52 protein-coding genes, 1 tRNA gene and 3 pseudogenes (1 of these 56 running past the window's edge) are annotated in these 56,771 nt (G+C 69.1%); 26 read left to right on the forward strand and 30 right to left on the reverse strand.

The genetic code is table 11. The annotated features are described in order from the left end of the window. Positions 1–314 precede the first annotated feature (314 nt). The 9 genes from AWC02_RS11970 (at position 315) to AWC02_RS12010 (ending at position 8,299) form a co-directional block, all read left to right on the forward strand. Positions 315–614 (forward strand): PE family protein, encoded by a 300-nt coding sequence (locus AWC02_RS11970; protein ID WP_085129118.1) that lies wholly within the window; start codon positions 315–317, stop codon positions 612–614. Between the two features lie 29 nt (positions 615–643). After that, positions 644–1,771, forward strand: coding sequence for a PPE family protein (locus tag AWC02_RS11975; protein WP_085128984.1), 1,128 nt, complete (start codon positions 644–646; stop codon positions 1,769–1,771). Positions 1,772–1,806: 35 nt separating this feature from the next. Beyond that, positions 1,807–2,103, forward strand: coding sequence for a WXG100 family type VII secretion target (locus AWC02_RS11980; RefSeq protein WP_085128985.1), 297 nt, complete (start codon positions 1,807–1,809; stop codon positions 2,101–2,103). A gap of 32 nt (positions 2,104–2,135) precedes the next feature. Next, positions 2,136–2,420, forward strand: coding sequence for a WXG100 family type VII secretion target (locus tag AWC02_RS11985; RefSeq protein WP_085129119.1), 285 nt, complete (start codon positions 2,136–2,138; stop codon positions 2,418–2,420). 135 nt (positions 2,421–2,555) lie between these two features. Next, positions 2,556–3,368 (forward strand): PE family protein, encoded by an 813-nt coding sequence (locus tag AWC02_RS22890; protein ID WP_085128986.1) that lies wholly within the window; start codon positions 2,556–2,558, stop codon positions 3,366–3,368. Positions 3,369–3,384: 16 nt separating this feature from the next. Further along, on the forward strand, positions 3,385–4,560 hold the full coding sequence (locus AWC02_RS11995) for a PPE family protein (RefSeq protein ID WP_085128987.1): 1,176 nt from the start codon (positions 3,385–3,387) through the stop codon (positions 4,558–4,560). 28 nt (positions 4,561–4,588) lie between these two features. Further along, positions 4,589–7,096 (forward strand): sensor histidine kinase, encoded by a 2,508-nt coding sequence (locus AWC02_RS12000; protein ID WP_085128988.1) that lies wholly within the window; start codon positions 4,589–4,591, stop codon positions 7,094–7,096. After that, positions 7,096–7,779: a response regulator gene (locus AWC02_RS12005; protein WP_085128989.1), complete on the forward strand. Its 684-nt coding sequence runs from the start codon at positions 7,096–7,098 to the stop codon at positions 7,777–7,779. Before AWC02_RS12000 ends, AWC02_RS12005 begins: the two co-directional genes overlap by 1 nt. A 67-nt stretch (positions 7,780–7,846) precedes the next feature. Further along, the gene (locus tag AWC02_RS12010; protein WP_419179249.1) at positions 7,847–8,299 is read left to right on the forward strand and encodes a DUF1942 domain-containing protein; all 453 of its coding nucleotides are present in this window, start codon (positions 7,847–7,849) and stop codon (positions 8,297–8,299) included. 1 nt (position 8,300) lies between these two features. On the opposite strand, the gene AWC02_RS12015 is transcribed toward AWC02_RS12010, so the two are convergent. The 12 genes and pseudogenes from AWC02_RS12015 to AWC02_RS22600 all read right to left on the reverse strand — a co-directional run. Beyond that, positions 8,301–10,835 carry a sensor histidine kinase gene (locus AWC02_RS12015; RefSeq protein WP_237160442.1) on the reverse strand — a complete coding sequence of 845 codons (2,535 nt, stop codon included), beginning with the start codon at positions 10,833–10,835 and terminating at the stop codon, positions 8,301–8,303. 7 nt (positions 10,836–10,842) lie between these two features. Then, on the reverse strand, positions 10,843–11,736 hold the full coding sequence (locus AWC02_RS12020) for a potassium-transporting ATPase subunit C (RefSeq protein WP_085128992.1): 894 nt from the start codon (positions 11,734–11,736) through the stop codon (positions 10,843–10,845). A 1-nt stretch (position 11,737) separates the two neighbouring features. Beyond that, entirely contained in the window at positions 11,738–13,876 is a 2,139-nt protein-coding gene (kdpB, locus tag AWC02_RS12025; protein WP_085128993.1) for a potassium-transporting ATPase subunit KdpB, read from the reverse strand. A gap of 1 nt (position 13,877) precedes the next feature. Next, on the reverse strand, positions 13,878–15,548 hold the full coding sequence (kdpA, locus tag AWC02_RS12030; RefSeq protein WP_085128994.1) for a potassium-transporting ATPase subunit KdpA: 1,671 nt from the start codon (positions 15,546–15,548) through the stop codon (positions 13,878–13,880). Further along, positions 15,549–15,638 carry a potassium-transporting ATPase subunit F gene (locus AWC02_RS12035; RefSeq protein WP_085128995.1) on the reverse strand — a complete coding sequence of 30 codons (90 nt, stop codon included), beginning with the start codon at positions 15,636–15,638 and terminating at the stop codon, positions 15,549–15,551. A 225-nt stretch (positions 15,639–15,863) separates the two neighbouring features. Further along, positions 15,864–16,808: a Ppx/GppA phosphatase family protein gene (locus AWC02_RS12040; protein WP_085128996.1), complete on the reverse strand. Its 945-nt coding sequence runs from the start codon at positions 16,806–16,808 to the stop codon at positions 15,864–15,866. A 49-nt stretch (positions 16,809–16,857) separates the two neighbouring features. Then, entirely contained in the window at positions 16,858–17,349 is a 492-nt protein-coding gene (locus tag AWC02_RS12045; protein WP_085128997.1) for a DUF501 domain-containing protein, read from the reverse strand. After that, positions 17,342–18,004 (reverse strand): FtsB family cell division protein, encoded by a 663-nt coding sequence (locus tag AWC02_RS12050; RefSeq protein WP_085128998.1) that lies wholly within the window; start codon positions 18,002–18,004, stop codon positions 17,342–17,344. The genes AWC02_RS12045 and AWC02_RS12050 overlap by 8 nt, the downstream gene beginning before the upstream one ends. 18 nt (positions 18,005–18,022) lie before the next feature. Beyond that, the gene (gene eno, locus AWC02_RS12055) at positions 18,023–19,312 is read right to left on the reverse strand and encodes a phosphopyruvate hydratase (protein ID WP_085128999.1); all 1,290 of its coding nucleotides are present in this window, start codon (positions 19,310–19,312) and stop codon (positions 18,023–18,025) included. Positions 19,313–19,389: 77 nt separating this feature from the next. Then, on the reverse strand, positions 19,390–20,124 hold the full coding sequence (locus AWC02_RS12060) for a lytic transglycosylase domain-containing protein (RefSeq protein ID WP_085129000.1): 735 nt from the start codon (positions 20,122–20,124) through the stop codon (positions 19,390–19,392). 123 nt (positions 20,125–20,247) lie between these two features. Next, positions 20,248–20,808 carry an RNA polymerase sigma factor SigC gene (sigC, locus tag AWC02_RS22595; protein WP_237160452.1) on the reverse strand — a complete coding sequence of 187 codons (561 nt, stop codon included), beginning with the start codon at positions 20,806–20,808 and terminating at the stop codon, positions 20,248–20,250. A 174-nt stretch (positions 20,809–20,982) separates the two neighbouring features. Next, a pseudogene (locus AWC02_RS22600) lies at positions 20,983–21,630 on the reverse strand (DUF2275 domain-containing protein); the annotation flags it as partial. Between the two features lie 104 nt (positions 21,631–21,734). Here AWC02_RS22600 and AWC02_RS12070 point away from each other — a divergent pair. After that, a complete protein-coding gene (locus AWC02_RS12070; RefSeq protein ID WP_085129001.1) occupies positions 21,735–23,249 on the forward strand; it encodes a PPE domain-containing protein in 1,515 nt (504 codons plus the stop codon). A gap of 24 nt (positions 23,250–23,273) precedes the next feature. On the opposite strand, the gene AWC02_RS12075 is transcribed toward AWC02_RS12070, so the two are convergent. The 3 genes and pseudogenes from AWC02_RS12075 to AWC02_RS22170 all read right to left on the reverse strand — a co-directional run. Then, the gene (locus AWC02_RS12075; protein ID WP_085129002.1) at positions 23,274–25,874 is read right to left on the reverse strand and encodes a LuxR C-terminal-related transcriptional regulator; all 2,601 of its coding nucleotides are present in this window, start codon (positions 25,872–25,874) and stop codon (positions 23,274–23,276) included. Positions 25,875–25,923: 49 nt separating this feature from the next. Next, positions 25,924–26,994 carry a catalase family protein gene (locus tag AWC02_RS22165; protein ID WP_085129121.1) on the reverse strand — a complete coding sequence of 357 codons (1,071 nt, stop codon included), beginning with the start codon at positions 26,992–26,994 and terminating at the stop codon, positions 25,924–25,926. 57 nt (positions 26,995–27,051) lie between these two features. Continuing rightward, positions 27,052–28,812: pseudogene (locus AWC02_RS22170) on the reverse strand (peroxidase family protein); the annotation flags it as partial. 375 nt (positions 28,813–29,187) lie between these two features. On the opposite strand from AWC02_RS22170, the gene AWC02_RS21950 reads away from it, so the two are divergent. The 3 genes from AWC02_RS21950 (at position 29,188) to AWC02_RS12095 (ending at position 30,774) form a co-directional block, all read left to right on the forward strand. Continuing rightward, positions 29,188–29,346, forward strand: a complete 159-nt coding sequence (locus AWC02_RS21950; protein WP_165757899.1) for a hypothetical protein — start codon at positions 29,188–29,190, stop codon at positions 29,344–29,346. A gap of 275 nt (positions 29,347–29,621) precedes the next feature. Then, positions 29,622–30,437 (forward strand): C1 family peptidase, encoded by an 816-nt coding sequence (locus AWC02_RS12090; RefSeq protein ID WP_237160443.1) that lies wholly within the window; start codon positions 29,622–29,624, stop codon positions 30,435–30,437. A 16-nt stretch (positions 30,438–30,453) separates the two neighbouring features. After that, positions 30,454–30,774, forward strand: a complete 321-nt coding sequence (locus AWC02_RS12095) for a protease inhibitor I42 family protein (RefSeq protein ID WP_085129003.1) — start codon at positions 30,454–30,456, stop codon at positions 30,772–30,774. Positions 30,775–30,860: 86 nt separating this feature from the next. Here AWC02_RS12095 and AWC02_RS12100 read toward each other — a convergent pair whose 3' ends face one another. Both AWC02_RS12100 and AWC02_RS12105 read right to left on the reverse strand, forming a co-directional pair. After that, complete coding sequence (locus AWC02_RS12100) at positions 30,861–32,606, reverse strand: DUF6345 domain-containing protein (RefSeq protein ID WP_085129004.1); 1,746 nt, start codon at positions 32,604–32,606, stop codon at positions 30,861–30,863. Positions 32,607–32,681: 75 nt separating this feature from the next. After that, positions 32,682–33,254 (reverse strand): peptidoglycan recognition protein family protein, encoded by a 573-nt coding sequence (locus AWC02_RS12105; protein ID WP_085129005.1) that lies wholly within the window; start codon positions 33,252–33,254, stop codon positions 32,682–32,684. A 158-nt stretch (positions 33,255–33,412) separates the two neighbouring features. Here AWC02_RS12105 and AWC02_RS12110 point away from each other — a divergent pair, with 158 nt between their 5' ends. Next, a complete protein-coding gene (locus AWC02_RS12110) occupies positions 33,413–34,249 on the forward strand; it encodes a DUF5995 family protein (protein WP_085129006.1) in 837 nt (278 codons plus the stop codon). A gap of 10 nt (positions 34,250–34,259) precedes the next feature. Here AWC02_RS12110 and AWC02_RS12115 read toward each other — a convergent pair whose 3' ends face one another. The 5 genes from AWC02_RS12115 to AWC02_RS12135 all read right to left on the reverse strand — a co-directional run bounded on the left by AWC02_RS12115 (position 34,260) and on the right by AWC02_RS12135 (position 39,577). Beyond that, positions 34,260–35,363, reverse strand: coding sequence for a hypothetical protein (locus tag AWC02_RS12115; RefSeq protein ID WP_133055635.1), 1,104 nt, complete (start codon positions 35,361–35,363; stop codon positions 34,260–34,262). A 91-nt stretch (positions 35,364–35,454) separates the two neighbouring features. Beyond that, complete coding sequence (locus AWC02_RS12120) at positions 35,455–36,789, reverse strand: hypothetical protein (RefSeq protein WP_085129008.1); 1,335 nt, start codon at positions 36,787–36,789, stop codon at positions 35,455–35,457. 23 nt (positions 36,790–36,812) lie between these two features. Beyond that, complete coding sequence (locus AWC02_RS12125; protein ID WP_085129009.1) at positions 36,813–37,076, reverse strand: protealysin inhibitor emfourin; 264 nt, start codon at positions 37,074–37,076, stop codon at positions 36,813–36,815. Between the two features lie 16 nt (positions 37,077–37,092). After that, complete coding sequence (locus AWC02_RS12130) at positions 37,093–38,139, reverse strand: M4 family metallopeptidase (RefSeq protein WP_085129010.1); 1,047 nt, start codon at positions 38,137–38,139, stop codon at positions 37,093–37,095. 124 nt (positions 38,140–38,263) lie between these two features. After that, on the reverse strand, positions 38,264–39,577 hold the full coding sequence (locus AWC02_RS12135) for a phospholipase D-like domain-containing protein (RefSeq protein WP_085129011.1): 1,314 nt from the start codon (positions 39,575–39,577) through the stop codon (positions 38,264–38,266). Positions 39,578–39,791: 214 nt separating this feature from the next. Between AWC02_RS12135 and AWC02_RS21955 the strand changes: the two genes are divergently transcribed. Together AWC02_RS21955 and AWC02_RS12145 are read left to right on the forward strand one after the other, a co-directional pair. After that, the gene (locus AWC02_RS21955) at positions 39,792–40,295 is read left to right on the forward strand and encodes a LysM peptidoglycan-binding domain-containing protein (RefSeq protein ID WP_085129012.1); all 504 of its coding nucleotides are present in this window, start codon (positions 39,792–39,794) and stop codon (positions 40,293–40,295) included. Positions 40,296–40,318: 23 nt separating this feature from the next. Then, positions 40,319–40,966, forward strand: a complete 648-nt coding sequence (locus AWC02_RS12145; RefSeq protein ID WP_085129013.1) for a LysM peptidoglycan-binding domain-containing protein — start codon at positions 40,319–40,321, stop codon at positions 40,964–40,966. Here the strand turns inward: AWC02_RS12145 and AWC02_RS12150 are convergent. From AWC02_RS12150 to AWC02_RS12160, 3 genes are read right to left on the reverse strand one after another with little or no spacing between them, the layout of a single operon-like run. Then, positions 40,951–41,901, reverse strand: a complete 951-nt coding sequence (locus AWC02_RS12150) for a nucleoside triphosphate pyrophosphohydrolase (RefSeq protein ID WP_085129014.1) — start codon at positions 41,899–41,901, stop codon at positions 40,951–40,953. The two genes, AWC02_RS12145 and AWC02_RS12150, sit on opposite strands and share 16 nt — an antisense overlap. A 5-nt stretch (positions 41,902–41,906) precedes the next feature. Then, the gene (gene mfd, locus AWC02_RS12155) at positions 41,907–45,551 is read right to left on the reverse strand and encodes a transcription-repair coupling factor (protein WP_085129015.1); all 3,645 of its coding nucleotides are present in this window, start codon (positions 45,549–45,551) and stop codon (positions 41,907–41,909) included. 59 nt (positions 45,552–45,610) lie between these two features. Then, positions 45,611–46,213 (reverse strand): TetR/AcrR family transcriptional regulator, encoded by a 603-nt coding sequence (locus AWC02_RS12160; protein WP_085129016.1) that lies wholly within the window; start codon positions 46,211–46,213, stop codon positions 45,611–45,613. 88 nt (positions 46,214–46,301) lie between these two features. Between AWC02_RS12160 and AWC02_RS12165 the strand changes: the two genes are divergently transcribed. The 4 genes from AWC02_RS12165 to AWC02_RS12180 all read left to right on the forward strand — a co-directional run bounded on the left by AWC02_RS12165 (position 46,302) and on the right by AWC02_RS12180 (position 49,509). Beyond that, a tRNA-Gln gene (locus tag AWC02_RS12165) sits at positions 46,302–46,373 on the forward strand. 287 nt (positions 46,374–46,660) lie between these two features. Next, positions 46,661–47,509, forward strand: a complete 849-nt coding sequence (locus tag AWC02_RS12170) for a glycosyltransferase (protein ID WP_085129017.1) — start codon at positions 46,661–46,663, stop codon at positions 47,507–47,509. A gap of 69 nt (positions 47,510–47,578) precedes the next feature. Then, entirely contained in the window at positions 47,579–48,769 is a 1,191-nt protein-coding gene (locus AWC02_RS12175) for a lipopolysaccharide biosynthesis protein (protein WP_133055636.1), read from the forward strand. Then, on the forward strand, positions 48,766–49,509 hold the full coding sequence (locus AWC02_RS12180) for an SGNH/GDSL hydrolase family protein (RefSeq protein ID WP_085129019.1): 744 nt from the start codon (positions 48,766–48,768) through the stop codon (positions 49,507–49,509). The genes AWC02_RS12175 and AWC02_RS12180 overlap by 4 nt, the downstream gene beginning before the upstream one ends. A gap of 48 nt (positions 49,510–49,557) precedes the next feature. Here the strand turns inward: AWC02_RS12180 and AWC02_RS12185 are convergent, their stop codons facing one another. Then, complete coding sequence (locus tag AWC02_RS12185) at positions 49,558–50,469, reverse strand: beta-galactosidase (RefSeq protein ID WP_237160453.1); 912 nt, start codon at positions 50,467–50,469, stop codon at positions 49,558–49,560. On the opposite strand from AWC02_RS12185, the gene AWC02_RS21960 reads away from it, so the two are divergent. Beyond that, a complete protein-coding gene (locus AWC02_RS21960; protein ID WP_165757901.1) occupies positions 50,468–50,626 on the forward strand; it encodes a hypothetical protein in 159 nt (52 codons plus the stop codon). The genes AWC02_RS12185 and AWC02_RS21960 overlap by 2 nt on opposite strands. Here AWC02_RS21960 and AWC02_RS12190 read toward each other — a convergent pair. Then, positions 50,607–51,230, reverse strand: coding sequence for a YveK family protein (locus AWC02_RS12190; RefSeq protein ID WP_085129021.1), 624 nt, complete (start codon positions 51,228–51,230; stop codon positions 50,607–50,609). The genes AWC02_RS21960 and AWC02_RS12190 overlap by 20 nt on opposite strands. 30 nt (positions 51,231–51,260) lie before the next feature. Next, on the reverse strand, positions 51,261–51,545 hold the full coding sequence (locus AWC02_RS21965; protein WP_165757897.1) for a hypothetical protein: 285 nt from the start codon (positions 51,543–51,545) through the stop codon (positions 51,261–51,263). Here AWC02_RS21965 and AWC02_RS23030 point away from each other — a divergent pair. Next, positions 51,426–52,178 carry a YveK family protein gene (locus AWC02_RS23030; RefSeq protein ID WP_419179250.1) on the forward strand — a complete coding sequence of 251 codons (753 nt, stop codon included), beginning with the start codon at positions 51,426–51,428 and terminating at the stop codon, positions 52,176–52,178. The genes AWC02_RS21965 and AWC02_RS23030 overlap by 120 nt on opposite strands. Here AWC02_RS23030 and AWC02_RS12200 read toward each other — a convergent pair. Together AWC02_RS12200 and AWC02_RS12205 are read right to left on the reverse strand one after the other, a co-directional pair. Continuing rightward, positions 52,167–52,838: pseudogene (locus AWC02_RS12200) on the reverse strand (PPE family protein); the annotation flags it as partial. The gene AWC02_RS23030 and the pseudogene AWC02_RS12200 sit on opposite strands and share 12 nt — an antisense overlap. 19 nt (positions 52,839–52,857) lie before the next feature. Next, positions 52,858–53,157, reverse strand: a complete 300-nt coding sequence (locus AWC02_RS12205) for a PE family protein (protein WP_085129023.1) — start codon at positions 53,155–53,157, stop codon at positions 52,858–52,860. Positions 53,158–53,628: 471 nt separating this feature from the next. Here AWC02_RS12205 and glmU point away from each other — a divergent pair, with 471 nt between their 5' ends. The 4 genes from glmU to AWC02_RS12225 all read left to right on the forward strand — a co-directional run. Further along, complete coding sequence (gene glmU / locus AWC02_RS12210; RefSeq protein ID WP_085129024.1) at positions 53,629–55,107, forward strand: bifunctional UDP-N-acetylglucosamine diphosphorylase/glucosamine-1-phosphate N-acetyltransferase GlmU; 1,479 nt, start codon at positions 53,629–53,631, stop codon at positions 55,105–55,107. A 109-nt stretch (positions 55,108–55,216) separates the two neighbouring features. Further along, positions 55,217–56,197, forward strand: coding sequence for a ribose-phosphate diphosphokinase (locus AWC02_RS12215; protein ID WP_046316747.1), 981 nt, complete (start codon positions 55,217–55,219; stop codon positions 56,195–56,197). A 1-nt stretch (position 56,198) separates the two neighbouring features. Continuing rightward, on the forward strand, positions 56,199–56,543 hold the full coding sequence (arsC, locus tag AWC02_RS12220; protein ID WP_085129025.1) for an arsenate reductase (glutaredoxin): 345 nt from the start codon (positions 56,199–56,201) through the stop codon (positions 56,541–56,543). Beyond that, a protein-coding gene (locus AWC02_RS12225; protein ID WP_085129026.1) for an LpqN/LpqT family lipoprotein crosses the window boundary here: on the forward strand, positions 56,540–56,771 show its beginning. 428 nt of this gene lie beyond the right edge of the window; the window shows 232 of its 660 coding nt (coding positions 1–232); it begins with the start codon at positions 56,540–56,542; the stop codon falls past the right edge of the window. The genes arsC and AWC02_RS12225 overlap by 4 nt, the downstream gene beginning before the upstream one ends.

The raw sequence follows: 56,771 nt of genomic DNA on the forward strand, positions 1-56,771 counted from the left end.
CCCTCCGCCGCCGGCCGACCCCCGCCCTAGAACCCACAAACCACCCTTGTAGCCCACCCCACAACTAGAGACCTGCCTCACAGTGACACGCCGATTTGTCGGCCATCTCACCCGGGCATATCAGCGTCAAATCCGCAGGCACAGTGGGGATTTGCGCCGACATCGAGCGGCGGTCATCAAGGACTCATCAAGGTTTGAACGGGGGCCGTTAAGACCGCGTAAGGGCACGAGCTATCCGGGCGGCGCATCGGCACTGTGGATCTCGTGGCCGGCACGGTGCCGGCTCGTTCGATGAGGAGATGGTGATGTCGTTGATGTCGTTCGTGAGCGCTCAGCCCGCAGAGCTGACAGCCGCGGCCGGCGAATTGACCGGTATCGGTTCGGCGATGGCCGCCCAGAACGCGGCCGCTGCCCCGGCGACTACCGGTGTGATCCCCGCAGCAGCGGACCCGGTGTCGGCGTTGACCGCCGCACAGTTCGCCGCGCACGCCGGGCTGTACCAAGCGGTCAGTGCCCAGGCGGATGCGGTTCACCAGATGTTCGTCACCACCTTGATGACCAGCGCTGCCGCGTACGAGGCGACCGAGGCCGCCAACGCGATCGCAGCCCGCTAGGTCCACAGTCACGCAAAAGGATTCGAGAAATGTTGGAGTTCGGGGCGTTGCCCCCGGAGATCAACTCTGCCTGGATCTACACCGGCCCGGGACCGGCGCCCATGCTGGCCGCCGCCACCGCCTGGCACGGCCTGGCCGTGGAACTGGGACTGACCGCCGCCGCCTATCAGTCGGTGGTCACCCAGCTGGCCGGCGCGCTGTGGACGGGCCCGTCGTCGGCGGCGATGGTCGCCGCGGTCACGCCCTACGTGGCGTGGCTCAACACCACCGCCGAGCTGGCCGAGCAGACTGCCACGCAGGCCACCGCGGCCGCTGCGGCATTCGAGGCGGCGTTCGCCATGACGGTGCCACCGCCGCTGATCGCGGCTAACCGCAGCCTTTTGATGATGCTGGTCGCGACCAACCTGCTGGGCCAGAACACCCCGGCGATCATGGCCACCGAGGCGCAGTACGCGCAGATGTGGGCCCAGGACGCCGCGGCCATGTACGGCTACGCGGCCTCGGCGGCCGCGGCGGCGCAGGTGACCCCCTTCACCGAGCCCGTCACGAGCACCAGCCCGGTGGGACTGGGCGGCGTCTCCCAGCTGATCTCGGCGGTTCCCTCAGCCCTGCAAGGCTTTTCGTCGCCGCTGCAATCCGGATCGTCGGCCGCGGAGGGGATGCTGAGCAGCCTGCTGGACCCGGCCAACCTGACCTCGATGGCGAGCTCGGGTGGCTCGAACCTGATGGGCGTGCTGTCGAACATGCTGGGCATCTTCGGCAGCGCCGGTGACGGCAGCCCCGCGACATCCGCACTGGCCGCGGCCCCGCTGTATGCGGCCCCCGCTCTGAGCGGCGCGGCGCGGCTGGCCACCTCAGCCGGCGCGCTGGGTACCAGCGCGGGCAAGAGCGCCGGCGTGGTGGCCGGCATGGGGCGGGCGGCGTCGGTCGGACTGTTGTCGGTCCCCCCGGCCTGGGCCTCCACCGGCGCGTCGGTGGGCAACAGCACCACTGCGCTCGCGGGCGCGGCCCTGCCGGCCGCGGCCGAGCGCGGCGCGGGCGCCATGCCCGCCGGGATGCCCATCGCACCGCTCGCCTCACGCACCAGCTCGTCGAGCAACGACAACAACTACGGATTTCGGCCCACCGTCACCATCCATCCGGTGGCGGCCGGCTGAGCAGTGAAAACAGAACAACCCAAGGAGAAAGAACAATGACCACCCGTTTCATGACCGACCCGCACGCCATGCGCGCAACGGCGGCACGTTTCGACGCCCACGCGCAGACCGTGGAGGACGAAGCCCGGCGGATGTGGGCGTCGACGACCAGCATTTCCGGCTCCGGCTGGGGCGGGCTGGCCGAACGCACGTCCTACGACACCATGGGGCAGATGCAGACCGCGTTCAGCAACATCGTCAGGATGCTGCACGACGTGCGCGACGGACTGCTCCGTGACGCCAACCTGTACGAACAGCAGGAAGCTGCTTCGCAGCAGGTCCTGAGCAGCTAACCCAACCACAACAACAAGGAGTAATGGTTCCGATGTCCATCAATTACCAGTTCGGTGATGTCGACGCCCACGGCGCGCTGATCCGCGCCCAGGCCGCCGCCCTGGAGGCCGAACACCAGGCGATCGTGCACGACGTGCTGGCCGCCGGGGACTTCTGGGGCGGCGCCGGTTCGGTGGCCTGCCAGGAGTTCGTGACCGCCCTCGGTCGCAACTTCGCGGTCATCTACGAGCAGGCCAACGCCCACGGGCAGAAGGTGCAGACGGCCGGCAACAACATGGCCGGCACCGACGCCGCCGTCGGGTCCAGCTGGGCCTGATAGCAAACCGTCAATAATCCGCACCAGACCGTTAAGAACTCGTTAACGACACCTCACAGCAGCAGGTCGGGCGAAAAAGTGGAGCCCTAACCCGGGCCCCGTAGGGGCCGGCTTCACACTTCGCGAGGAGCTGTCATGTCGTTCCTGACCACCCATCCCGAGGCGTTGACCGCGGCGGCCGGTGACCTGCAAACGATCGCCGCGGGACTCAACGCTCAGAACGCGGCCGCGGCCAGCCCGATCACCGGGCTGGCCCCGGCCGCCTCCGATGAGGTCTCCGCCCTGCAGGCCGCCCAGTTCTCCGCCTACGGCACGCTGTATCAGCAGATCAGCGCCCAAGCCGCAGCCATGCAGGAACTGTTCATCCACACCCTGCGCACCAGCGCCGAGTCCTACGGACAGACCGAGTCCGCCAACTCCGCGGCGGCCACCTCCACCGCGGGGCTGGGCACCGCGTCCAGCCTGGCGAACGCCGGAACGGGCGCCGCCGCCGACCCGACCTACGGGCTCGGCGGGATCGCCAGCAACTCCGCCATCCTGGCCGCCATGCAGGCCAGCAACCTGGCCTCCGGCACCTCAGCGTTCACCAGCCTGGGCACCGGCTTCATCACCAACCCGTCCGGTGTGGTCCACCACATCAACGGCGCCGCCAACGCCGAACTGGTCGCCCAGACCACACCGGCGGCCGCCGGCGCCCCGGTCGCCGCGGCCGCCGGCCAGGCCGCCCCGGTCAACAAGCTGTCGGCGCCGCCCACCTGGGCCGCCGAAGCCGAACCGGCCGCCACCGCCCGCCCGCTCGCCGCAGCCGGCCCGGCCGCCGAACCGCACGGTGCGGCCACGCTGCCCGCCGGCGCTCCCGTGGCGCCGGCCGAGCGCGGCCGCTACGGGTTCGGCCGCCCGCGCTACGGCGTCAAGCCGGTTGTGATGCCCCGCAAGCCGATCGTCTAGAACGGACTTCGCCGCCATGGATTACGCAGCCCTTCCCCCCGAAATCAACTCCGCGCGCATGTACGCCGGCGCCGGCGCCGCGCCGATGACCGCCGCCGCCACGGCCTGGAACTCCCTGGGCGCCGAACTGGCCACCACCGCGGCCACCTACGAGTCGGTGATCTCGACCCTGACCGAGGAGACCTGGCGCGGCCCCGCCGCCGCGGCGATGGCCGCCGCCGCCCGGCCCTACATCGCGTGGCTCAACACCACCGCCGCCGCCGCCGAGCACGCCGCGGCGCAGGCATCGGCGTCGGCCGCCGCCTACGAGGCGGCCTTCGCGATGACGGTGCCGCCGGCGGTGGTGGCCGCCAACCGGGCCCAGTTCGCCGCCCTGGTGGCGACCAACTTCCTGGGGCTCAACACCGCGGCGATCGCGGCGGTGGAGGCCCAGTACGCCGAGATGTGGGCGCAGGACGCCCTGGCCATGTACGGGTATGCGGCCTCGTCGTCGCTGGCCGGGGTGCTGCAGCCGCTGAACTCCCCGACGCCCGGCGCCAACCCGGTCGGCCTGGCCGGTCAGGGCGCCGCGGTGGCGCAGGCGTCGGCCAGCAGCGCCCAGGACGGGCTGTCGCAGCTGGTCTCCGGGTTGCCCGCGGCCGTGCAGACCCTGGCCGGTCCGGCCGCCGCGTCGCTGCCGGCGCAGGGCGGCGCCGACTTCCTGTCCAACTTCATCGGCTCCACCCAGAACATCGGGATCTGGAACGGACTGCAGACCTACAGCTCGGCGTTGAGCAACGCCGGTGTGTGGCACATGTTCGCCGGCATCGCCAGCGCCATCGCCATCGCGCACGGGCCCGCCGCCGAAGCGGCGGGATCGATGGTGCTGGTGGACTCCGTCGGCGTCCCGGCCGGGGCGGCTTCCGGCGGCGCACCGGTGCTGGCCGGGCTCGGCAAGGCCGCCGCGGCAGGCGGGCTGTCGGTGCCGACCAGCTGGCCCGCAGCGGTGCCCGCCACGGCGACGTCGATTCCCGACAATGCCGCCACCCTGGTCAGCCACGGCTGGACCGACGCCGAGGAGGCCGGAACGGTCAACGCCGTCGGGGCCGGGATTCCGGCCGCGGCCGCCGCGGCGCGCAGCGGCTCGGGGTCGAGCAACCCGCGCTACGGGTTCAAGCCCACCGTGATGGCACGGCCCGTCGCCGCTGGCTGAGGACGCCGTTTGCCGGGATGATGGTCGGGTGAGTGTCGTGAGCCAGCGCCCCCGGCGCGGGGAACTCCGCATCTACCTGGGTGCTGCGCCCGGGGTCGGGAAGACCTACGCCATGCTCGGCGAAGCCCACCGCCGCGCCGAGCGCGGCACCGACGTGGTGGCCGCCGCGGTGCAGACGCACGGCCGCCCCAAGACCGCCGAGCTGCTGCAGGGCATCGAGATCGTCGGCGAGCCCGGCGGCGAACTCGACGTCGACGCGGTGCTGGCACGCCACCCGCAGGTGGTCCTGGTCGACGACCTCGCCCACACCAACCCGCCGGGCAGCCGCAACGCCAAACGCTGGCAGGACATCGAGGAACTGCTCGAGGCGGGCATCACCGTCATCTCCACCCTCAACGTCCAGCAGCTGGAGAGCCTGAGCGACGTCGCCGCCAAGATCACCGGAACCCCCCAGCTCGACACCGTCCCCGACGCGGTCGTGCGCAAGGCCGAGCAGATCGAACTCATCGACATCGCACCGGAGGCCCTGCGCCGCAGGCTGTCTCACGGCAACGTCTATCCCCCGGAGAAGGTGGACGCGGCGCTGGCCAACTACTTCCGCGGCGAGACCCTGACCGCGCTGCGGGAACTGGCGCTGCTGTGGCTGGCCGGGCAGGTCGACGCCGCACTGACCCGGTACCGGGCCGACAAGAAGATCACCGAGACCTGGGAGGCCCGGGAACGCATCGTGGCCGCGGTCACCGGCGGACCCGAATCCGAAGCGCTGGTGCGCCGGGCGTCCCGGATCGCCTCCAAGGCCGGCGGTGAACTGCTGGTGCTGCACGTCCTGGGCGGCGACGGCCTGTCGGGAGCACCGGCCCCGTGGGTGGGCAAAATGCGCCAGCTGGCGATCAGCCTGGGGGCCTCGCTGCACACCGTGATCGGTGACGACGTGCCGACCGGGCTGCTGGAGTTCGCCCGTGACGTCAACGCCACTCAGCTGGTGATCGGCAGCTCCCGGCGGTCGCGCTGGGCGCGCATCTTCGACGAGGGCGTCGGTGCGGCAGTGGTGCAGCACTCCGGCGACATCGACGTGCACATCGTCACCACCGACGCCGCCCGGCCGGGTTTGCGGGCGCTGTCGCTCTCCCCGCCGGAACGGCGCGCGATGTCCTGGCTGGCGGCGGTCGTCGTGCCCTGCGTGATGTGCGCGATCACGGTGGGCCTGCTCGACCGCTACCTGGAGACCGGCCTGAGTGCGCTGTTCTTCGTCGGTGTGCTGCTGGTGGCCCTGCTCGGCGGGATCGGCCCGGCGGTGCTGTCGGCGGTGTTGTCGGGGGTGCTGCTGAACTACTTCCTGCTCGCGCCGCGCCGCGACTTCACCATCGCCGAAACCGACGCCGCGGTAACCGAAGTGGTGCTGCTGTTGGTGGCGGTCGCGGTGGCCGCCCTGGTCGACAGCGCCGCCAACCGGAGCCGGGAGGCCGGCCGGGCCTCACGCGAAGCCGAACTGATGACGCTGTTCGCCGGATCGGTGCTGCGCGGCGCGGATCTGGACACCCTGCTCGAGCGGGTCCGCGAGACCTACGCGCAGCGCTCGGTCAGCCTGGTTCGGGTGTCGAACAACAACGCGACTACCCAGGTGGTGGCCTCGGTGGGCGAGGACCCGTGCACCTCGGTCGAGCTCGCGGACACCTCGATCGACGTGGGCGACAACGAATTCTGGATGCTGATGGCCGGCCGGCAGTTGGCCTCGCGTGATCGGCGGGTGCTGTCGGTGGTGGCGCGGCAGGCCGCGGGACTGGTCCGCCAGGAGGAACTGGCCGCCGAGGCCGACCGCGCCGACGCGGTGATGCGCACCGACGAGCTGCGCCGCTCGCTGCTGTCGGCGGTCAGTCATGACCTGCGCACGCCGCTGGCCGCGGCCAAGGCGGCGGTGTCGAGTCTGCGCGCCGACGACGTCGACTTCTCCCCCGCCGACACCGCCGAACTGCTGGCCACCGTGGAGGAATCGATCGACCAGCTCACCGACCTGGTGGGCAACCTGCTGGACTCGTCCCGGCTGGCGGCTGGCGTGATCCGGCCTGAGCTGACGAAGGTCTACCTGGAAGAGGTGGTGCAGCGCGCGTTGGTCGGAATCGGAAAGCGCAGCAACGCCTTCGGCCGGGCCGGAGTGGACCAGGTGAAGGTCGAGGTCGGGGCGACCGTGGCGATGGCCGACGCCGGTCTGCTGGAACGCGTGCTGGCCAACGTGATCGACAACGCGTTGCGCTACGCCTCCGACAGCGTGGTGCGGGTGACGGCCGGGCGCGTCGGAGACCGGGTGCTGATCAACGTCGCCGATGAGGGCCGCGGCCTGCCGCCGGGCGGCCAGGCCTATGTGTTCGATCCGTTCCAGCGCTTGGGCGACCGCGACAACACCAGCGGTGTCGGCCTGGGCCTGTCGGTGGCGCGGGGCTTCACCGAGGCGATGGGCGGCAGCATCTCGGCGACGGAGACGCCCGGTGGCGGGTTGACCATGGTGATAGATCTGGCCGCACCGGGGGGAGAGAGCTGATGAGCACACGGGTTCTGGTAGTCGACGACGAGCCGCAGATCCTGCGCGCGCTGAAAATCAACCTGTCGGTGCGCGGCTACGAAGTCGTCACCGCCTCGACCGGGGCCGGTGCGTTGCGCGCCGCCGCCGAACAGCGCCCCGACGTGGTGATCCTGGACCTGGGGCTGCCCGACATCTCCGGCATCGAGGTGCTGGCCGGGCTGCGCGGCTGGCTGACGGCTCCGGTGATCGTGCTGTCGGCGCGCACCGACTCCGCCGACAAGGTGGAGGCCCTGGACGCCGGTGCCGACGACTACGTCACCAAACCCTTCGGAATGGACGAATTCCTGGCTCGGCTGCGGGCCGCCGCTCGGCGCAATGCCGCAACCGCCGAGATCGACCAGCCGATAGTCGAAACCTCTTCGTTCACCGTCGACCTGGCGGCCAAGAAAGTCATCAAGAACGGCGGCGAGGTGCACTTGACCCCCACCGAGTGGGGCATGTTGGAGATGCTGGTGCGCAACCGGGGCAAATTGGTGGGCCGCGACGAATTGCTCACCCAGGTGTGGGGTCCGGCCTACGCCAAGGAGACCCAGTACCTGCGGGTTTACCTGGCACAGTTGCGGCGCAAACTCGAAAACGATCCGTCGAATCCCAAGCATCTGCTCACCGAGGCGGGGATGGGTTATCGCTTCGAGGTGTGAATTGCAGGTTTTGAATTCCGTCGGCGCGGATATGCCTTCCGAACCAAGCGGAAGGAGCTATACCGTGATGTTCACCCACATCGCCAAGAAAACAGCCGTGGCAACGGCCGGCCTCGCGGCGGCAGGAATGCTGGCAGTGGCGCCGGCATGGGCCGACCCCCAGGTGGTCGGATTCGGCGACTCGCAAGAAATTCAAAGTCCCGGCGGAGCCATCGATTACACCGTCGAGAACCTGCAGCCCAGCGGGCACAACGACGGGATCTGGTATTCCGATGTCACCGCTCGTGCGGTGAGCGGTTCACCGACACCGAATATCGCCGACTTCAACGCCCGCGCCGTCAACAGCTCGACGTTTGCGGTGATGAAGGGCAACGAAACCGACGGTCTGCCCAACGCGCCTATTGCGGCGGGTAGCCAGACCACTGGCCGGCTTTACTTCGACGTGAAGAACGGCACGGCGCCCGACAGCGTCGTCTACCGCGACGCCACCGGAGTCGACAAGGTCATCTGGAAGCACTGAGTCAGGGCTCGGGCGGCGCGGCCAGATCCAGCACCATGGTGAGCCCGCCGCCCGGTGTCTCGGTGGCGCCGAGGGTTCCGCCCATCGCTTCGGCGAATCCTCGCGCCACCGAGAGGCCCAGCCCGATCCCGGTGGTGTTGTGCTGGTCGCCGCTGCGCTGGAAGGGCTCGAACAGGCGCTCGCCGCCGGGCGGCAGGCCCCGGCCCTGGTCGGCGATGTGGATCACCACCCGGTCGCCGAGCCGGGATGCACTGACCCGCACGGCGCCCGTCGGGGCGTAGCGCAGTGCGTTGTCCAGCAGGTTGGCCAGCACCCGGTCCAGCAGTCCCGCATCGGCCAGCACCACCTCATCGCCCACGTCGACGGCGACACGCTCGATACCGGTACGGCGAAAGCCGGTGTCGCCGCGGCCGATACTGCCCATGGCGTTTTCCACGGCGTCGTCGAGATACACCCGGTGCAACGCCGGTCGCACCGCCCCGGCGGCCAGCCGGGAGGAATCGAGCAGGTTGGCCACCAGGGCGGTGAGCTGGTCGACCGATTCCTCGACGGTGGCCAGCAGTTCGGCGGTGTCCTCCGGTGAGAAGCCGACGTCCTCGGCGCGCAGACTCGACACCGCGGCCTTGGCCGCGGCCAGCGGGGTCCGCAGGTCATGACTGACCGCCGACAGCAGCGAGCGGCGCAGCTCATCGGCGCGTACGACGGCCTCGGCGCGGGTGGCCTCGGCGGCCAGTTCGCGCTGTCTGACCAGCCCGGCTGCCTGTTTGGCCACCGCGGACAGCACCCGTCGGTCACGGGCCGCCAACTGTCTGCCCGACAGCAGCATCCAGAATTCCTCGTCGGCGTCGATCGCGGTGTCGGCGGACTCGACGGTCAACTGGGGTGCCTCGCCCACGGTGGCGATGATCGTGCGCCCGGATTCCGTGCCGTTGGGGGTGCGCTGCCGCAGCAGGCTCACTGCCCGCAGCGCGTAGGTCTCCCGCACGCGTTCCAACAGCGTCGCAAGATCGGCGCCGCGCAGCACCGCCCCGGAGAACAGGGCCAAAAGCTCCGCGTCATGTGAGGCACGGCCGGCCTCGCGGGCGCGTTCGGCGGCACGATCCACCAGCGCCGCGACGGCGACTGCGACCAACAGCAGGACGACCTCGGTGATCGCCGAATCGGTGTCGGCGATGGTGAAACTGTAGCGCGGGTCGATCAGGAAGTAGTTGAGCAGCAACCCCGATATCACCGCCGAAACACTTGCCGCCCCAACGCCGCCCAGCAGCGAGACCACGAGCACACTGACGAAGAACAGCGCGCTCTCGCCGCCCACCCCGAGCAGGGGGTCCAACAGTTTCACGGTGACGGCGCACACCGCCGCGGGTACGAGCGCCGCCGCCAGCCACGGCAGGGCGCGACGTTGCCGGGCAGACATCACCGGCATACGGATGCCGCCCCGGGACTCCTCGTGGGTCACGATGTGGACGTCGATCTTGCCGGACCGGCGCACCACCGTGGCTCCGATGCCCTCCTCGAACAGCCGCGCCCAGCGGGACCGGCGTGACGTCCCGATCACCAGCTGGGTGGCGTTGACTTCGCGGGCGAAGTCCAGCAGCGCGCTCGGCACGTCGTCGCCGACGACGACGTGCAGGGCAGCGCCCAGGCTGGTGGCCAGTTCGCGGATCTTCCCGATCCGCGCGGGCGGCAACCCCGAGTGCCCGTCGCCGGTCAGCACGTGTAGGGCCTCCAGCTCCGCTCCGGACCGCGACGCGATCCGTGAGGCACGCCGGATCAGTGTCTCCGATTCCGGGCCGCCGGTCACGGCCACCACCACGCGCTCGCGGGCCTCCCAGGTGGCGGTGATCTTGTTGTCGGCGCGGTATTTGGCCAGCGCGGCGTCCACCTGGTCCGCCACCCACAGCAGCGCCAGTTCCCGCAACGCCGTGAGATTGCCGCCCCGGAAGAAGTTCGACAAGGCCGCGTCGACTTTCTCGGGCGCGTAGACGTTTCCGTGGGCGAGCCGTCGGCGCAGGGCTTCCGGGGCGATGTCGACGAGTTCCAGCTGCGACGCCTGCCGGACGAACGCGTCCGGCACGGTCTCCTGCTGCTGCACGCCGGTGATCTCGGCGACGACGTCGTTGAGGCTCTCCAGGTGCTGCACATTGAGCGTGGAGATCACCGTGATTCCGGCGGCGAGCAGCTGTTCGACGTCCTGCCACCGTTTGTGGTTGGCGCTTCCCGGCGTGTTGGTGTGGGCCAGCTCGTCGACGAGCGCCACCTGCGGCCGGCGCGCCAGCACGGCGTCGACATCGAGTTCGGGGAAACGCTTGCCGCGGTAGTCGATCCAGCGCGGCGGGACCACCTCGATTCCCTCGAGCAGTTCCTCGGTGTGCCGCCGGCCGTATGTCTCGACCACCGCCGCCACCACGTCGGTGCCCCGCTCCAGCCGCCGATGGGCCTCCCCGAGCATCGCGTAGGTTTTGCCGACGCCGGGAGCCGCACCGAGATAGATGCGCAACTCCCCACGCTTGCAAGGCGAGTCGTAAGGGCTCACAGTTCGATCATCCGCCCCGGCAGCAACCGGCGACAGGGTGCCGGCGGTCCAATTCCAGGTTGACCGCAACCACGCTCACCCGGGCCTGGCCGAGGAATCCCAGCAGTCGGCCGCGCTGATGGGCACCGATCACCGCGCGGACCTCGGCTGCGCTGATGCCCCGCGCTTTCGCGATCCGCTCGGCCTGCAGGTCGGCGTAGGCCGGTGAGATGTCGGGGTCCAGGCCGCTGCCGCTGGCGGTGACCGCATCGGCCGGCACCCGGGGATGCCCGGGCGCGGCCCCCCGGATCGGCACGATGCGGCCGGCCGCATAGTCCTCGCCCGCCTGCGCGCATTGCACACGGACGCCGTGGTATTCGGCCATAAAGGGTGCGCTGCCGGTCTGGCACGGTTCGTTGACGCTGACCACGCGGCTGGGATGGGTGACGGCGCCGTGGGCGTCGCGCGGGCCGAAAACAGCCAGTACCGCGCCCTTTCCGCCCGGCGTGCAGAAGGGCCGCGCCCCGGCCGCCGCACCCAGGCCTTCCGTCTGCGCAATGGCTACGCTGCGCGCGCAGACCTGGCTGAGCAGGCTCGGGTGCGCGGGCCGGTCGACCATGCTTTCCGGGCCCAGATTGCTTGCCCCGCTTGCCAGGGTGTCGTAGCCGGTTGCGCTCGGCCGGCTCTGCAGATACTGGGGCAACGGGCGGCCGGCGGCGTCGGTGAACGACTGCCCGATCAGGGCGCTGGCGACCGGCTGGCCGTCCACGGTGATCAGCGAGCCTTCGGCGCGGCCGTGCAGACCCGGGATCTGCGCCACCAGCCAGACACCGATCGGGTAGCCGATGCCCAGGATGGCGGTCAAGACCAGCAGTGCCCGCAGCGCCACCAGGTGGCCCCGGATCGCGTCCGTCATTCTCATCTCAGGCCATCCCGGGTAGCAGCTGCACCAGCAGGTCGATCAGTTTGATGCCGAGGAACGGGGCCGCGATGCCGCCCAGGCCGTAGACCGCCAGGTTGCGGTTGAGCAGCGCGGACGCGCTGCCCGCGACGTAACGCACTCCACGCAGCGCCAGCGGGATCAGGGCGGCGATGATCAGCGCGTTGAAGATCACCGCCGACAGGATCGCCGACTGCGGACTGTGCAACCGCATCACGTTGAGCAGGCCCAGTCCCGGAAAGATCGCCACGAACAGTGCCGGGATGATGGCGAAGTATTTGGCGATGTCGTTGGCGATCGAGAACGTGGTCAGCGCACCCCGGGTGATCAGCAGCTGCTTGCCGATCTCCACGATCTCGATGAGTTTGGTGGGGTCGGAGTCCAGGTCCACCATGTTGCCGGCTTCCTTGGCGGCGCTGGTGCCGGTGTTCATCGCCACCCCGACATCGGCCTGTGCCAGCGCCGGGGCGTCGTTGGTGCCGTCGCCGGTCATCGCGACCAGCCGACCGCCCTGCTGCTCCCGTTTGATCAGCATCAGCTTGTCTTCGGGGGTGGCCTCGGCAAGGAAGTCGTCGACCCCGGCCTCATCGGCAATCGCCTTGGCGGTCAACGGGTTGTCGCCGGTGATCATCACGGTCCGGATGCCCATCCGGCGCATGGCGTCGAACCGCTCGCGCATGCCCTGCTTGAGCACGTCGCGCAGGTGAATGACACCGAGCACCATGGCGGGTCCGCCGACGAGCACTTCGGCGACCACCAGCGGGGTGCCACCGGCGGCGCCGATACCGTCGACGATCTGGCCGAGTTCGGTGGGGATCTCGCCGCCGTGGCCGCGCACCCAGTCCGCCACCGCATGGGTGGCGCCTTTGCGCAGTTGGCGTCCGCCGATATCCACGCCGGACATGCGCGTCAGCGCGGAGAACTCGACCCAGGTCGCGGCCGTCAGTTCGCCCGGTGTGCGGGTACGCAGCCCGTAGGCCTCTTTGGCATAGACGACGATCGAGCGCCCCTCGGGGGTTTCGTCGGCGAGGCTGGACAGCTGGGCGGCGTCTGCCAGTTCGGCGGCGCTGACCCCGGTCAGTGCAAGGAACTCCGAGGCGTGCCGGTTGCCCAGGGTGATGGTGCCGGTCTTGTCCAGCAGCAGGGTGTTGACGTCGCCGGCGGCCTCCACCGCGCGGCCGGACATGGCCAGCACATTGCGCTGCACCAGCCGGTCCATGCCGGCGATCCCGATGGCGGACAGCAGCGCCCCGATCGTGGTGGGGATCAGGCAGACCAGCAGCGCCACCAAGACGATGCCGCTGACGCCGTTGCCGTTGAGCGCCGCGGTGTCGGCGACGCCGGGATTGTCGGCCTTGGAGTAGATCGCCAGCGGCTGCAGAGTGGCCACGGCGATCACCAGGATGATGCTGAGGGCGGCCAGCAGGATGTTCAACGCGATCTCGTTCGGGGTCCGTTGCCGGTTGGCGCCTTCGACCAGCGCGATCATCCGGTCGACGAAGCTGTGTCCGGGTAGCTGGGTGATCCGAACCACGATGCGGTCCGAGAGCACCCGGGTTCCGCCGGTGACCGCCGAACGGTCTCCGCCGGACTCCCGGATCACCGGCGCCGATTCGCCGGTGATCGCGGATTCGTCCACCGAGGCGATGCCCTGCACCACGTCGCCGTCGCCGGGGATGATCTGGCCCGCCTCGACCACCACGACGTCTCCCCGCTGCAGCAGTGGTGCCGCCACAGCCTCCTCGATACCGGGTGTGGTGGGGGTCCACCCGCGAAGCCGGCGCGCGACCGTGTCGGACTTGGACTTTCGCAGCGCGTCGGCCTGCGCCTTGCCGCGGCCTTCGGCGACCGCTTCGGCCAGGTTGGCGATCACCACGGTCAGCCATAGCCAGCCCACGGTCAACCAGCCGAACCAGCTCGGATCGCCCATCGCCAGCACCGTCGACCACACGGCGCCGATCTCGACGATGAGCATCACCGGGTTGCGCCACAGGGTGCGGGGATCGAGCTTGCGCAGCGCGGCGGGCAGCGACCGGGCCAGCAGGGCGCGGTCGATCAGTCCGCTCGGCACCTGCCGGTGCTCGGTCTGCGGTGGCGGGGAGGCCGCCAGGGCCGAGCGCATGTCAGTGCAGCCCTTCAGCCAGCGGACCCAGCGCCAGCGACGGCAGGAAGGTGAGCGCGACCAGGATGACCGTCACGCCGACCACCAAGCCCACGAACTGCGGTCTGTGGGTGGGCAACGTGCCGATCGATTCCGGAGTGCGTCCCTGCGCGGCGAGCGCCCCGGCCAGCGCGAGCACCATGATGATCGGCACGAATCTGCCGATGAGCATGGCGATTCCCAGCGCCGTCTCGTACCACGTCCCGTCGGCCGCCAACCCGGCGAACGCCGAACCGTTGTTGTTCGCCGCGGAGGTGAAGGCATACAGCACCTCGGACAGTCCGTGCGGCCCGGTGTTGCTCATCGCCGAGCGCGGTCCCGGCAGGGCGATCGAGATGGCCGTGCCGGCCAGCACGACCACCGGCATCACCAGGAAATAGCTTGCCGCCAGCTTGATTTCGCGCGCCGTGATCTTCTTACCCAGGTATTCCGGGGTACGCCCCACCATCAGACCGGCGACGAACACGGTGATCACGGCAAGGATCAGGAGTCCGTAGAGGCCGGAGCCGGCGCCGCCGGGCGCCACCTCCCCGAGCTGCATGTCGACCATCGTCATCAGGCCGCCCAGACTGGTGTAGGAGTCGTGCGCGGAATCCACCGCGCCGGTGGACGTCAGCGTGGTGGCAGCGGCGAAGACCGCGGAGTCGGCGACCCCGAGACGCTGCTCGACCCCTTCGCCGGCGGCCCCGACCGCGGTGGGAACGGTGCCGTGGTGCGCCAGCTGCGACCAGCTGAGCAGGCCGACGCCGATGACGGCCAGCACCGTCATGACGGCGACGATGGCGTGCCCCTGCTTTGCGCTGCCCACCATGCGCCCGAACGTGCGGGGCAGGGAGAACGCGACGACCAGCAGCAGAAAGATCTCCAACCAGTTGGTCCACGCGGTGGGGTTTTCGAAGGGATGCGCGGAGTTGGCGTTGTAGAAGCCACCCCCGTTGGTGCCCAACAGCTTTATGGACTCCTGGCTGGCCACCGGGCCGCCGGGAAGGGTCTGCGGCGCGCCCGCGATCGTGGTCAGGGTCTGGTCTTCGACATGGAAGTTCTGGACGACGCCGCCGGCGATCAACACAATGGCGGCAAGAGCCGCGATGGGCAACAGGATGCGCAGGGTGCCGCGGACCAGATCAACCCAGAATGAGCCCAGCACCGCGGTGCGCCGTCGCGCGAAGCCGCGCACCAAGGCGATGGCCACCGCCATCCCGACCGCCGCGGACACGAAGTTCTGCACCGCCAGGGCGGCCATCTGCACCAGATGCCCCTGGGTGGATTCACCGGCGTACGCCTGCCAGTTGGTGTTGGTGACGAAGCTGACCGCGGTGTTCCACGCCAGCCCGGCAGTCATCGCGCCCGCCGCATGGGGGCGATGCAGCACCAGCGCGCCCTGCAACAGCTGCGCCGCGAAGACGAACACCACGCACACCGCGGAGAAAGCCAGCACACTGCGCGCATAGCCGACCCAGGTCTGCTCGCGCCCAGGGTCCACACCCACCATGCGGTAGATGAATCGTTCACCGCGGGAATGTGTTTCGCGGCTATATACCCGGTGCATGTAGTCCCCCAGCGGGGCGTGCACGATAACCAGCGCCACCACCAGCGAGGACAGGAACACCGCCCCGGAGGCTGCCGTAGTCACCTAGAACCGTTCCGGGAAGAGCAGCGCCGCGACCAGCAGCGCGAGCACCAGAACGGTCAGTGCCAGACCGACGGCGTTGGCGACGCTCACAGTCGCTCCACCCACGTCAGCACCGCGCCGAGCAGGGCGAAGAGCACCACCGTCAGGATCAGGTACGCAACGACAGCCACGTGGTCTCCTTCTCGGGAACCCGACTGCCCTGAAGCTAGACCCGGCCAACCGGCACGGCGGTGGCCGTTGACGCTTTCTTTACGCTCGACGCGGCGTCCTTAACGGCTCAATTACGCTGCGGCCGCGTCCGACCCGGCGGGGCCACTAGGCGATCGACAACACGATGCCGTCCAGGATGTCGTGTTCGCTGACCACCAGCTCGCCGATACCGGCGCGCTCGGCGAAGATCCGGGCCAGCTCCTGGACGACGATCGCGCCGCCGCCGATCACGTCGACACGGCCGGGATGCATCGGACCCAGCGCGGCCCGCTCGGCACGGCTCATCCCGATCAGCCGGTCGCAGACCGCCGAGAGCTCGTCGAAGCCGGTATGCGACAGGTGGATCACCGTCGGGTCGTACTTCTCGAGACCGAGCGCCAACGCCGCCAGCGTCGTCATGGTGCCGGCCACCCCCACCCAGGTCCGGGCGCGCTGGACGGGCACGGCCGCGACCGCTTCGCCGAGCAGTCCACGGACCATGTCGCGGGCAGCCGAAACCTCGGCGGCGGTCGGCGGGTCGGAATGCAAGCACCGCTCGGTGACCCGGACACAGCCGACGTTCGCCGAATAGCTGGCCACTACCCCGTTCTCGGGATCCCCGAGCACCACCTCGGTGGATCCGCCCCCGAGGTCCACGACCACGAATGGCCCGTCGGCGCTGTCCAACTCGCCGACCGCGCCGCGGAAGGACAGTTGCGCTTCCTGCGCCCCGGTGATGACCTCGGCCACCGCACCCGGTACCGCTCGGCCCAGCGCCTGCGCGGTCATCGCGAAGAACACGTCGCGGTTGGCCGCGTCCCGGGTGGCCGAGGTGGCCACCATCCGCACCCGTGAAACACCGTGGGCCAGCAGCAGATCAGCGTAGTCAGCCAGCGCTGCGCGGGTGCGTTCCAGTGCCTCGGGGGCGAATCGCCCGGTCGCGTCGACGCCCTCGCCCAGCCGCACGACACGCATCTCACGATGGATGTCGCGCAGTCCGCCATTCACCGGCTCGGCGATCAGCAGCCGAATCGAGTTGGTGCCGCAGTCGATTCCGGCCAGTGCGTTCATGTGCGCCGCTCCGCAGCAGCACCGCGCTCTGCGCCGTCAAGGGCGCGTGTCATAGCCAGTCCTGCGGGGCCAGGATGCCCGCCATCGCCGGTTCGGCCGCCAATATCGCCAGCGCCTCGTCACCGAACGGGTTGACCCCGCGGCCCTTGGCCAGCGCATGCGCCATCAGCACGTGCAGGCATTTCACCCGGTCGGGCATCCCGCCGCCGGTGAACGTGGTGCCCAGCGGCTCGATGGCATCCCGTTCGGCCAGATAGGACTCGTGTGCGGCCCGGTAGCCGGCGGCCAGCTCGGGATCGTGCTGCAGCCGCTCGGTCATCTGCGCCATCAGGCCCGAGGACTCCAGCCGGCTGGCCGCGGCGGTCAGCGCCGGGTGCGTCAGGTAGTACAGGGTGGGAAACGGTGTTCCGTCGGGCAGCTTCGGGGCGGTCTTGACCACGGCGGGCTCGCCGTTGGGGCACCGGTAGGAGATCTCCAGGACGCCGCGCGCCTCGCGGCCCAGTTGCCGGCTCACTGCGTCCAGGTCGGCCGGATCAACCACCGGGCACCACCGGTACGGGCGGGGCGGGCAGCCCCGGCGGACCGGGCGGTCCCGGGGGGCCCGGCGGCACCGGCGCGGGGTGGGGTGCGTCGGCGATGGTGTGCCACAGCGCGGTGTACCAGGGATCGTCGCTGGCCAGGGCCGGGGAGTCGGTGCCCGGTTCGCCGGGCATCTCCGGTGCGCCGGGCAGCTGCACCTGGTAGGGGATCTCGCCGGGCATGACGAAGCCCAGGCGCTGGCGGGCCTGCGCCCGGATGTGCGCGGGATCCTCGAGGTTGGCCTTCTGCTGCTGCAGGTCGCTGATCTGGCGGTGCAGGGTGTCCTCCAATTGGGACTGCTGTTTCATCTCCGCGTGCTGGGCGAAGAAGGTACGGACCGGACCGGCGAGGGTCAGGGTGAGCACGCACATCACCGCCGCCAGGATCACCGCCCGCCGGGCGGTGAACCCCACCCGCAGCTCCGAGCTCTGCTCGGCGGCCGCCGCGATGGCGCGTCTGACCGCTCCGGCCGGTGACGGCGACGGGGCTCGCGAGCTACTGGTCCCCCGGCGTACCGCCGGCGCGCGGCGCGGGCGCGCCCGTCCGTTTTCTCCGCCCCGTCCCGGCCGCGATGTCGCGGCGCGCCGCTTGGCGTCGGGCCGTTTCGGATCGGACATGGCAGCGGCCCCTGGCTGCTACTTGCTCTCCGGGGCGTAGCGGGGGAAGGCCAGCTCGCCGGCATAGCGGGCGGCGTCGCCGAGTTCCTCCTCGATACGCAGCAGCTGGTTGTACTTGGCCACTCGCTCGCTGCGGGCCGGAGCGCCGGTCTTGATCTGACCGCTGCTGACGGCCACCGCCAGGTCGGCGATGGTGGTGTCCTCGGTCTCGCCGCTGCGGTGGCTCATCATGGTGCGGTAGCCGCTGTGGTGGGCCAGGGTGACCGCGTCCAGAGTCTCGGTCAAGGTGCCGATCTGGTTGACCTTGACCAGCAGCGCGTTCGCCGCGCCCCGCTCGATGCCCTCCTCGAGACGTTCGGGGTTGGTGACGAACAGGTCGTCGCCGACCAGCTGCACGCGGTCGCCGATCGCCGAGGTCAGCGACACCCAGCCGTCCCAGTCGTCCTCGGACAGCGGGTCTTCGATCGACACCAGCGGGTAGCTGTCGAGCAACGAGGCGTAGAACTCGGCCAGCTGCTCAGCGGTGCGGTTCTGCTTCTCGAACGCGTAGCCGCTGCCCTCGGTGTAGAACTCGGTGGCCGCGACGTCGAGCGCCAGCGCCACATCGCTGCCCAGGGTGAGGCCGGTGGCCTCGATCGCGGTGCTGATCAGGTCCAGCGCGGCGGTGGTGCTGGCGACGTCGGGGGCGAAACCGCCCTCGTCGCCCAGGCCGGTGGCCAGGCCCTGCTTCTTGAGCACGGCCTTGAGCGAGTGGTAGACCTCCGCGCCCCAGCGCAGCGCCTCGGCGAAGTTGGGTGCGCCGATCGGGGCGACCATGAACTCCTGGACGTCGACTCCGGTGTCGGCGTGCGCGCCGCCGTTGAGGATGTTCATCATCGGCACCGGCAGGATGTGGGCGTTGGGTCCGCCGAGGTAGCGGTACAGCGGCAGCGCCGCGGAGTCGGCTGCGGCCTTGGCCACCGCCAGCGACACCCCGAGCATGGCGTTGGCGCCCAGCCGGGACTTGTCCGGCGTGCCGTCGAGGTCCACCAGCGCCTGGTCGACCAGCCGCTGGTCGTCGGCGCTGATACCGATGACCACCGGCGCGATCTCGTCCAGCACCGCGCTGACCGCTCGCTGCACGCCCTTGCCGCCGTAGCGCGCGCCGCCGTCGCGCAGCTCCACGGCCTCGTGCTCACCGGTGGAGGCACCGGAGGGCACCGCGGCCCGGGCGAAGGTGCCGTCCTCCAGCGCGACCTCGACCTCGACCGTGGGGTTGCCGCGGGAATCGAGGATCTCGCGGGCGCCGACCTGCTGGATGATGGGCACTGACTTCTCCTTGAGCTGGGTGGGGACTGCGTTGTCCTAGTGAGGGCCTGCTGGGAGCCTAGCCCGTACCGGACGCCTCACAGCGGGCGACCGGCTGCGTATGCCGCGGCCCAATCCCGGACGGCGCGGGCGTAGATCTCCGACTGGTTGTAAGCCATCAGTGCGGTCATCCAGCCCTTGGGGGTGGCCAGATCCTTACCGCGCCAGCACAGATATCCGGCCGCCGACAGCGCGGCGTCGTCGATGTTGTCCGGGCTGATGATGCCGTCGTTGTTGGCGTCGACGCCGTAGAGCCGCCAGGTCTCCGGGATGAACTGCATCGGGCCCATCGCGCGGACGACGCCGTCGTCGTCGGCCAGATCCGGCTGGACCTCCTCGACGATGTGCAGATTGCCCCCGGAGCCGTCGAGCCGGACCCCGCGGATCTTGGGCCGCACATCGCCGTTGCGTGCCACCGTGGCGTTGTTGTAGTGCCCGTGGTGACTCTCGATCTGGCCGATACCGGCCAGTGTGGTCCAGCCCAGGTGGCAGCCGGGGTTCTCCACCTCGGCGACCCGCGCGGCGTAGGCGTAGGCCTCCAGCGCGGTGATCGGTATGCCCAGCAGCGGGGCCCGTTCGGCGGCCCACTGATAGAGCTGGTCGGCGGGCCGGCCGGACGCCAGATCGGTGCTGACCGGCGGGACCGGGTCACCCGGTGGCGGCGGGACGCCCTGCGGGATCGGGTTGCCGAGCTGCCAGCTGCAGCTGGATGCCAGCAGGACAGCCGTCCCGCCCACCACGGCAGCCGTCCGCAGCCAACGTAGCGCCGACACCGATCTCCCCAAGCTCGAAACTCTGGTTACCCGTCCATCGTTCCATGACTGCTCCGCCGACGGCGGCTCTGACCGGGCTACACGCCCGGCCGAATCTTGGCCCGCCCGCGCGGACCCGGCGGTCTAACCGGTCAGCTCACCGTGCTGGGGCTCGGCGAGCAGCGCGTCACGTGCGCGGGCGACCCGGGACCTGATGGTGCCCACCGGGCAGCCACAGACCTCGGCGGCGTCTTGGTAGGACAGCCCGAACAGCTGGGTCAGCAGCAATGCCTCGCGCTGATCGGTCGACAGCCCGGCGATCAACGCGGTCACCTCGACGACGTCTTCGAAGCCGCGAGTGGGCCGGTCACGGTCGAGCAGCAGTTCGGGGTCGATTCCCGGTGCGGTGCGCGGACGCGACTTGAGGTAGCGGATGTGGTCGGCCACCACCCGCCGGGCAATGGCCAGCAGCCAGGTCCGGGCGCTGGAACGGCCGGCGAACCGCGGGATCGCGCTGATCGCCCGCAGATAGGTCTCCTGGGTCAGGTCGTCGGCGCTGACACCGTCGAACAGGTAGGCGACAAAGCGCCAGACGTCGCTCTGGGTGGCTTTGATGAACGATTCCAGCGCACGCGCGTCGCCGGCCGCGGCAGCTACGGCGAGTGCGGTGACAGCGTGGTCGTCGACTCGCTCAGCTCCCGCCATGGACGACAACTTTAGACCCGGGTTCGCGACCTGATTACGACGCATGGTCGTAGAGCCGCCCGCGTGGTTGACCGACCGCAGATGACGGCGCCGGGGGCGGGCGACTGCCGCCACCGCAGCACTGCCCGCGGCGGGCCCGTCGGCGTCTTCACGGGCCGCGCGCGGGTGCGAGTCACCGACCCGTTCCCGCGTCACCAGCAAAGCGAACACCAAACCGATCAGCACCGGCAGGTGGCTGGCGACACGCGCCGTCGTCACCTGTCCGTGGTAGGCGTCGATGGCCACATAACCGCCCAGTGCCAGCGCATATACTCCCGAGATTGCCGCAACGCCGACCGCCAGGGAGGGCCAGACGCCGGCGGCGATCATCGCCCCGCCGAGCGCCAAGAGCCATGCGGTGGACTCATGCAGCAAATGCGCGCCGGTGGCTGCTCCGTGGCCGTGAGACGAGACCATGCCGAAGTGCACGCCCGCGATCTGAGCCAGCGCCATCGCCACCTGCAGCGCCCCCACCGCGATCAGCGCCAGCCGTCGCACGCCCCAGTGCGCCCAGCGGTCATCACCGGAAATCCCGGTGACCGACGTCACTCCGGCGGCCGCCAGGATCTGGGCCGCCAGGTCGGGGCCGGCTTCGGTGCCGTGGTCGATCTCGCTGAGCCGCCGGGCCTGGGCAGCCGCTCCGACCAGCCAGCGCCGGCAGCTACGGCACGACGCCAGGTGCATGTCCACCTGCTGGGCGGGCAGGCCTTGCTGCTCGCCGTCCAGCAGCGACGACAGAGTTTCGCGCACTACCTCGCACCGCATGCCGACATAGTCGCTCATTCGGCGCCCGGACACAAAGGTTGATTCGAACGGAACCGAACCGGACCTCGCCGCGACTACTCAAAGAGCAAACTGAATCGCAGACATGTGAGGAGAGGTGTTCGATGACCGCACCCGTCTGGTTGGCCTCGCCGCCGGAGGTGCACTCGGCACTGCTGAGCGCCGGCCCCGGGCCCGGTCCGCTGCTGGAGTCGGCGTCGGCGTGGACGGCGATGAGCGCGGAATATGCCGAGGTGGCCGCCGAGCTGGACGCGGTGCTGGCCGGCGTGCAGGCCAGCACCTGGCAGGGACCCAGTGCCCTGGAGTACGCGGCTGCGCACCAACCGTATCTGAGCTGGCTGGCCGAGAGCGCCGTCACCAGCACCATCGCGGCCAACCTGCACCGCACGGCGGCGGCGGCCTACACCACCGCGCTGGCCGGCATGCCCACGCTGGCCGAACTCGCCGCCAACCACGCCGTGCACGCCACGCTGGTGGCCACGAACTTCTTCGGCATCAACACCATCCCGATCGCCCTCAACGAAGCCGACTACGCCCGCATGTGGGTGCAGGCCGCGGAGATGATGACGCTCTACCAGGGCATCGCCGGGGCCGCACTGGCCTCGGTTCCGCTGGCCGCGCCCGCACCGCCGATTCTGGCGTCGGCCGCCGAGGCCGCCCCACCGGTGAGCTGGGAACAACAAGTCGCCGATCTGCTTCGGCAGTACAACATGGGCTTCGCGGACCCGATCGCCAAGTGGCTGTGGTCGCTGCTGGGGGTCGACGGATATCCGATCGAGGCGTTCCCGTTCGCCAGCTCGGTCAGCCAGATGCTGCTGCAGATTCCGGGCATGTCCCCGATTCTGGCCGGGGCCCTGGGCTGGACCACCTTCCACACTTTGACGCTGCTGTGGCCGCTGGGGCAGATCGCGGTGCAGATGGCGATCCCCATCGTCCTGGCCTCCGCGCCCGCCCTGGCCGCCGCCGCCGGGCTGGGTGCGCTCGGCGCTATCGGCGCGGTGGGCGCGCTCGACCACATGCCCGAGCCGTCGCCACTGCCGGTGGCCGGTGCCGCCACACCGGTCGCCGCGGGCGCCCCCGTGCCGGCAGGTGCCGCGGCCTCCCCCTCGTCCGCGCCGATCTCCTCGGCCGCTCAGGCCGCGCCGGCCAACGTCAGCGCCGGGATGCCGGCGGGCGGTGCGGCCGGCGGCGGGCCGGGTGTCGGTTTCGGGCCGACCTCCGGCATGTATCTGGTGAGCAGCGTTGCGTCGCCGGCGCGGCGCTCCAGCGGTGCGCGGCGTTCCCGCGGTGCCGAGGAGGATGCCGCCGAAGACCAGGACGCGCCCGCCGACGCCGCGGGGCTGACGCTGGCGCAGCAGCGCCGCCGGCGCCGGCGCGCCAAACAGCGCGGGTTCGGCGACGAGTACATGGACATGAACGTCTCGGTGACCCCGGACTGGGACGCGCCGCCGGCGACGGCGAGCGCCTCGGCTTCCGGCGCGGGGCCGTTGGGCTTCGCCGGGACGGCCGCCGACGGGCGCCGGCAGGCCGCGGGCATCGCGGTGCTCACCGGCGACGGACTCGACACCGAGCCGCGCGTGCCGATGCTGCCGGGAGGCTGGGACGAGCGCTCGGCCTGAGCACCGACACAACGCTGGCGGTGGCTAACTGGCGGGCTCCTGCCAGACGATCTTGGCCAGTTCGTCGCGATCGGCGATATCGAGTTTGATGCACGCCCGGTAGATATGTCCTTCGACCGTGCGGACCGACACCGTGAGCCGCTCGGCGATCTGCCGATTCGACAGGCCCCGGGCGATCATGGCCGCGATCTCACGCTCGCGGGCGGTCACCGGCAGCGGTCGCGCGGCGGCTCTGATGGCCGGCGTCATCGCCCCGTCGCATTGGGTGGCCAGCCGCAGCGCCCGCGCCGCTGACTCCGCGCTGCGGCGCCGCTTACCGGCACGCTCATACAGCGGCACCGCCTGCGCGGCGGCGTCGGCGGCGCTCAACACCAGGCCGGCGGCTTCCAATTCCACACTGACCGCGTCCAGGGCAGCCGCGTCCGAGGTGCCCACCGCACGCGCGTGTTGGGCATAGCAGGCCGCGACGGTCCCCCCGACGCGGGTGGCCAACGTCGCCAGCCGGCCCGCGACGGTGCGGTCGCCGAACCGGGCGGCATGGTGCAATGCCTCGGCTTCGACCGCGCACTGGCCCGAGGTGCGGGCCAGATCGGCGGCAGCACCGGCCAAGTCGACCGCCGAGCGCTGGCCGCCCTTCCCGGCGGCCAGCCACGCCTTGGCGATCATCAGCTGGGGTTCCCACAGCGCCTCATGCGGGCCGGTGTGTTCCTGGGTGGCCTCGAGCACCCGCTCCGCCTCGTCGATGTTGGTCAGCGCGGCATACGCGCGCACCAGCAGCACCCGTGCCGGTAGCTGCCAGGGCAGCGAGGCCTCGGCGGCCAACGCCGCGATCGCCTGCTCCATCGAGGAGATGGCGTCGCGGAATCGGCCCCGGTAGGTCGCGACCAGGCCGGCCATGATCTTGGCGATGGCCCACCCGACGAACTGGCCGGCCGAGGAGAACTGCGTGTATTCGGCTACCCGCTGATCGGCCTGGTCGAGTTCCCCGATACAGGTCAGCGCGAGCACGTCGCCGTATCGCACCATCCCGCGCAGCATGCCGTCGGTGGCCTTCTGCTCGGCGCGGCACCGGGCGGCGATCGGCGCGAACTCGCCGCCGCGGCCCGCCAGCGGCATGGCGAGGCCCGCACCGAACGCGGCGAAGTCGACGGCTTGTTTGGGCGCGTGCGGGTCCGCCAGCACCCGCTCGGCTGCGGCCAGCCCCTCCTCGATCTTGTTCTGGTGGATCGCCATCGCCGACCCGGTGGCGTCCACGATGAGTTTGAGGGCCGGGTGTTCGACGCGGCTGTGCAGCAGTTCCAGCAGCGCGGTGGCCTGGGCGATATCGCCCATCGACCAGAACAGGATCGACAACCGGGGGATGCCCCACTGCACGAGCTGCAGCTCATCGAGGTGGGCGGGATCGAAACGGGTGAGGATCTCGTCGGCCTGCACCGGGCGCCCCTGCCACAACAGTGCCCGCGACAGCAGCTCGGCGGCACGCAGGCCGCCGCCCCGCTCGAAAGCCGAGCGCGCCAACCGCTCCCCCAGGGGCAGGTTCGACAAGAAGATGGCATCTTTGGCCGCGCTGATCAGCGAGTCCATGTCGACCTGCTGGTCGCTGTCGATGCACAGGTGGGCCAGCCGGATACGGTCGGCGGCCGAATCCAGGTCGCGTTCGCGCAGGACCTTCACGATGCGGCCGCGCAGGCTGCGGGCAGACGCGGTGCCGATCCGGCGGCGCACGACATCGCCGAACACCGGGTGGCTGAACCGGGCGCTGAGGTGCCGACCGTCCTGTGTGACGCGGATCAGCCCCTGCACCTCGGCGGCGTCCACCGCCTCCTCCCCGGCCAGCTCGCACAGCGCGTCTATGTCCAGTGGTTCGCACAGCGCCAGCAGCTTTAAGGCGCCCACAACCTCCGTGCCGGCGCGATCGAGACGCTCGTCGAGCAACGCCGCCAGGCCGGACGGCACCTTGGTCGGCCCACGCAGCTGCCACACACCGTTGACTTCGGTCAAGGTTCCCGCGTCGACAGCGCCTTCGACCAGGTGTCGCAGAAACAACGGATTGCCGCCCGTCGACTCCCACATGACGTCGGCGCTGAGCCCCTCGAGCGTCCCGCCGAGGACCGACTCGACCAGCGCGACACACTGTTGTTTGGACAACACGTGCAGTTCGACGCGCTGCAGGTGCGCGTCCTTCCACAAGGCGGTCACCGCGTCCAGCACCGGTTCGCCGCTGCGCACCGTGCACACCACCCGCGCCGCGCCCTCCACCACCAGCTGGTGCAGCAGGGTGGCCGACAGCTGGTCCAGCAGGTGCGCGTCGTCCACACCGATGACGGTGTCGCCTTCCGCGACAAGGGATTTCCGCGCCGAGGTCAGCAGCGCGATCGGGTCGCGCGACGCCGACGCCTCCACCCACTGGGCGAACGCCCCCAGCGGGATGCTGCGGGAAGACTCCGTGCACGCCGCCCAGTGCACCCGGGACGGCAGCGATGCGGTGACGGCGCGGGCCAAGGTCGTCTTGCCGACTCCGGCGGAGCCCACCAGCACGACACCGCGACAGTCCTCACCTGTCAGACAGGACCGGATCGCCTCGCATTCCGCGGGGCGATCAAGCAGCCGCCACCCGCCTGCCATGGATAGATAGTCTAAGTCGGCCCCGGGCACGTCACCAGCACAAATCCGATCAATCCGGCAGCTGCCCGATGTCGACCGGCTCGAGGCGCGGCGCGGCGTTGACGTGATGGCGGAACTGGCTCGACGCCTCGTAGACCTGCAGCTTGAGGCGGTTGATCGAGCCCAGGGGCCGGTGATCTGCCAATGCCCGCCAGGAGTTGAACGACAGCACATCGTCGCCGAAGGCGCGGCGCTGCGGGCTGCAGGGATTCTGGGGCGGAAAGGTTATCTTGGCCACCGGCCGGTGCGGTGATTCCTCTTCCGGCCACGCCACCGTGGCGTCTTCGATCGGCATCGTGGCGGTGTCGGTGCACAGTTGCACCCGCAGCTCGTACTCGGCGCCCTGGTCTGCGAAGAAATCGATCATCAGGTCCCGGTGGGCCTCCGGGCCGGCGTCGCGGGGCACCCGCCGGCCTTGCAGATTCTTCACCGAGTCCGACAACGGCGCGTACAGCATCTTCGCGACGTAGTCGCCGTAGCGCAGCGGCGCCGAGGAAAAGAAGGTCTCGCCCAGGATGTGGGTGTTGGGCGCGATGAAGACCGCGAGGTTCGGCGGCAGCCGCATGCCGACCTTGGTTGCCGCGGCCAGCACCTCGCTGCCCGCCCACAGCGCGCGGTCGGGCAGCATCGCCAGTACGCGAGCGGTCGGCATGCCCTGCGCGAGGTAGGCGTGCGCGTCGGCGAACAGGAACTCACGGTGGGTCACCATGATGAAGTCCTGTGTCGTGGCATCGTCGTCGGCCAGGGCCCGTGGTCCGCGCACCCCGAGGACCTTGATCGCCAGTCCGCGGACACCGCGGATCTGGTCGCTGCGCAGCACCCCGGACGTGGTGGAGATCCGCGCGATCACCGGGTACGTCGCGGGTGCGGCGAACAGGCCCTGCGCCAGTTCCTCGGGCAGGTCGGGGTAGACGGACAGTTCGCCGCGCAGGATCGCATGGCTCTTGGCGTGCGCGTCGCGCAGTCCGTGTTTGAACTTGCGGTAGGCCCGTTCGTTGTTGTGGCGCAGTGCGGCGGTGATCCGCTCGATCACCTCGTTCTCGTCGGGCCGTGGCTGCTCCAGGTCCTCCCGGTAGCGCACGTAGTCCGGCGCGGCGCCGCCGGCGGGCGCCTTCGGTGCCGCGGACGGCGGCGCGCCGACGGGGTGCCAGGGCGCGAAGGGATTGGCGACGCCGGCCAGGGCGGGCTCGAGTGCCGGAAAGTGCCGCAGCAGCACGCTGCGCATGTCGTTGTCGGCGACCCAGTCCAAGCCCGCCTGGGTGTAGACCTCGGGCCGGAAGTCCCGGGTGAAGAAGCGGTCGCTGGCCAGTCGCCGCGATGCCATCAGTACAAAGATCCGAAATGCGGTGTCGCTGAAGCCGAATCCCCGGGGCTTGGGTTCGGCGTAGAGCCCGACCATCAGGTCGACCTGCTCCACGTCCGCGTAGATCTGACGGAGTTCCTGCGCCCACACCGGGTTGTCGGTCAGCTCGTCGAACGATGACACCGGTTTGAGGCGCAACAGGCGCCGGAACTCGTTGTAGCGGGGCACGCCGTGCTCACGCACCCGCAGTATGTCGGTGGCGGCCAGATCGATCAGCGATCCGTCCGGGCGCTCGAAGTGCTGCAGCTGCCGGGGAAAGTTGTGCAACGTGAGGGCGCCGGGATGCGCTCGGCCGAATGAGTAGAACAGGTGCGCCATCGGGATCTCGTCCAGCCGCTCACGCACGTGCCGCAGGGTCAGATCGGCGAACTCGTGTTCGGCCACGACACAGTCGTCGGCCAGCGAGCGGAACAGGAAGGTGTCGGGGATCAGCGGATGCATGCGGTACACCGCCACGAATTCCTCGGTGAGCGAATAGGGAACGCCGTGGTGGTTGGTGGGCGATCCGGGTATGCCCTGCAGCACCTCGCTGTCGGTGATGCGCCCGAAGCGGCGCCGGAACCGCTCCCCCAGAACGCCAAACCAGTTGGCCCGCATGGCAAGCACCGTGGTGGGGTGGGCGATGATGGCCGGTGTCCAGTCGATGGTGTGGATCTTGGCGATCAGCGCGGCGTTGACCAGCCGGGCCTTGTCGTACAGTTCCTGATCGCCCAGCTGCGGGTAGCACTGCGCGAGCCGGTCGCATATCGCGTTGTGCTCGCGCATGAACAGTGAGTGCAACATGGCCAGGCCGACCCAGAAGTTCCCGGCGGCGCCGGTCAGGTCGAGATGGCGCTCCAGTTCGATCGGCGGCAATCCCAGCTGGTCGAGCTTGAGCTGACCGTGGTGGCCGGTGCGCAGTGCCGCGCAGAATTCCGGTGTGGAGCCATAGATCTGCGAGGCGTCCCACCAGTGGGTCTCCCCGGTGACGAAGGTGGGCGGACCCTGCGGGTCGGGGCTGGGGTCCGGTGCCGCCCGTTTGATGGTCATCGGCCGCTGCGGCCAGGGGTCGTGGTCGTGCAGCGGGATCTGCCAGGGCTGCGTGTCGACGGTGCCGTGGCTGAACCAGTCGTGGACCTCGAATTGGATCCACGCGGCGGCCAGCAGGTTCAGTGTGGTCGCCGGCTGGAAGTCGTCGCGGCCGAGCAGTCGCCGGCTGATCAGCCGCGGATTGGGCTCGAGCAGCGCCTCGGGATCCTCGGGGTAGGTGTACTCGGGCGGAACGTTGCGGCCGAACCTGCTTCCCAGCGAACCCATCAGAGGGTCGTCGACGTCGTTACAGGTGCCGTTGAGAGTGCGGGCGCCCAGGCGGTTGCCGAACACCGGCCCGTCATCGGGCGGCCGGTCGGCGGCGCCACGCCCGGCGTCGTAAAGGTTGTATGCCCGCAGCTGATGGCGCAGCCCGACCAGAACGGCGAGGGCCAACGGCCTCGGCAGGCGTGACCACCCGATCGTGCGATCGGCCTTTTCTGCGGCTCTCGACATCAACCGCGACATTGTTGCGCGCACTTCGATACCGCCTCTCTGTGTTCTTTTCTGCGCCGATTCCGCCCTCATCGATCGTGAAACGTCACAGCGCACCGAACACGAGTATTCGAATACTTCATCTTCGGCGATTCCCGGGCGCGCGTACACCCCTTTACCTGGGATTCGTGGTCAACCGTGGCGGAAGTCAGGTAGCGCGCCACTCGTGCCCCCGGTAGCCCGGCGGACCTAATTTTCTCGCATCACCAGTCCGACGATGTCAGGAGAAATTGAAATGTCTGTGTTATCGCAACCGCGAACCGCCGCAATTGTCGAAGCGGTTAATTCCGTACCGCTGCCGGCCCCCGCTTTCTTCCCGCAGGGGCGACGCTGCCGGGGACGGTACCGGTGGCTTTGCCGCGTCTGCGCGCCGGCCACCGACTGATGGCCATCGCCCGACGGGCACTGGCGTCGCTGCCCAGCCTGCCCGACCCACCGGCGCGGTACCCGCGCGTACGCGACTACCTGGAGCCCTCGCGCATGGCGCGCGAGATGTACCGGCTATGAGCGTCATCGCCGCCAGCTGCGTGGCCGTGCTGATCCTGCTCCTTTCCAGCGGAGCGCATGAGGCGCAGCTGTGGCTTGAGCGCTGGGACTACGACCGTCATTTCGAGGACTGAGCCGCGATATGAGCACGCCGGGACAGGTGCGGTCTCGCCACGTGACGCGCGCTGGCCTCAATTTGAGGTAGCCCACTACGCGTGCTGAATCCCCTTTGCGCTCCAGATGATTGGAGCCCTACCCGGGCATCCCGCCCGGACCGATCACAGGAGGTCACTGAAATGGCAAAGGTCGCAACCCGGCGCCGGGAACGCAAGCGGATCTGCAATCTGGTTCCCACACCGCCGAAGAGCATGCAAACCGACTGGAAGTTCACCGACGCGCTGGCCGCGGGGGTCCTCGGCGCCCCGGCCGCCCTGCCGGCCAGCGTGGACCTGCGCAGCTCGTGGTGGGGCATCGGCGATCAGGGCAACACCGGATCGTGCGTCGGCTGGGCGTCGACCGACGGGGTGGCGCGGTACATGTTCGTGACGGCCGGCCGGCTGGCGAAGACGGAGAGGTTGTCACCGCGGTTCGCCTGGATGGCGTCCAAGGAGACCGACCAGTTCACCTCCCGGCCGGAGACGATGATCGAAGGTGCCGGTACCACGCTGAAGGCGGCGGCCGACATTCTGCGCAACTACGGCGCGGTGCCCGAGTCCATGCTGCCCTTCAAGATCAACACCGCGATGTACTCCGGCAACGAGAACACCTTCTACGCCACCGCCGCGACGCACAAGATCGCATCGTATTTCAACCTGCAGCTCAATCTGGACAATTGGCGCGCCTGGCTGAGCCAGCACGGCCCGATCCTGGTGGGCCTCAACGTGGATGCGACATGGGACAACGCGGCGACAACGGGCGGCAAGCTGGATCAGTTCCAGCCCGCCACCGTCCGGGGCGGCCATGCCGTCACGGTGGTCGGCTACACCGACGAGGGACGCTTCATCCTGCGCAACAGTTGGGGCACCGGCTGGGGTGACGACGGCTTCGGTTACGCGAGCCCGGAGTACATCAACGGCGCCTTCTTCAACGAGAGCTACGGGGTGGCCTTGTGATCACGAGACGCCCAAGATGGCACTCAGCCTGACCGAGCGTGACGACGGCCGCCGCATCGACGTGCGGGTCGGTGACACGATCGAGCTACGACTGCCGGAAAACGCCCCAGCGGGTTACCGCTGGGGCGTTGACAGTCTCGATGAGCGATTGTTGGAGCTCACCGAAACCTACGGCGACTATCCCGGGGCGACGGGTTCGGCCGGCGTGGCCTGCTTTCAGCTGCGGGTGCGGGCGCCGGGCGAAAGCGTCCTGCGGCTTGACTACCGGCGAAGCTGGGAGGGCGACGCCGGCGTGCTCACCCGCTTCTCCGTCGAGATCGCGGCGTCATCGGAGTAGTTCAGGCGGCATCGCTGTAGGGCGACGACAGACGACGAAACCCGGGTTCGCCTCAGCCGAACCCGGGTTTCGTCGCGGCGGTGGAATTAGTCGAGCGGGGCCTCCACGCGGTAGCGCTTGAACAGGCCGTTGCCGAAGTCCACCTCGATCTCACGAGTGGCCACCAGCACCGCCTGGTCGAGCTGCATGGCGTAGCCGACCTCGGTGGTGCCGGGCACCAGCGAATAGCCCACCGGCATCTGGCCCTTGGTGGCCCAGCGCGCCATGTGCTGCGCCCACGACGCCCCGAGGCGCTGCTCTACCGGATCCTGGTCGGCTGTGACCCGCGCGGATTGTTCGGCGCCGTCCGGGGTCGGGGTCGGGCTGCCGCCGCCCACGCCGCGGGTGAGCCGGTCCACGGTGCGCACCGAGCTGGCAACCCGGGTCACCGTGCCGTCGTTGTCGACACAGACCCGCACCTCGCCGGCACCGGGGGTGACCACCGGCAGACCGTTGATCAGCTGCTTGAACGTCACGGTCGTGCCGGTCACCACCGGGTCCAGCAACTCGCCGTCGCCGTTGGCGCTGCCGCCGGCCTCGGCGGCATATTGGACCTTGTCGAAGACCAGCTCCGCGTCACGGGTCAACCCGTACAGGCCCAGGGCCTCTTGGGCGATGGCCGCCGCCTGGCTCACCGGGATCTGGTCGTGGTTGCTGTCGTTGTGGTGCTCGAGCTGCGCTTCCAGCGACCCGTCGGCGCCGAACGCCAGCCGGGCATCCCCGTCGCCGATCCGGAACGCGCCGGTGGCCGACACCGCGACCTCGCGGGGAATGCTGACCCGTACCCCGAAGCGCTCGACCGCTGAGCGAAGGGCTTTCGGGCTGACCTCGATCGGCCGCAGTCGCGCGCCGCGAACATCGGCCGGGACGGTGAGCTGCCGTTCGCGCGTACTCAGATTCGCCGGTGCCAGACTCGACGCGTAGTACCAGCGCCACTGCCACCAGTTCTTGCTGACGTGCCCGAAGTTGAACAGACGTTCGTTGTTGAGGCGGTCGGTGGCCTCGGCCTGCGTTGCGCCGCAGGCGACGACCGACGGCACCTGGCCGTGGGAGATCCGCCAGCTGGCGTCCATCCAGGCGGTGCTGAAGGACTTCCCCTTATTCCATTCCTCGAAGAAGTACTTGCCGTAATTGCCGTCGTCCACGCTCGTGGTCTCGAAGCCGAACAGCATGCGAAAGCCCAGATTCGCCGAGTTCCAGGTGATGATCGGGTTCAGCGGGGCGTATACGGGGCAGGCGAAACAGGTGGACCAGAACAGGTAGTTGGCCCGTTCGTTGCCCAGCCGCATGTTTGACGCCCATGCATTGGTGCCCTGGTTGTTCCAGTTGCCGCCCAGCGGGAACCACACACTGCCGTCCGCGCGGCGGCCGCCGTGGCCGGAATGGTAGGCGACGTTGACCGCGTCCATGCCATAGGTGTCCTGCCAGTCGTCGAAGTCCTCGTAGTAGGACCAGATCTGGACGTTGCCGTCCTTGTACCAGAAGTTGGGTGCGGTGAACTTGCCGACGTATCCGAGAAAACCGGCGGCATCCTCGTGGGTGTACATCAGCGAACCCGCGTCGGCGAAGGTTTCGACCGAGAAGGCACCGTAGGCATTGGCGCCGCCGCGTGCGTCGCCGTCGGCCGCAACCGCAGCAGGCGTCGCCCCTTGCGGGTTGTCCCCGGACGCCGAACCGAAAACCATGCGTGCGGTTCCGTTCCCGTTGTGCGCCGTGCGCGACGCGGCCCGGGTGGCCGGGGGCTCAGTTGTGGTTGTGGCCAGCGTCTTCAGTCCGGCCTTCTTAGTGGGCATATCGACTCCAATCTCGGGTGGTGACTTCCAACCCCGATCATCGATCGGCCGAAAACGCGCCCATAGCGTAGGCGACTACCTGCCTTCGCCTGTGCTGCCGAAGGTTTCGTAGGCAGCCTGCGGTGCGCTCAGGCGTGCGGCGACGTCCGCGCGCAAGCGGTCCACATCGAGTGCACCCGGGTCCCACTTGCGCGGGTTCCACTCCCGATGCGCCAGCACATGGGTGCTGGGCCGGCCCAGTCTGCGCAGGATCGCCGCACAGCAGCGCACCAGCGCGTCATATTGCGGCGGTCCCCAGCCTTCGGTGCCGGTGTTCACCGCGCGGATGCCGATCGTGTGCTCATCCGCCCGGTCGGCGGGCAGGCCCGGATAGCGTCCCGAGCCGGCGTGCCGCGCGGTGCCCGCTGCGACGACGGTGACCGTGCCGTTCTGAGCCAGGTGCAGCTGCGCGAGCGGGCCGTTCACCCCGGCTGTGCCACCGGCGATGCGCTCCGGCGGCGCCTCGTCGGCACCGGTGTGGTGGCAGATCACGCCCCAGATGTCGGTGAAGTCGCCGTACCCGCGGAACCGCCAACGGGGGAACTCCACGACATCGAGCCCTTCGCGGCGCAGCACGTCGGGCAGCCAGAACGGATTGATCGAAGACATCTGCGCCCCTTCCGTACTCGATGACAACGCTAGGACCGCTCGCACTCCCCGCACGCGAGTAGTGCGCTACCCGCCTGTGCGCCGAAGTGCTGCAGCGCAACAAGTGACGTAGCGGACTACGCTAGGGACCGCGGCCCCACCGGTGGATCCTCGGAAAGATGAACTCCTTTGCGCCCCCACCGGACCTGCCCTCGGCCACCACACTCGACGAGGTGATCGCCAGCATCGATGCCGTGGTCGAGTGGTCGATCGGTACGTCGAGCCGCCTGGGCTACTTTGCGGCACTGTACAAACGGATCACCATCGCGGTGCGCACGGCCATTGCCCAGGGTGTGTTCGCCGACGGCCCCCGGATGGAGCGGTTCGACGTCGCATTCGCCAACCGCTACTTCGACGCACTCAACGGGCACCTGCATCCACAGCGGTACCCGCGACCGACCCGTTCCTGGGCGGTGACATTCGGCGCCGCGAGCGCGGGCGACCCGATCCTGGTGCAGCACCTGGTCGCCGGGGTCACCGCACATATCGCACTGGATCTGGGTATCGCCGCAGTCCAGGTTTCACCCGGACCGGCGCTGTGGACGCTGCGTGAGGACTTCGCCGCGATCAATGCGGTGCTGGCGGCCCAGGTCAGCGACGTCGTCGCCCGGCTGAACCAGCTGTCACCGGCCCTGGGCGAGTTGTATGCGTTGTTGGGGTCCGGCGAGCTGTTCGCCATCAACGCCGCGGTGCGGGCGCTGCGCGACAGCGCGTGGCGCTTCGCGTCACTGCTGGCGCGAGAGCCGGTCATCGCACACGGCCCCACGATCTGGGTCCGCGACCGCTGGGTGGCCGGCCAGGTGGTGTCGGTGTTCGAGGCAGCTGCGCTGTCCCCGGTGTCGCAGGCGGTCGTCCGCGAGATCGCCGAGCGGGAAAGCCGCGACATCGCGGGCAACATCAGGGTGCTCGACGCGATCGCGGCGACCCCGGCGACGCCCATCCGGATCGCGCTGTGACGGCGGCGGATCACCGCCCGTCCGGGCTGGCGTGGTCGGGTTTGGCCGCGTCGCGGTTGCGGCTGGGAATGCTGTCGAGCACGTTCTGGGTCTGAATGTCGATGAGCCTGGTGAAGGCCTGCTGCGAGCCGCCGAAGATCAGCGCGTAGGCGACGAGCTGCGCCCGGCCCGCGGCGGCGACGTCGGGGCCCAGGACCCCGGCGCGGATCAGCAGCAGCCCGGCCAATGCCGTCAGCGCCCCGGTCGGCAGCTTCACCAGCAGCGAGGCCATCGGAACCGCGTAGGGGGTCGAGGAGCCACGCATCCGGCGAATGGCGATCGACCCCAGCAACCCCGCGCTGAACAGTCCGATGAGTTCGACTAAGAAGACGTCGCCGCCGGTGGGCGCCCATCCCCCGGTCGGGCAGGTGGCTGCCGGCGGGTGATCGGCGGCGCACAGCGCGAACCAGCCGGGCGCGCACCAGCCGAGTAGCCCGATTCCGACAGCGAACAGCGTCAGCACGAAGGTGGCTCCGAACAGCAGATTGCGAAAGCTGCGCGTCCGGACGTGTTCGTCGGCGCAGGCCGCGTAGATGGCCCGCACGTCCTGGGCGATGGCGCCGCGGTCCTGGTCGGTGAGGGCTTCTTTCGCGGCGTACTTGCGCAGGTCGTCCAGCCGGGCGTCGTGCGGTTTGAGCAGCAGCGCTGCGTCGGCGATGATGTCGGGCAGTTTCGCGGCGACGGCGTCCGGCGGCGACAGGGCGGTGAGGGTGATTTCGACCGCGTTGATGTGCCCCAGCGCCCGGGCGACATCGACGCCCGTCCAGGCGTAGCGCAATCCCGGACGGCTTTTGACGGCTGCGTCAGCGGCGCGCAGCCTGCCCTTGGCCACGCCCAGCCGGCGTCGTTGCGCCGCGGACATCTCGCCGCCCAACTGATCTATCAGACAGTCGATTTCGGTATCGAGATCGACGATCCGGCTCTGCGCCGATTCTCGCCACGCGGCGTGCAGTCTGCGCTTCGCCGGCGTGATGGGCGCCAGCGCCGTCGGCTCCGGATCGGTTCTGCCGGCGCCGGTGTCCATCCAGCGAACGACAGCATCGGTGTTCGCGCGGTTGCCTGGTGAGCGGGTCATGGCGCATCCCTTTCCGATGGTGGCCGTGTCCCACTATCTGTCTGATCGTCGCCGGCCGGCACGAGTAGCGCCGTACCCGAATTCAGCCGCGTCAGCGCCCAACATCGGCATCCGACGGCACATACTCTGCTGAACTGATCAGAATTGCGGTGGGATTGGCCTTGTCGATCTGGTCCATGGTGTCGATGTGCCGCAGCGGATCGTCGATGGTGTCGCGGATGCCGTAGAACGTCATCAGCGAGGGTGCCTCCATGGTCGGTGCCGGCGGATCGACCACGACGTAGATCCTCGACATCGGATGATCGGCGACCAGATCCTGGATTGCACTGGTGGAGGCGAAACGGGATTCGGCGCACAAGACGCCGGTTTTGTTTTCGCCGAAGTCGTGGATCGTGCCGGCCTCGTCCAAGAACGCGAACGGGTCGCGCGCAAGCGAGGTCTGCGGCGGGTAGCAGCTGTGGGTGTCGTTGAGTATCAGGCGGGTGACCACGACTCCATTCACCGTCAGCCGGACCAGCCGGACCTTGCGCGAGTCGATGTCGATCACCACTTTGTGCTGCACCGTTCCCCCGGGCGAAAGAAAGGTGTAGTCATACGGGGCCGCAAACAGGTTGGCGTACAGCAGCTGGGAGTCCACGGCACGGTTGGGGGTTTGGCGGTACTCGCCCTGCAGGGCCCGGCCCAGCGGTGTCAGCCCGGCGAGCAGGTTTTCGGTGCTGGCCGGTTCTTCCGGTGTTCCCACCGGATATGCCGTCACGCGCATCAGCCCCGCAGGCACCTGCGCCTGCACCGAGCCGCGGTTGTGCAGCGTCACGGTGGCCGACAGGTGGACGATCGGGCCGGTCGAGCCCGTCGGCGACAGCTCGGCGTTGAGGTCGACGAGCGGACGTGCGGACGCCGGCAGGTATTCGGTCTGCATCCAGAACTGACCCAGACCTACCAGCGGGAACAGTGCGACAGCGACGGCCGCGCCCCGACTGAAGGCACCGCGGGCGTAACGGCCCAGGTAGAGCACCCAGCACAGGGCGATACCGCCCATCACCAACACGATGCCCGTGACGCCCAGGAGCTGGCTTACCGGGCTGCGCTGATCGACCATCCAGACATAGACGGCCAGGCCCGCGATGAAGATCTGACTCACTGTGGCGGTCAGCGCCGCGCCCCGCGATCTCTTCGCGATCTGGATCGATGCCAGCACGCAGGTGATGCCGATCGCGGTCAGCAGGGCCGTGCCGATCAGGTCCCACGCGGTGCTGGTCAGGGTCGCATTCCGGACCGCCAATCCGAGCACAAGTGCGGCGTCGAGTCCGACCCAGACCACCAGCACGACGCGCAGCGGTCTGGGCACCGCGCCCAGGTCGGCCACCTGATCTGCGCCGGCCGCGTGACCGCCGGCATCGTCGATGTGTCGTTGCAGCGTGATCACCGGTGCTCCTTGGATGTGTTGCGCTAGATCGCTTCTCGCACCAGCCTGGTCACCGACTGCGGTAGCAGGCTTTCGGGTATCTCCCGGCTGGTCTCCCCGGCCGCCGTTCGTCGCGTCACCAGATAGGTGTAGCGATCAGCGCCGGGATCGGGCGGCAGCGGCGCCGCACTGTCGATCAGGCGGTCCAGCGCCGCCCGGGACTCGGGATCCAGGGCGTCGGCCGCCACGCGACCTGTGGCCGGCAATCCGGCCAGACCGCCGCGCCTTTCGATGACGTATTCGTTCATGGGTGCCCCGCTTGCGCTACGCGATGCCGACCGCCTCCCACGCGGCATCAACTGAACTGTATACAGCGGAATCCGTCGCGAACAAGGACTTTGCCGCCGACCGCGTCAGGTTGGCGAATGCCTTCATCTTCATGTTCGGCGAGGCTTTGGGGCTGGTGAGTGCCGCGTACCACGCCTTGCCGGCCTTCTCCCAGGACTGTCCGCCAATGGCCTTGGCGGCAAGGTAGAACGCGTGGTTGGCAATCCCGCTGTTGGTGTGCGGATCGCCGCCCGGTACGTAGTCGCGGTAATGCGCGGGTTGCCGGGACAGGCAGTGCTGGGCGCCGGGGTCGGCCATGTCGCGCAGGCAGGTGTAGCCCTTCGCGGCGGCCTTGGGCCCGATGATGTCGGCTCCGATCAGCCAATCGGCCTGGTCGACAGTCTGGTTCTTCCGCCACTGCCGGAACATGGTGCCGAACACGTCCGAGACGCTCTCGTTGAGCCCGCCGGCCTCGTTGGTGTAGTTCAGGCCTGACGTGAATTGCGTGACACCGTGCGTCAACTCGTGTCCGATCACGTCGGTCGACGCGGTGAAATCGATGAAGATCTCGCCGTCACCGTCGCCGTAGGTCATCTGGGTGCCGTTCCAGAAGGCGTTGGAGTAACGCACGTCGTAGTGGACCGACGAGACCAGGGTCATGCCGGCGTTGTCGACCGAGTTTCGTCCGAAGCACTGGGCGTAGAAGTCGGCCACGGCCAGCGTCTCGCGGTAGGCGCGGCCGGCGGTGGCATCCGACGACGAGTCCGGGTTGAGGACCGGCGCGCCGGGAAGCGACCGGGTGTTTTTGCAGTTGAACACCGTCGCTTCCGGTTGGGACGCCAGCGCGCCGGACACCGCGGCACCCATCGGCAGCATGCCGGCCTGGCCGGCGCGGATCTGCGCGGTCCTGAGCCGGCGCCATACCGGCTCGAGCGTGCCGGTGTCGCGCAACGCCTGGCGTGACCGGGCGGACAGAGATTCGTCGGCGGCAAATTCGTCCAGCACGTGCTGGGGAACGATGAAACAACCGCACCGTACGTCCATGACAGCCTCCAGGTTGCTCAGGCGCCCTGGTCCAGGGCGCTCCATTGGTGGACACCGCCTATGCTCGGCGCGGTCACCGGTTGCGGTCACGAGTAGCCGACTACGCGAAATCGGCACTGCCGACTCATACTTCGTCGTAGTCGGCGGGCTCGACACGCACGAAACCGCCGGTGGCGAGCGCGGCACGGGTCAGCCGGTCCTGCCCGAGTCCCTGCTCGGGGCTGGTGAATGCGCTGTCCCAGTCGGTCGCGAAGATCTCGGCGAAGTACTGCGCGATCCCCGGGTGCGGCACCCACAGGCCGGCCTCACGGTTCTTGGTGAGCGCGGAGTCCGACCAGTTCTGCGACGACACCAATACCGCCGCACCGTCGATCACGATCATCTTGTTGTGGCAGTGCACCAGCTGATCGGTGTTGATGTAACGGATGTTGGCGTCCAGCTTGAGGTCGTAGTCCGTGGCGAGCACATCGAGGTTGCGGTATTCGCGCGGCAGATCCGACCGGTCGAAGATCTTGCCGAGGACGATGCGCACCTCCAATTCCGGATGTTGCCGGCGCGCCGCGGCGATGGCGTCCAGAAGCACCCGGACCTGGGGCTGGTCGGCCCTGATGTACTGCTGCTCAAGGACAATGGAGTGCGTTGCGGTGCGGATCAGCGCGGGTATCACGTCCAGGTAGTTGTCGGGACTGAGCACCGGCTGGATGCTCAGCGGCGCGTCGAGTTCGAACGTGCGGCTGGCGAACAGTTGCGACGGCCGGTCCGTCGGCGCCCGCTCCACCAGGATCATCCCCGGTTGCGGCGGCTCGCCGAGTCCTTCGGCGGCGACCGCGGGCACCTCGGCCATATCGCGCGTCAGGATCCGGGTGAACAGCGCGGCCAGTTCCGGGGAGCGAACCGCCAGGCCCGCGTCCCGATTCCCGGTGCGAAACACCGGACCGCCACCGCCGTCGGCCTCGTTGAGCGGGATGGAGTTGGCGCTGTAGTTGCCGCTTTGCACCAGCGTCCACTCGTCGTCTATCACGATGACCTTCTCGTGCGCGGACGCGAAGACGTGAACACTGGGGTTTGCGCACGACGGCGCCGGCACGCCCACCACCCCCATGTCGACAAGTTCCCGGAAAAGCCTGGTCTCTGTGGGACTGTCGATATCGAGCATGAGCGACACCACCACTTTGCGGGCCAGCGCGTCGAGCAGCAGCTGCTTCATGTAGACGGCGGAGAAGTCGTAGATGCCGATCAGGATCGACCGGGTGGCGGCGTCGAGGAGTCTTTTGGTCACCGCGTAGGTGGAGTCCGGTGACGCGTAGGCGATGACCTCGCTGTGCACGCTGACACCGGGGATGGTCTGCCTGGTGTAGTCCCCCAGGCGACACCGCCGGTCCACCAGCGACACCGGAAAAGGCGCAGCGGCCCCGGCTGTTTCGATCCACATGGGCATGAGGAGTGCCTTTCAGTCTGGCAGAGATCGCGAAGCGGTTGATACCGATGTTCGCGCGGCAGTCCGGCCGTGACGCGAGTAGCCGACTACCCGAAATCCCGGCGATCCCGGGCCGGGCAGGCCCGCCCGGCGCAGGGAATCGAGTAGTCCACTACCCGTGTGCCGCCGGCGCAGGCCGCCTCAGGATGGGCCGGAGAGGGAAAGGATTCCTGCCATGCAGATACCGCGACTGACGGTTCGCAGTCCGCAACCGTTTGACATCGTCGGCGACAGTTTCGTCCTGTGCGGGCTCGGTGGGGCCGTCGAGGCCGTCGTCGGTTCGGCAACCCTGACCGACCGCAACGGCACCGTTCTGACGACGGTGACGCCGATGTTCGTGCCGAACACCGGATTCGGGTACACGCTGTTCGCCTTCACGGTCAGCTACCCGGTGCCGGCAACCGCGGAAGGGATGCTGACCGTGCACTCGGACAATCCCAGCGGACTGCCCGAGAACGACTTCACGGTCTCGGTGCCGCTGACGTTCGGGCGCCCGCTGCTGGGCGAGCCCTTCTACAGTTTCGCGCTGCACCGTGTGGTCACCGGCGACACGCTGTTCAAGATCGCACAGGACCGCTACGGCGACGGCAACCTGTGGCATCGGCTCTTCGTCGCCAACCGAGACCGTATCGACGACCCCGACGTGATCCGCGTCGGGCAGGTCCTGCGGATTCCCTAGCCCTTACCAAGAAAGGAACAACCATGAAGACCTACCAAGTCCAGCCCGGCGACACCCTGTTCGCCCTGGCCCGGCGCGAGTACGGCGACGGCACGCTGTATCCGGTGATCGCGCGGCAGAACCACCTCGCCAACCCGGATCTGATCGTCGCGGGCCAACAGTTGCTGATCCCGTATGTGACGTATCGGCAGCGGGTGACCACACCCGATTCCGGGGCGACGCGCAAAGAGATCACCCAGCAGTTCTACGGCACCGACGACACCAATGTGCAGTTGATCTGGGAGATCGTCAACGGAGTCGCCCAGCGCGAGATGCACCAGGGCGCCTGGCTGCACCTGCCCGATCTGGCCGATGTGGGACACCACACGGTTGTCGACGGGGAGAGTCTCGAGGGGCTGGCCGCCCGGTGGTACGGCGACGATCACCTCGCGATCGTGATCGCGCTGGCGAACAACCTTCCCACCAACACCGAACCCGACCCGGGCCAGGTGCTCATCGTTCCCGGGCTCAACCGGCGGCGACACATCGCCGGCGACACATTGGTCTCACTGTGCCGCGAGGAATACGGCGACGCGGATCTGAACACCCGGGCCTCGGTCGTCGCGGCCGCCAACCACATCGGTGAACCGGCCGCGCTCTTCGCCAACCAGGTGATCTACTTTCCCTCGTAACGCGGCTCAGGATCCGCGGGCGCCGTCGCCGGCCAGTGCGCGCGCCACTGCTGCTCGGTGGGTTCGCCGATGATCGCCCTCTCGGCGGCACGCACCGCGTCCATGAGCTCCAGAACCGCGGTGCGCAAGTCGTTTTCGGCATCCCCGCCGGCGGACACAGTCACGGTGGTGATCGCCTCGGGAATCAGGTCTGCAGGCACACCGGCGCGAGCCAGGCGTTGCAGCACCTTGCCGGCCAGCGCCAGGGCCGGCTGTGCGGTCGGAACATTGTCGAGGATCGAGGCGCCGCCAGCGGCGTTCACCGTGTTTTCCAGTTTCTCCAAGGCCTTGCGCTCTTCCCACTGCGCCATCTGCTCGGCCAGCGAGATCTCCTCGCCGGCCAGCACCGCGGGCGCCCGGTTGCGCAGCTTGCGCAGCAGCGAGTCGGCGACGTCGTCGATGGAGAACGGATGCTCGGGGGCGTCCTCGGCGATGCGGGCGTGGAACAGCACCTGCAGCAGCACGTCGCCGAGCTCCGCGCACAGCTCCTGGGCGTCGCCGCTGCGGACCGCGTCGAAAAGCTCGTAGGTCTCCTCGAGCAGGAATCGGCGCAGCGAGTCGTGGGTCTGCTCGCCCTCCCAGGGCCCGGATGTGCGCAACCGGTCCATCACCGCGACGGCATCGATCAGCCGCTCCCCCGGCGCCGGATCGGGCGCGGCGATCAGCGGCTCCCCGGCGGCCAGGCGCGCGAGCACGGCGGGGTGGTCGCGGTCGGAGGACAGCAGCACCGGGGCCTGCGGATCGTCGGCGGCGGACAGCACCGAATGCGCGGCCGGCAGAGACCAGGGCACCGCGATCGGCAGTTCCGCGGTGTAGGCCACCTCCCCGGACAGCAGCGCCAGAGCTTCCACCGGCACCAGCGTGGGCCGGCGCGGGTCCACCAGCACGACGGTCATCGTGGTTACCGTACTGCGGGCACCGCGCCGGTGACGTCGAGCACGCCCTGTGGCTTGCCGTCGAGCGCCGAAATCAGGTCGGCGACCATCTGGACGAGTTCGACGTCGCGGATGCGGGGCGCCCCGACGGGCGCGCCGGCTCCGCCGGCTCGCGGTATCGGCACCTGCACGGTGGCGGTGGTGGCGCGGTAGCTGGCCGAGGGGTGCATCCGTTTGAGCCGCAGCTGGGCCGAATCCGGCAGGGTCAGCGGTGAGATCCGCAGCGTGGTCGCCGAGGCCGCCGAGACTTCGGTGATCCCGGTCGCGCGGCACAGCAGCCGCAGCCGGGCCACCGCGACCAGCCGGCCGGCGGGTTCGGGAAGCGGCCCGTAGCGGTCGGTGAGTTCCTCGACCACCGCCGCGATCTCGTCGTCGTCGTGGGCGGCGGCCAAGCGGCGGTACGCCTCGAGCCGCAGCCGGTCGGAGTTGATGTACTCCGGCGGCAGGTGCGCGTCGACCGGCAGGTCGATCCGGACGTCCTTGACCTCTTCGGTGGTGACGGTCTCGCCGTTGAAGGCGGCCCGATACGCTTCGACGGCCTCGCCGACCAGCCGCACGTACAGGTCGAAGCCCACCCCGGCGACGTGCCCGGACTGCTCCACCCCCAGCACGTTGCCGGCACCGCGGATCTCCAAGTCCTTCATCGCCACCGCCATGCCGGCACCCAGTTCGTTGTTCTGGGCGATGGTGGCCAGCCGGTCGTGGGCGGTCTCGGTCAGCGGGGTCTCGCGCGGGTAGAGGAAGTAGGCGTAGCCGCGTTCGCGGCTGCGTCCGACCCGGCCCCGCAGCTGATGCAGCTGCGAGAGCCCGAAGGTGTCGGCCCGCTCGACGATCAGGGTGTTGGCGTTGGAGATGTCCAGGCCGGTTTCGATGATCGTGGTGCACACCAGGATGTCGTACTCGCGGTGCCAGAAACCCTGCACCGTGGTCTCCAGCATCTCCTCGGGCATCTGACCGTGCGCGACCACAACCCGGGCCTCGGGCACCAGCGCGCGCACCCGGGCGGCGGCCGCGTCGATGGAACTGACCCGGTTGTGCACGTAGAAGACCTGACCATCGCGCAGCAGTTCCCGGCGCAGCGCAGCCGCGACCTGCTTCTCGTCGTGCGGGCCGACGTAGGTCAGCACGGGATAGCGGTCTTCGGGCGGGGTGAGGATGGTCGACATCTCCCGGATGCCGGCCAGGCTCATCTCCAGGGTGCGCGGGATGGGTGTCGCGCTCATGGTGAGCACGTCGACATGGGTGCGCAGCGCCTTGATGTGCTCCTTGTGCTCGACGCCGAACCGCTGTTCCTCATCGACGATCACCAGGCCGAGGTCCTTCCAGCGCACCCCGGTCTGCAGCAGCCGGTGCGTTCCGATCACCACATCGACCGAGCCGTCGGCCAGGCCGTCGATGGTCGCCTTGGATTCGCGGGCGTCGGTGAACCGCGACAGCCCCTTGACGGTCACCGGGAACCCGGCCATCCGGGTGCTGAACGTCTGCAGGTGCTGATCGGCCAGCAACGTGGTGGGCACCAGCACCGCGACCTGCTTGCCGTCCTGGACGGCCTTGAACGCCGCACGCACCGCGATCTCAGTCTTGCCGTAGCCGACGTCGCCGCAGATCACCCGGTCCATCGGCACCGGCTTTTCCATGTCGGCCTTGACCTCGCGGATCGCGGTGAGCTGGTCCATGGTCTCGGTGAACCCGAAGGCGTCTTCCATCTCGGCTTGCCACGGGCTGTCCGGGGCGAACGCGTGACCGGGTGCGGCCTGGCGTTTGGCGTAGAGCGCGACGAGTTCGTCGGCGATCTCACGCACCGCCTTGCGGGCCTTGGTCTTGGTCTGGGTCCAGTCGCTGCCGCCGAGTCTGCTCAGCGCGGGGGCCGTTCCGCCGACGTAGCGCGACAGCTGGTCCAGCGAGTCCATCGGCACGTAGAGCTTGTCGGTACCGTTGGCGCCCCGCTTACCCGACGCGTATTCCAGCACCAGGTACTCGCGCCGCGCCCCGCCGACGGTGCGCTCGGTCATCTCGACGAATTTGCCGATGCCGTGCTGGTCGTGCACCACCAGGTCCCCGGCGGTCAGGGCCAGCGGATCGACGGCGTTGCGGCGCTTGGCCGCCAACCGCTTGCCTTCGGGGCCGCTCACCCGGTTGCCGGTCAGGTCGGCTTCGGTCACCACCACCAGGTTGGCGCCGGGGACGATCAGTCCCTCGTGCAGCGGGCCCTGCAGCACCCCGACCGCCCCGGGCTGCGGTGCCGCACCGGCCTGAAGCAGGGTCGCCGCGATGTCGGATTCGGCCAGCTGCTCCACCATCCGGCGGGCAGTCCCGATCCCGGGGGCGACCAGCGCCGCGCGTCCCCCGGTGGCGATGTGCGCCCGCAGCATCGCGAAGATCTCATCGATGTCGCGTTGCCGGCCGCGGGCCGACGGCGCCGGACGCACGTCGAGCTCCGTCGCGTCCGGGTTGGGCAGCTGGCTCAGCGTCCACCACGGGTGTCCGCCGTCGAGTGCGGCCTGGCGGACCTGCGCGAAGTCCCGGAAGCCCGTCCCGCCGAGCTGCTCGATGTCGATCGGCGCCTCGCCGCCGATCGCGGCGACCGACCAGGAGGCTTCCAGGAACTCCCGGCCGGTCTTGATCAGATCCGCGGCACGCGCGCGCACCTTCTCCGGATCGCAGACCAGCACCGGCGTACCGGGACCCAGCTGATCGGTCAGCAGGGTCTGCGGGCCGGGCCGCAGCACGGCAGCCAGGGCCTCCATGCCGTCGACCGGGATGCCCTCGGCGAGCTTGGCCAGCATGTCGCCGACAGTGCCGCTCACGGCGTTGTCGGTGTGCGGCTGATCGCGCGCCAGCTCGGCCGCGCGGGCCCGAACGTCATCGGTGAGCAGCAGCTCCCGGCAGGGCACCGCCACCACGGTGCCCACCTCGATCTCGGGGATGGAGCGCTGATCGGCCACCGCGAACGGCCGGATCTCGGTGATCTCGTCGCCCCAGAACTCGATCCGCACGGGGTGTTCGGCGGTCGGCGGGAACAGGTCGAGGATGCCGCCGCGGACGGCGAACTCGCCCCGCTTGCCGACCAGGTCAACCCGGGTATAGGCCAGCTCCACCAGCCGCGCGATCACCGACTCGAAGGCGACCTCGTCGCCGAGCGACAACAGCACCGGCTCGATATCGCTCAATTGGCCGGTCAGCGGCTGAAGCAGCGATCGCGCGGTGGTCACCACCACCCGTAGCGGCGGACCGAGCCGCGTGTCGTCGGGCCGGGCCAGCCGGCGCAGCAGCAGCAGGCGGGCGCCGACGGTGTCCACGCCCGGCGAGAGCCGCTCGTGCGGCAGCGTCTCCCAGGACGGGAAGAGCGCCACCGCGTCGCCGTAGACGCCGCGCAGCTCGGCGGTCAGGTCGTCGGCCTCATGGCCGGTGGCGGTGACCACCAGCAGGGCGCGGTCGCGCGCCAGGGCGGCAGCCGCGAACGGCCGCGCACCGACCGGCCCGACCAGTGCGAGCTCAGCGGGCGGTTCGCCCACGGACTCCATGAGTTCGGTGAAGGTCGGCGCGCTCAACGCCAGGTCTACTATCCCCGCGATCGGGGTGTGGACACTCTGGTGCCCCGGTGCGGTCATGATGCGGGCAATTCTAGGCGGTGCGGCGCAGGCCGCCGACTTGTGTTGCGGTACATGCTCTATTCGTCGTGCAGGGTGGGATCGGGCTCCAGGTGGGTCAACCCGTTCCAGCACAGGTTGACCAGGTGCGCGGCCACCACTTCTTTCTTGGGCTCACGCACGTCGAGCCACCACTGGGCCGTCATCGACACCGAACCGACCAGCGCCTGGGCGTACAGCGGCGCGGTCTCCGGGTCCAGGCCGCGCCGGGCGAAGTCGCCGGCCAGAATCGACGACACCTGGCCGATCGCGTCGTTGAGCAGGGTGGAGTAGGTACCGGAACTGATCGACGCCGGTGAGTCCCGGATCAGGATGCGGAATCCGTCGGTGTGCTCGTCGACGTAGGTCAGCAATGCCAGCGCGACGCGCTCCACCCGCAGCCTGGACTGATTGTTGGTCGCCTTGGTCAGCGAGGTGGTGATGCCGTCCAGCAATGCCGACATCTCACGGTCGACCACCACCGCATAGAGCCCTTCTTTGCCCCCGAAGTGCTCATAGACCACGGGTTTGGACACGTTGGCGCGCTGCGCGATCTCCTCGATGGACGTGCCGTCAAACCCGCGCTCGGCGAACAGCGAGCGGGCCACGTCGATCAGTTGATGGCGACGCTCGCTACCTGTCATCCGGGCTCGCGGCGCCCGGCCGTCCTTATCCAGACCAGCCACGCGACCAGGGTAGTCCCTTGCACTAGAGTCACTGGGCGAGCACCGATCCGTCGTGGTGTAATCGGCAGCACCTCTGATTTTGGTTCAGATAGTTCAGGTTCGAGTCCTGGCGACGGAGCTTCACACACATCTGCCGCCGGCCGAGAAATGCGATGCCGACCCGGTGCGGTCACGCCGCCGCCGGTCCCCCGCCCGGCGCGGGCCCAGCTGTGACCGAGCAGGTCAGGGCGGCAAAGAACTGCGGCGCCCGGAGCCGACAACTGATAGCGTACGACTGTGCGTTTCGGCTGTTCGCGCAGCGATTTGGATTCGACGGTTCGCGATACCCGAGTGCTTTTTCGCCTCAGTTGAGCGATCGTCGCCACGGCAAAGCGGTTCATCGCACACGATGAGAGGAACCGAAGGGTGAGCACCCAGCCTCGCGGTGACAAACCCGGGTCCACACCGGTTTTCAGCATCCTCGTACCGTCGTATAATCCCGGGCGTTTCGCCGAGACTGCATTTCGCAGCGCGCTGGACCAGATGGGCCCCGACGACGAACTGCTGATCCAGGACGCTGGATCCACGGACGGCACGCAGGACGTCATAGCGGCCCTGGCGCGCGCCGATCAGCGAGTCAAGCCGGTGATCGAACCCGACCGCGGACAGTCCGACGCCCTCAACCGCGCGCTGGCCCGCGCAAAACCGTCGTGGACGATCTGGCTGAACTCCGACGACGTGCTGCTGCCTGATGCGCTCGACGGGCTGCGCAAGGCCATCGCCGAGCACCCCGACGCCGACATCTTCTACGGGGACAGCCGCATGATCCGTGAGGACGGCACCTCGGTGGACTTGTTCCCCGGGCGCCAGATGGAGCTGAAGAAACTGCTGCTCCAAGGCCCCACGGCGTTCTCCGGGTCGATCGTGATGCGCGACACCACGCTGCGCGAACTGGGCGGCTTCGCCGAGGGGCTGCACTGCTCCATGGACTACGACCTGCAGGTACGTATCGCGCAGACGGGTTTGCGCCAGGCCTACGTGCCGGTGGGGATCGGGGCGCTGCGTTTCCACGACGCAACCAAAGCCGCCAAGATGTGGCCGACGTTCGTCAAGGAGTCCTACGACGTCCGAATGCGTTACTCGCGGACCCCGGTGGAGAAGCTGTACGGGGTGGGGGGCGCCGCTTTTCACCTGGCCCAGATACCGGTGTTCAAACTGCGACTCACCCCGACCTACCGGGCTCTGCGGCGGTGGCTGTCGGCTCGGCTGCATTAGTCGGGCATCCTTCGTTCGCGGATGGACACCGGGCAGGTCAACCATCAGCCTCCGCACACGGCGCGGAGCGTGGCGTGGCGCTTTTCCTCGCGCATCGTGAGCTCGGTGGGACTGGGTTTGACGCTGCTGCTGCTCGCGCGCGTTTCGCCGGTCCGCTCATACGGCGAATTCATTGCGGCCGGGGCGGTGACCACGGTGGCCGGGATCGTGTTCGGCTTCGGCGCACCGGCGCGGGTGCTGCGGGTGGCGGCCGAACTCCCACCGATGCAGCAGCACTCCGGCCGGAAGCCACTCAGCCTGATCCGTGCGCTCTACCTCATGCACCTCGGCAGCAACCTCGCGCTCGTCACGGTGCTGCTGTCCGGCGCGGCGCTGCTGCGTCTGCCCGCCACGGTGGCTGCCGGCATCGTCTGGGGTGCCGGCGACACGCTGCAGACCTACGCCCAGAACCACTTCGCCGGCATCGGCAGCCATCGGTTCTCGAGCTGGCTGGTGGCCACCCAGCGCATCGTCCCGTGCGCCGCCGTGGTGGCCCACCTCGTGATGGGCCGGCCGGCGAATTATTCGTTGCTCGCGGTCGCGTTCGCGATCCCCCTGATAGTTGCGGCGGTCACGCCGATGACCTCGGTCGCCGGTACCCGGGGCGACCTGATCGGAGCCACCCGCGGCGCGATGGGGTGGTGGGGCCTTTCGCTGTCCAACGTGCTGTTTCAGCTGCAGGTACCGGTCGTGGCCGCCCTGGCCAGCACTGCTGTTGCCGGCCTGTACGGGGTGGCCACCAAAGTGGTCGGCCCAGTCCTGCTGCTGCCGGCCTCGATGGCGACCGTGGTCATTCCGGAACTGGCGCGCCGGCTGCACACCGGACATGCCTGGGATCTGTACCAGCAGTTCTCCCGAGTGTGCCTGTCCTACATGGGCCTCGCCCTGCTGTGCGCGTGGCCGGCCGGCATCCTCGTGACGCGCATCGCCGGACCGCCCTACGCTGCGGCACTTCCCTTGGTGGCCGGAATGGTCGCCGCCGCCGGGCTTTCCGCCTACTCGCAGTCGTTCGCGGCAATGCTGGTGGCGGCGGGCTATCCCAACAAGGCGACCGCCTGCATCGCGGGGGGAAACAGCGTGGCTTTGGTCCTGTTGGCGATCTTGGCGGCACGCGGACCGATCGCGTCGCTGGCCCTGGTGCAACTGCTGGGTGAACTGATCGTGCTGCCCGGATTGATGCTGGCGGTACGGCGTCTTCGCGCTGCTAATGTGGTGCCATGATGCGCTCGGTGGGGGCGCTGTTGCTCGCGCTCGCTGTGCTGGTCGCCGCGTGCGCCGGCCATCCCCCGCCGCCGAAGCCATCGACCGGGGAGCTGTCGCCGGGCACCGAAACGCCATCCCGCGCCCCGGCTGGAGCGTTGCAGGCCGTGGTGATCGGCGACGAGTTCGCGACCGGCATCATGGCCGGCGGCTTCGGCAGCAAGAACTGGCCCACCAGCCTGCAACGACTGGCCGGGCAGGCCGGAATCGATGTGTATTTCCGCAACTTCAGCCGTGGCGGTGCGGGCTACACCGTCACCGTCCCGAGCTCCCCCACGTTCGGCGAGCAGGTGACGCGGGGCGTCAATCGCGACACCAATCTGGTGCTGCTGGCGGGCGGGGCCAACGACGTCAACTCGCTGCCCGCCCTCCATGATGCCGCCGTCGCCACCCTCGACCACGTCAAGTCCACTGCGCCCCGGGCGGGCATGCTGATAGTCGGGCCCAGCTGGTATCGGCGCGAGCCCCCTGACGACGCGATCCTTGCCGCCCGCAACACCATGCGTGACGCCGCCGCCGAAGCCGGCGCGCCGTTCATCGACCCGATAGCCGAAGACTGGTTCGCCGGGAACGGCGAGCTCGTGTCGCCGGATCGTCTGCAACCCAGCCACGCCGGCCAGCAGGTGGTCGCCGATCGCCTTGCCCAGCCCGTGATCCTCGCGCTGCGTCAACAACATCCGGCGCCGGGGCGGTCCCGCTAGGGGGCGCCCCAATCCAGCACATCCGGCAGCCGGCGTCGGCTCGCCGGGTCAGGACCGGGCCAATGTCTTGATAGCCTCGACGGCGGGCTTGGGCGCGTAGTCGACCCCGTAGAGCCCGAAATTGAAGTCCGCGTTAGATGTATCCGGGCTCAGGTCGCGACTGGTGAACAGAAAGGGCGGCCCCAGGTAGCCCAGCGAGCTTGCCCATTGCAAGAAAGCCACCAGGATCTCGGCCTGGCGTTCACCAGGAACAGCAAACGGCGAGGTGCCGGTGGCTTGGCCATACTCGGTGATCCAGATCTTCTTCCGGCCATCGCCGCGCGCGGCCATCAGCTGACGCACCTGCGCCACGGCAGCGCCGCGACCCAGCGGATCCTCGGTGATCGAATACGGATAGGTATAGGGGTGCAGAGCAATCGCATCCAGTGCATCACCCGCCCCATTGGCGTAGAGCTGCTGGATGAAGTCCACCGAGTCGATGCCGCTGTTCGACGACGACAAACCCCCAGACATCACGATCGCCTGCGGCGCGGCGGCATGGATGTTCACGTAGGCCTCCCGCAGCAGGGCCGCGTAGCGGCCGACGTCCACGGGCGTGAAGAACTCCGGCGCGTTGGGCTCGTTCCAGATCTCCCAGGCTCCCACCGCACTCTTGTAGCGGTCAGCGATGGCGCGGGTGATCTGCCCGAACGCAACCGGGTCTGCCGGCGGGCTGCCGACCGCGTTGGGGTCGGCGCCGGGAGCCTGTGCCCATACCGGCGCCGGACCCGATATGCACATCAGAATGCTGAGGCCGGCCGCGCTGGCGGCCTGCACCGCGTTGTCGCCGGTCGACCAGTCATAGGCGCCACTCGAGGGTTCGATCTTGTGCCACTGCACGATGATTCGGATCCATCCCGCGCCGGCATCGCGGATGGAACGCGCCTCGTCTGCGTAGCCTTGCGGAGAGTCGCTCCACATGGTGGCCACGCTGGCCACCCCGAAAGGCGGCGCGGCCGCGCGCACCTGCTGGCAACGCGGCAACGTCGAGGTGAACAGCGTCAAGTTCAAGACGACCACCACGGCGACGGCGATGAGCAGCCGGCGCCTGGCGTTCATCAGCTCTGCGCCTGGCTGAATTCTCCACGTGCGGCACGGAGATCCGGTAGCAGACGGCGTTTGACGGCCACCGCCACGACGAGCCCCACGATCAGCCCGGCGAACGCGCCCGCGGCGACCAGCACCGGGTTGAGCGTCGACTGCAGTGTGGCAGCAGACGGCGCCGCACGCTGCACCACTGTCGCGCCGACCGGCGGTGGGCCACCGCCCAAGGGGCGCTCCAGCTCGTTGATCGTGGCGATCAGTTCGTCGGCCACCGCGTTAGCGAGGCTGGCCGCCGTTTCGGAATTGGTGTCATCGACGCCGATGTCCAAAATGATGGTGGCCGGCGGCACGTCGACATGCAGACGCTGCGCCAAATCGAGGGGACTGCTGTTCGTCCCGGCCCGGCGAACCGCATTGGAGAGCACCTTGAGGTCCGACGCCAGCACCTTGTAGGTCAGCACACGCTGCTGGCCGGCCAGCGTCGCCTGGTACACGTCACTGACGTCGACGGCGTTGGTGGTGACGAACAGCCGGGTGCTCGCGCGGTATTCGTTGGCCCCCGCCCAGCTCCACAGGGCGCCAACGAAAGCCCCGACAATCGTTGCCGCAGTCAGCCAGACCACATAACGCCTGCGCACAGCCCCTAATGGTACCCAACACAGAGCCGATCAGTCGGTTTTCTGTTCACAGAAAGCTTTGGCGGCGCACAATGGCATGGTCCCAACGCCACTGAATTCGTCGAAGGCAGGTGGGGGGTGCAGCTCAGCGTCTTCGGCCGAGTCCTGCTGGACAGCCGCCGCGCAGTCGTCGTCGCTCTCCTTCTCGGTGCCCTGATGGGGCTGGCGTATTCGCTGCGGCAGCAGCCCATCTACACCACAACCGCCCGCGTCATCGTTGTCGCCGATCCCGACCAGAGACCGTTCGCCGACCTTGCCGCGCTCTTTCTTTCGCAACGGCGGGCGCGTGACTTTCTGACCCTGCTGACCAGTCCGGCGCTGCTACAGCGAGCTGTCGTCGTTTACGGCCTGCCCACCACCGCCGAAGATCTTCGGAACAACCTGACGATCACGTCGCCGCGGGACACGGCGCTCATCGATATCACTGCCACAGCGCCCACCGGTGAACTGGCCACCAAGTACGTCGTCACCGTCGCACAGGAATTCGTCACCGCTGCGTCGGAATTGGAGAAGCAAGGGGCCGTTCACGTCCGAATCGTCGACCCCGCCGCCGTCCCGCCCTACCGCTCACGTCCGCGAACAGCCAAGAACATCGTCGATGCGGCACTGGCGCTGGCGTTGGTGGCGCTGGTGGCGAGCTGCTACCGCGCACGCCGCAACCCCAAACTGGGCTACCTGCCTGATCTGCGCACCATCGGCGACGTGCCGGTGGGACGCCATAAAGATGCCGAAAAAGCCTGGCAGGTAAGCATACTGGGAGAACAACGTGCTCACGATGCTTCCGGCGTCGATGGTGCCGAACGGCGATGTCACGGTCGGGGTCGGGGTGGGGGTGGGAGTCGGGACAGGTGTCCCGCCCGTATCCAACGCATTCACCAGCGGGCCCAGGAGCCCCGAACCAGAGGGTGACGAAGTCGACGTCGCGGGGGACGCGAGGCTTTGCAGCGTGGTGGAGATCATCTGCGACAACGTCTGCTGTGCGGTACCGGCAGAGGTGCCGGCGGCCTGGGCCACCGAGGCGCTTTGCAGTGCCGGCCCGCCCGGGTTGGCGGGCGAGGGCGGCGGCGCGAAGGGTGTCAACCTCGAAGCGGCGGCGGAGCTTTCGGCGTAGCCGTACATCGCCGTCGCGTCCTGGGCCCACATTTCGACGTATTCCGCTTCATTGGCGGCGATCGCCGGGGTGTTCTGCCCGAAGAAATTGGTGGCGACCAACAACATCAGCAGAGCCCGGTTCGCCGCGACCACTGGAGGCGGCACCGTCATCGCGAAGGCCGCCGCGTGCGCGGCTGCAGCCGCCTTCGCCTGAAACGCCGCCTCTTCGGCCTGCAAGGCGGTGGTGGTCATCCATTCCACATACGGTGTGGTGGCAGCCGCCATGGCCATCGATGACGGCCCCAGCCACTGCCCGTCGATCAACCCCGAGATCATCGATCGGTAAGTCGAACCTGCGGACTCCAATTCGGCTGCCAGACCATCCCAAGCCGACGCGGCGGCCAGCATCGAACCCGTCCCCGGCCCCGCATACATTCGTCCGGAGTTGACCTCTGGGGGGAGCGCCCCGTAGTCCATGGCCGGGCCTCTGCGATACCTAGCCCGACGCGGCCGCGTTGGCCGCCTCGGTGAGGGCGTACGAATTGGCGCTCATACCTAGGGTGTTCACCATCATTTCGTGGATCGCTGCAGCCTGGGCACTGATGGCCTGGTACATCTGGCCGTGTGCGGCGAACTGGGCCGCGGTCAGGGCCGACACCTCGTCGGCGGCCGCGGGCAGCACTCCGGTGGTGGGGGCCGCAGCGGCCGCATTCTCGGCCGTCATCACCGAGCCGACCTTCTGCAAGCTGCCGGCCACCTCGGCCAGCACCTCAGGGTGTGTGGTCACATACGACATGTGTGCTCTCCCCCTTACAGCAGTGCGCAAGGGTCATGCCTTGCGCGCCTTCGGATTACGCAGGACAGAGTTACGCAGGACAAAAGTCTCGATAAGCCCGTTCAATGAGCGGGCGGGAACGCAAACGGGGCCCAAACGGACCGCCTCGAGCATCTGCAGCGGCCCAGGCAAGCGGGGGACGTTTCCCCGCAACGTCGCCGGATCCGTCAATCCAGCGGACTTGCCATGGCTAATTTTTAGACCCGGCCGCGCCGGGGCGCTAGAGTACTCGGTTACCCTAAATAGGTCCGTAGCGGTACTCGGCCAAAGCGGTAACGACACTCGGGCCAGTCAGCCCGCCACTGCTGTCGCTGAGTACGACAGGCGCGATGACTTTGCCGCGACCGTGCGGGCGATGAAAGGCTGAGCGCGGCGGCGGCGTACCAGCGCGCACCGCAGGCATGCACAGTCGCGGCGAAGAAGTGGGGCTCGATGATTTCACACGACGACACCGTGGTCCTGGTCTTGGCGGCCGGATCCGGCACCCGCATGGTCTCCGACACCCCCAAAGTGCTGCATGAGCTGGGCGGGCGCAGCATGCTCGCGCATTGCCTGCGGGCCGCCGCCGGCGTGGCCCCCCGTCACCTGGTGGTGGTGTTGGGCCACGCCCACGAGCGCATCGCCGGGCCTGTCGCCGAGCTGGCGCAAGCCCTGGACTGCCGCATCGACATCGCCCTGCAGGAACAGCAGCTGGGCACCGGGCATGCGGTGCTGTGCGGCCTGTCGGCCCTGCCGGACGACTTCACCGGCACCGTGGTGGTGACCTCCGCCGACATCCCGCTGCTGGACACTGCCACCCTGCAGGCCCTGATCGATGCCCACCGCACCGCCCCGGCCGCCGTCACCGTGCTGACCACCACCCTGGCCGACCCCACCGGTTACGGCCGCATCCTGCACACCCAGGACGGCGAGGTGACCGCGATCGTCGAACAGGCCGACGCCACCGAGTCCCAGCGGGAGATCCGTGAGGTCAACGCCGGGATCTACGCCTTCGACATCGCGCCGCTGCGCTCCGCGCTGGGCCGGCTCGGCTCGGACAACGCCCAGCACGAGCTGTACCTGACCGACGTGATCGGCATCGTCCGCGGCGACGGCGAGGTGGTACACGCCCGCCACGTCGACGATGCCGCCTGCGTGGCCGGGGTCAACGACCGCGTCCAACTGTCGGAGCTGTCCGCCGAGCTCAACCGGCGCCTGGTGGCCGCCCACCAGCGGGCCGGGGTCACCATCGTCGACCCGGCCAGCACCTGGATCGACGTGGACGTGACCATCGGGCGCGACACCACGGTGGCCCCCGGAACGCAGCTGCTCGGCCGCACCCGGATCGGCGCGCACTGCGCGGTGGGGCCCGACACCACCTTGACCGATGTCACGGTGGGCGACGGGGCGTCGGTGATCCGCAGCCACGCCGCCTCCTCGTCGATCGGCGCCGGTGCCACGGTCGGGCCGTTCGCCTACCTGCGCCCCGGCACCGTGCTGGGCGCCGACGCCAAGCTGGGAGCGTTCGTCGAGACCAAGAACTCCACCATCGGGACCGGGACCAAGGTGCCGCACCTGACCTACGTGGGCGACGCCGACATCGGCGACCACTCCAACATCGGCGCATCCAGCGTCTTCGTCAACTATGACGGCCAGACCAAACGGCGCACCACGATCGGCTCGCACGTCCGCACCGGCTCGGACACCATGTTCGTGGCCCCGGTCAGCGTCGGCGACGGGGCCTACACCGGTGCCGGGACGGTGGTACGCCACGATGTTCCACCGGGCGCGCTGGCGGTGTCGGCCGGACCGCAGCGCAACATCGAGAACTGGGTGCAGCGCAAACGGCCCGGCAGCCCGGCCGCCGCGGCGGCCGACGCGGCGAACGCCGTCACCGATTCGGGCCGGACCGAACCCGACCCCGCACCGTGAGGTTGGTCGCGTTCAGGCGACCCGAGGCGAAATTGTGCGCCCGGCTACGTACCATAAGGCCCGAGTTAACTCGTCCTAATTCCCAAATCTCCTACGGCGGGGGCAGCACGTGAGCCACGACTGGACAGACAATCGCAAGAACCTGATGCTTTTCGCCGGTCGTGCGCACCCGGAACTGGCCGATCAGGTCGCCAAGGAACTGGACGTCCCGGTGACGGCCCAGACCGCCCGTGACTTTGCCAACGGCGAGATCTTCGTGCGTTTCGACGAGTCGGTGCGCGGCTGCGACGCCTTCGTGCTGCAGTCGCACCCGGCGCCGCTGAACCAGTGGCTGATGGAACAGCTGCTCATGATCGACGCGCTCAAGCGCGGCAGCGCCAAGCGGATCACCGCGATCCTGCCGTTCTACCCCTACGCCCGCCAGGACAAGAAGCACCGCGGCCGCGAGCCGATCTCGGCCCGCCTGGTGGCCGACCTGCTCAAGACCGCCGGCGCCGACCGGATCGTCACGGTGGATCTGCACACCGACCAGATCCAGGGCTTCTTCGACGGCCCGGTGGACCACATGCGGGCGCAGCCGCTGCTGATCGGCTACATCAAGGAGAACTACGGCAACTCCGATGTCGTGGTGGTCTCCCCCGACTCCGGCCGGGTGCGCATCGCCGAGAAGTGGGCCGACTCGCTGGGCGGCGTTCCGCTGGCGTTCATTCACAAGACCCGCGACCCGCTGGTGCCCAACCAGGTCAAATCCAACCGCGTCGTCGGTGAGGTGGCCGGCAAGACCTGTGTGCTGATCGACGACATGATCGACACCGGCGGCACCATTGCCGCGGCCGTCAACCTGCTGCGCGAGGACGGCGCGCGCAACGTGATCATCGCCGCCACGCACGGGGTGCTGAGCGACCCGGCCGCCGAGCGGCTGGCGGCCTGCGGCGCCAGCGAGGTGATCGTCACCAACACGCTGCCGATCCCCGAGGACAAGCGGTTCCCGCAGCTGACCGTGCTGTCGATCGCCCCGCTGCTGGCCAGCACCATCCGGGCGGTGTTCGAAAACGGCTCGGTCACCGGTCTTTTCGACGGAGACGCCTGACATGACCGACGCGGTGATCTATCACAACCCGCGTTGCTCGACCTCCCGCAAAACGCTGGAACTGCTGCGCGAGCACGGTATCGACCCGACGGTGGTGGAGTACCTGAAGACCCCGCCGTCGCGTGAGCAGCTGGCGGAGCTGATCAGCGCCGCCGGGGTGGGTGTACGCGGCGCGGTGCGCACCGGCGAGGCGGTCTACGCCGAGCTGGGCCTGGCCGAAGCGTCCGACGACGATCTGCTCGACGCGATGGCCGCCAACCCCATCCTGATCCAGCGGCCGTTCGTCGTCACCGGCAAAGGCACCCGGCTGGCCCGTCCGATGGACGCGGTCCGCGAGATCCTGTGAGCTCGCTTCGGTTGGCGGCCGCGACGCTGGCGACGTGCGCGGTCCTGGCCGGGACGGCCTCCGGCTGCGGCAGCAAAACCCCTGATTACCACTCGATTTGGGGAAACGGCACCGCGACCACCACGTCCTCGGAACCGGAACCCCCGGTGACCGTGGGGCGGTACCTCGAAGACCAGGGGGTGGCCGCCGAGGCGGTGGCCCCCAACGCCCCCACCGACCTGACCGTGT

The organism is Mycolicibacter engbaekii, from assembly GCF_002101585.1.
Lineage (GTDB): Bacteria > Actinomycetota > Actinomycetes > Mycobacteriales > Mycobacteriaceae > Mycobacterium > Mycobacterium engbaekii.

What these genes read in the sequence shown, in the direction of transcription:
- AWC02_RS12040 (WP_085128996.1), bottom strand. Translation starts at nt 16,808, where the DNA reads ATGAACGCACTGGCCGGAATCGACTGCGGCACCAACTCGATTCGGCTG.
- AWC02_RS12100 (WP_085129004.1), bottom strand. Translation starts at nt 32,606, where the DNA reads ATGCCCACTAAGAAGGCCGGACTGAAGACGCTGGCCACAACCACAACT.
- AWC02_RS12020 (WP_085128992.1), bottom strand. Translation starts at nt 11,736, where the DNA reads ATGAGAATGACGGACGCGATCCGGGGCCACCTGGTGGCGCTGCGGGCA.
- AWC02_RS12050 (WP_085128998.1), bottom strand. Translation starts at nt 18,004, where the DNA reads ATGTCCGATCCGAAACGGCCCGACGCCAAGCGGCGCGCCGCGACATCG.
- AWC02_RS12145 (WP_085129013.1), top strand. Translation starts at nt 40,319, where the DNA reads ATGAAGACCTACCAAGTCCAGCCCGGCGACACCCTGTTCGCCCTGGCC.
- AWC02_RS11995 (WP_085128987.1), top strand. Translation starts at nt 3,385, where the DNA reads ATGGATTACGCAGCCCTTCCCCCCGAAATCAACTCCGCGCGCATGTAC.
- AWC02_RS22890 (WP_085128986.1), top strand. Translation starts at nt 2,556, where the DNA reads ATGTCGTTCCTGACCACCCATCCCGAGGCGTTGACCGCGGCGGCCGGT.
- AWC02_RS12160 (WP_085129016.1), bottom strand. Translation starts at nt 46,213, where the DNA reads ATGACAGGTAGCGAGCGTCGCCATCAACTGATCGACGTGGCCCGCTCG.
- AWC02_RS12005 (WP_085128989.1), top strand. Translation starts at nt 7,096, where the DNA reads ATGAGCACACGGGTTCTGGTAGTCGACGACGAGCCGCAGATCCTGCGC.
- AWC02_RS12180 (WP_085129019.1), top strand. Translation starts at nt 48,766, where the DNA reads ATGATGCGCTCGGTGGGGGCGCTGTTGCTCGCGCTCGCTGTGCTGGTC.
- AWC02_RS21960 (WP_165757901.1), top strand. Translation starts at nt 50,468, where the DNA reads ATGGTGGCCACGCTGGCCACCCCGAAAGGCGGCGCGGCCGCGCGCACC.
- AWC02_RS12185 (WP_237160453.1), bottom strand. Translation starts at nt 50,469, where the DNA reads ATGTGGAGCGACTCTCCGCAAGGCTACGCAGACGAGGCGCGTTCCATC.
- AWC02_RS12115 (WP_133055635.1), bottom strand. Translation starts at nt 35,363, where the DNA reads ATGACCCGCTCACCAGGCAACCGCGCGAACACCGATGCTGTCGTTCGC.
- AWC02_RS12105 (WP_085129005.1), bottom strand. Translation starts at nt 33,254, where the DNA reads ATGTCTTCGATCAATCCGTTCTGGCTGCCCGACGTGCTGCGCCGCGAA.
- AWC02_RS11975 (WP_085128984.1), top strand. Translation starts at nt 644, where the DNA reads ATGTTGGAGTTCGGGGCGTTGCCCCCGGAGATCAACTCTGCCTGGATC.
- AWC02_RS12205 (WP_085129023.1), bottom strand. Translation starts at nt 53,157, where the DNA reads ATGTCGTATGTGACCACACACCCTGAGGTGCTGGCCGAGGTGGCCGGC.
- AWC02_RS12110 (WP_085129006.1), top strand. Translation starts at nt 33,413, where the DNA reads ATGAACTCCTTTGCGCCCCCACCGGACCTGCCCTCGGCCACCACACTC.
- sigC (WP_237160452.1), bottom strand. Translation starts at nt 20,808, where the DNA reads ATGGCGGGAGCTGAGCGAGTCGACGACCACGCTGTCACCGCACTCGCC.
- AWC02_RS21955 (WP_085129012.1), top strand. Translation starts at nt 39,792, where the DNA reads ATGCAGATACCGCGACTGACGGTTCGCAGTCCGCAACCGTTTGACATC.
- AWC02_RS12125 (WP_085129009.1), bottom strand. Translation starts at nt 37,076, where the DNA reads ATGAACGAATACGTCATCGAAAGGCGCGGCGGTCTGGCCGGATTGCCG.
- AWC02_RS12070 (WP_085129001.1), top strand. Translation starts at nt 21,735, where the DNA reads ATGACCGCACCCGTCTGGTTGGCCTCGCCGCCGGAGGTGCACTCGGCA.
- AWC02_RS12095 (WP_085129003.1), top strand. Translation starts at nt 30,454, where the DNA reads ATGGCACTCAGCCTGACCGAGCGTGACGACGGCCGCCGCATCGACGTG.
- AWC02_RS12135 (WP_085129011.1), bottom strand. Translation starts at nt 39,577, where the DNA reads ATGCCCATGTGGATCGAAACAGCCGGGGCCGCTGCGCCTTTTCCGGTG.
- AWC02_RS12130 (WP_085129010.1), bottom strand. Translation starts at nt 38,139, where the DNA reads ATGGACGTACGGTGCGGTTGTTTCATCGTTCCCCAGCACGTGCTGGAC.
- AWC02_RS12150 (WP_085129014.1), bottom strand. Translation starts at nt 41,901, where the DNA reads ATGACCGTCGTGCTGGTGGACCCGCGCCGGCCCACGCTGGTGCCGGTG.
- AWC02_RS23030 (WP_419179250.1), top strand. Translation starts at nt 51,426, where the DNA reads ATGGGGCTGGCGTATTCGCTGCGGCAGCAGCCCATCTACACCACAACC.
- arsC (WP_085129025.1), top strand. Translation starts at nt 56,199, where the DNA reads ATGACCGACGCGGTGATCTATCACAACCCGCGTTGCTCGACCTCCCGC.
- kdpB (WP_085128993.1), bottom strand. Translation starts at nt 13,876, where the DNA reads ATGCGCTCGGCCCTGGCGGCCTCCCCGCCACCGCAGACCGAGCACCGG.
- AWC02_RS12090 (WP_237160443.1), top strand. Translation starts at nt 29,622, where the DNA reads ATGGCAAAGGTCGCAACCCGGCGCCGGGAACGCAAGCGGATCTGCAAT.
- AWC02_RS11980 (WP_085128985.1), top strand. Translation starts at nt 1,807, where the DNA reads ATGACCACCCGTTTCATGACCGACCCGCACGCCATGCGCGCAACGGCG.
- mfd (WP_085129015.1), bottom strand. Translation starts at nt 45,551, where the DNA reads ATGACCGCACCGGGGCACCAGAGTGTCCACACCCCGATCGCGGGGATA.
- AWC02_RS11985 (WP_085129119.1), top strand. Translation starts at nt 2,136, where the DNA reads ATGTCCATCAATTACCAGTTCGGTGATGTCGACGCCCACGGCGCGCTG.
- AWC02_RS12010 (WP_419179249.1), top strand. Translation starts at nt 7,847, where the DNA reads ATGTTCACCCACATCGCCAAGAAAACAGCCGTGGCAACGGCCGGCCTC.
- glmU (WP_085129024.1), top strand. Translation starts at nt 53,629, where the DNA reads ATGATTTCACACGACGACACCGTGGTCCTGGTCTTGGCGGCCGGATCC.
- AWC02_RS12075 (WP_085129002.1), bottom strand. Translation starts at nt 25,874, where the DNA reads ATGGCAGGCGGGTGGCGGCTGCTTGATCGCCCCGCGGAATGCGAGGCG.
- AWC02_RS11970 (WP_085129118.1), top strand. Translation starts at nt 315, where the DNA reads ATGTCGTTCGTGAGCGCTCAGCCCGCAGAGCTGACAGCCGCGGCCGGC.